The 57,478-nt window shown below is 74.7% G+C and carries 55 protein-coding genes (2 of these 55 running past the window's edge); 30 read left to right on the top strand and 25 right to left on the bottom strand.

The window, feature by feature from the left end:
- The 3 genes in view from ND486_RS14975 to map are tightly spaced (at most 57 nt apart) and all read left to right on the top strand, a layout consistent with a single transcriptional unit that may run on beyond the window.
- Positions 1–1,404, top strand: the 3' portion of a protein-coding gene (locus tag ND486_RS14975) for a penicillin-binding transpeptidase domain-containing protein (RefSeq protein WP_251784818.1). The gene continues 429 nt to the left of window position 1, outside the view; only the last 1,404 of its 1,833 coding nucleotides appear in the window; its start codon lies beyond the left edge, outside the window; it ends in the stop codon at positions 1,402–1,404.
- 57 nt (positions 1,405–1,461) lie between these two features.
- Complete coding sequence (locus ND486_RS14970) at positions 1,462–1,845, top strand: DUF3054 domain-containing protein (protein WP_251784817.1); 384 nt, start codon at positions 1,462–1,464, stop codon at positions 1,843–1,845.
- 25 nt (positions 1,846–1,870) lie between these two features.
- Complete coding sequence (gene map / locus ND486_RS14965) at positions 1,871–2,728, top strand: type I methionyl aminopeptidase (protein ID WP_208822462.1); 858 nt, start codon at positions 1,871–1,873, stop codon at positions 2,726–2,728.
- 24 nt (positions 2,729–2,752) lie between these two features.
- Here map and ND486_RS14960 read toward each other — a convergent pair whose 3' ends face one another.
- From ND486_RS14960 to ND486_RS14930, 7 genes are read right to left on the bottom strand one after another with little or no spacing between them, the layout of a single operon-like run.
- Positions 2,753–3,217, bottom strand: a complete 465-nt coding sequence (locus tag ND486_RS14960) for a peroxiredoxin (protein ID WP_178376828.1) — start codon at positions 3,215–3,217, stop codon at positions 2,753–2,755.
- Between the two features lie 32 nt (positions 3,218–3,249).
- On the bottom strand, positions 3,250–4,059 hold the full coding sequence (locus ND486_RS14955) for a DUF1295 domain-containing protein (RefSeq protein ID WP_251784816.1): 810 nt from the start codon (positions 4,057–4,059) through the stop codon (positions 3,250–3,252).
- Entirely contained in the window at positions 4,056–5,420 is a 1,365-nt protein-coding gene (locus tag ND486_RS14950; protein ID WP_251784815.1) for a cyclopropane-fatty-acyl-phospholipid synthase family protein, read from the bottom strand. Before ND486_RS14950 ends, ND486_RS14955 begins: the two co-directional genes overlap by 4 nt.
- A gap of 11 nt (positions 5,421–5,431) precedes the next feature.
- Positions 5,432–6,739, bottom strand: coding sequence for a cyclopropane-fatty-acyl-phospholipid synthase family protein (locus tag ND486_RS14945; protein ID WP_251784814.1), 1,308 nt, complete (start codon positions 6,737–6,739; stop codon positions 5,432–5,434).
- Entirely contained in the window at positions 6,736–7,512 is a 777-nt protein-coding gene (locus ND486_RS14940) for a DUF1365 domain-containing protein (protein ID WP_251784813.1), read from the bottom strand. The genes ND486_RS14945 and ND486_RS14940 overlap by 4 nt, the downstream gene beginning before the upstream one ends.
- Positions 7,509–8,816 (bottom strand): FAD-dependent oxidoreductase, encoded by a 1,308-nt coding sequence (locus ND486_RS14935; protein ID WP_251784812.1) that lies wholly within the window; start codon positions 8,814–8,816, stop codon positions 7,509–7,511. Before ND486_RS14935 ends, ND486_RS14940 begins: the two co-directional genes overlap by 4 nt.
- Positions 8,813–9,541: an alpha/beta fold hydrolase gene (locus tag ND486_RS14930; protein WP_251784811.1), complete on the bottom strand. Its 729-nt coding sequence runs from the start codon at positions 9,539–9,541 to the stop codon at positions 8,813–8,815. The genes ND486_RS14935 and ND486_RS14930 overlap by 4 nt, the downstream gene beginning before the upstream one ends.
- A 352-nt stretch (positions 9,542–9,893) precedes the next feature.
- Between ND486_RS14930 and ND486_RS14925 the strand changes: the two genes are divergently transcribed.
- Positions 9,894–10,703 carry a 1-acyl-sn-glycerol-3-phosphate acyltransferase gene (locus ND486_RS14925; RefSeq protein WP_226355786.1) on the top strand — a complete coding sequence of 270 codons (810 nt, stop codon included), beginning with the start codon at positions 9,894–9,896 and terminating at the stop codon, positions 10,701–10,703.
- 3 nt (positions 10,704–10,706) lie between these two features.
- Here ND486_RS14925 and ND486_RS14920 read toward each other — a convergent pair whose 3' ends face one another.
- Positions 10,707–12,098, bottom strand: coding sequence for a mycothione reductase (locus ND486_RS14920; RefSeq protein ID WP_251784810.1), 1,392 nt, complete (start codon positions 12,096–12,098; stop codon positions 10,707–10,709).
- A 54-nt stretch (positions 12,099–12,152) separates the two neighbouring features.
- Between ND486_RS14920 and ND486_RS14915 the strand changes: the two genes are divergently transcribed.
- Positions 12,153–12,617 carry a GNAT family N-acetyltransferase gene (locus tag ND486_RS14915; protein ID WP_178376820.1) on the top strand — a complete coding sequence of 155 codons (465 nt, stop codon included), beginning with the start codon at positions 12,153–12,155 and terminating at the stop codon, positions 12,615–12,617.
- A 7-nt stretch (positions 12,618–12,624) separates the two neighbouring features.
- Here ND486_RS14915 and ND486_RS14910 read toward each other — a convergent pair whose 3' ends face one another.
- Complete coding sequence (locus tag ND486_RS14910; RefSeq protein WP_251784809.1) at positions 12,625–13,557, bottom strand: hypothetical protein; 933 nt, start codon at positions 13,555–13,557, stop codon at positions 12,625–12,627.
- A 188-nt stretch (positions 13,558–13,745) separates the two neighbouring features.
- On the opposite strand from ND486_RS14910, the gene ND486_RS14905 reads away from it, so the two are divergent.
- Positions 13,746–14,174 carry a lipopolysaccharide assembly LapA domain-containing protein gene (locus ND486_RS14905; protein WP_178376818.1) on the top strand — a complete coding sequence of 143 codons (429 nt, stop codon included), beginning with the start codon at positions 13,746–13,748 and terminating at the stop codon, positions 14,172–14,174.
- A gap of 44 nt (positions 14,175–14,218) precedes the next feature.
- On the opposite strand, the gene ND486_RS14900 is transcribed toward ND486_RS14905, so the two are convergent.
- From ND486_RS14900 to yaaA, 5 genes are all read right to left on the bottom strand, one after another.
- Positions 14,219–16,012 carry a DEAD/DEAH box helicase gene (locus ND486_RS14900; RefSeq protein ID WP_374231414.1) on the bottom strand — a complete coding sequence of 598 codons (1,794 nt, stop codon included), beginning with the start codon at positions 16,010–16,012 and terminating at the stop codon, positions 14,219–14,221.
- A gap of 247 nt (positions 16,013–16,259) precedes the next feature.
- Entirely contained in the window at positions 16,260–17,186 is a 927-nt protein-coding gene (locus ND486_RS14895; RefSeq protein WP_251784808.1) for an RIO1 family regulatory kinase/ATPase, read from the bottom strand.
- 248 nt (positions 17,187–17,434) lie between these two features.
- Positions 17,435–17,626: a hypothetical protein gene (locus ND486_RS14890; RefSeq protein ID WP_251784807.1), complete on the bottom strand. Its 192-nt coding sequence runs from the start codon at positions 17,624–17,626 to the stop codon at positions 17,435–17,437.
- A gap of 8 nt (positions 17,627–17,634) precedes the next feature.
- Entirely contained in the window at positions 17,635–17,904 is a 270-nt protein-coding gene (locus ND486_RS14885) for a hypothetical protein (RefSeq protein ID WP_251784806.1), read from the bottom strand.
- A 38-nt stretch (positions 17,905–17,942) separates the two neighbouring features.
- A complete protein-coding gene (gene yaaA, locus ND486_RS14880) occupies positions 17,943–18,692 on the bottom strand; it encodes a peroxide stress protein YaaA (protein WP_251784805.1) in 750 nt (249 codons plus the stop codon).
- Between the two features lie 276 nt (positions 18,693–18,968).
- On the opposite strand from yaaA, the gene ND486_RS14875 reads away from it, so the two are divergent.
- Together ND486_RS14875 and ND486_RS14870 are read left to right on the top strand one after the other, a co-directional pair.
- Positions 18,969–20,279: a bifunctional o-acetylhomoserine/o-acetylserine sulfhydrylase gene (locus tag ND486_RS14875; RefSeq protein ID WP_251784804.1), complete on the top strand. Its 1,311-nt coding sequence runs from the start codon at positions 18,969–18,971 to the stop codon at positions 20,277–20,279.
- Positions 20,280–20,304: 25 nt separating this feature from the next.
- Complete coding sequence (locus tag ND486_RS14870; RefSeq protein ID WP_251784910.1) at positions 20,305–21,441, top strand: homoserine O-acetyltransferase; 1,137 nt, start codon at positions 20,305–20,307, stop codon at positions 21,439–21,441.
- A gap of 7 nt (positions 21,442–21,448) precedes the next feature.
- Here the strand turns inward: ND486_RS14870 and ND486_RS14865 are convergent, their stop codons facing one another.
- Positions 21,449–22,258, bottom strand: coding sequence for an SDR family NAD(P)-dependent oxidoreductase (locus ND486_RS14865; RefSeq protein ID WP_224403183.1), 810 nt, complete (start codon positions 22,256–22,258; stop codon positions 21,449–21,451).
- Positions 22,259–22,289: 31 nt separating this feature from the next.
- A complete protein-coding gene (locus ND486_RS14860; RefSeq protein WP_251784803.1) occupies positions 22,290–23,312 on the bottom strand; it encodes a zinc-binding dehydrogenase in 1,023 nt (340 codons plus the stop codon).
- A gap of 136 nt (positions 23,313–23,448) precedes the next feature.
- Here ND486_RS14860 and ND486_RS14855 point away from each other — a divergent pair, with 136 nt between their 5' ends.
- From ND486_RS14855 to ND486_RS14845, 3 genes are all read left to right on the top strand, one after another.
- Complete coding sequence (locus ND486_RS14855) at positions 23,449–24,393, top strand: helix-turn-helix domain-containing protein (RefSeq protein ID WP_062401101.1); 945 nt, start codon at positions 23,449–23,451, stop codon at positions 24,391–24,393.
- Positions 24,394–24,467: 74 nt separating this feature from the next.
- The gene (locus ND486_RS14850; RefSeq protein WP_226365951.1) at positions 24,468–25,007 is read left to right on the top strand and encodes a 2,4'-dihydroxyacetophenone dioxygenase family protein; all 540 of its coding nucleotides are present in this window, start codon (positions 24,468–24,470) and stop codon (positions 25,005–25,007) included.
- Positions 25,008–25,018: 11 nt separating this feature from the next.
- Positions 25,019–26,458, top strand: coding sequence for an MFS transporter (locus ND486_RS14845; protein ID WP_251784802.1), 1,440 nt, complete (start codon positions 25,019–25,021; stop codon positions 26,456–26,458).
- 53 nt (positions 26,459–26,511) lie between these two features.
- On the opposite strand, the gene ND486_RS14840 is transcribed toward ND486_RS14845, so the two are convergent.
- A complete protein-coding gene (locus ND486_RS14840) occupies positions 26,512–26,934 on the bottom strand; it encodes a PPOX class F420-dependent oxidoreductase (RefSeq protein ID WP_224403181.1) in 423 nt (140 codons plus the stop codon).
- A gap of 66 nt (positions 26,935–27,000) precedes the next feature.
- Here ND486_RS14840 and ND486_RS14835 point away from each other — a divergent pair, with 66 nt between their 5' ends.
- On the top strand, positions 27,001–28,779 hold the full coding sequence (locus ND486_RS14835) for a proline--tRNA ligase (RefSeq protein WP_226365949.1): 1,779 nt from the start codon (positions 27,001–27,003) through the stop codon (positions 28,777–28,779).
- A 103-nt stretch (positions 28,780–28,882) separates the two neighbouring features.
- Here ND486_RS14835 and ND486_RS14830 read toward each other — a convergent pair whose 3' ends face one another.
- On the bottom strand, positions 28,883–29,662 hold the full coding sequence (locus ND486_RS14830) for a hypothetical protein (protein ID WP_251784801.1): 780 nt from the start codon (positions 29,660–29,662) through the stop codon (positions 28,883–28,885).
- Between the two features lie 95 nt (positions 29,663–29,757).
- Entirely contained in the window at positions 29,758–30,168 is a 411-nt protein-coding gene (locus tag ND486_RS14825) for a secondary thiamine-phosphate synthase enzyme YjbQ (RefSeq protein ID WP_208826695.1), read from the bottom strand.
- Positions 30,169–30,205: 37 nt separating this feature from the next.
- Between ND486_RS14825 and ND486_RS14820 the strand changes: the two genes are divergently transcribed.
- A complete protein-coding gene (locus tag ND486_RS14820) occupies positions 30,206–31,273 on the top strand; it encodes an aminotransferase class V-fold PLP-dependent enzyme (protein WP_251784800.1) in 1,068 nt (355 codons plus the stop codon).
- 13 nt (positions 31,274–31,286) lie between these two features.
- Here the strand turns inward: ND486_RS14820 and ND486_RS14815 are convergent, their stop codons facing one another.
- Both ND486_RS14815 and ND486_RS14810 read right to left on the bottom strand, forming a co-directional pair.
- Positions 31,287–31,769 (bottom strand): ferritin-like domain-containing protein, encoded by a 483-nt coding sequence (locus ND486_RS14815; RefSeq protein WP_062401114.1) that lies wholly within the window; start codon positions 31,767–31,769, stop codon positions 31,287–31,289.
- Positions 31,766–32,311: a hypothetical protein gene (locus tag ND486_RS14810; RefSeq protein WP_224403177.1), complete on the bottom strand. Its 546-nt coding sequence runs from the start codon at positions 32,309–32,311 to the stop codon at positions 31,766–31,768. Before ND486_RS14810 ends, ND486_RS14815 begins: the two co-directional genes overlap by 4 nt.
- A 322-nt stretch (positions 32,312–32,633) precedes the next feature.
- Here ND486_RS14810 and rimP point away from each other — a divergent pair, with 322 nt between their 5' ends.
- From rimP to ND486_RS14765, 9 genes are all read left to right on the top strand, one after another.
- Entirely contained in the window at positions 32,634–33,254 is a 621-nt protein-coding gene (gene rimP / locus ND486_RS14805) for a ribosome maturation factor RimP (RefSeq protein WP_062401120.1), read from the top strand.
- Positions 33,251–34,294, top strand: a complete 1,044-nt coding sequence (nusA, locus tag ND486_RS14800; RefSeq protein ID WP_226365945.1) for a transcription termination factor NusA — start codon at positions 33,251–33,253, stop codon at positions 34,292–34,294. Before rimP ends, nusA begins: the two co-directional genes overlap by 4 nt.
- 35 nt (positions 34,295–34,329) lie before the next feature.
- Positions 34,330–34,716, top strand: coding sequence for a YlxR family protein (locus ND486_RS14795; RefSeq protein WP_083474617.1), 387 nt, complete (start codon positions 34,330–34,332; stop codon positions 34,714–34,716).
- A gap of 97 nt (positions 34,717–34,813) precedes the next feature.
- Positions 34,814–37,831 (top strand): translation initiation factor IF-2, encoded by a 3,018-nt coding sequence (infB, locus tag ND486_RS14790; RefSeq protein WP_251784799.1) that lies wholly within the window; start codon positions 34,814–34,816, stop codon positions 37,829–37,831.
- Between the two features lie 69 nt (positions 37,832–37,900).
- A complete protein-coding gene (locus tag ND486_RS14785) occupies positions 37,901–38,194 on the top strand; it encodes a DUF503 domain-containing protein (RefSeq protein ID WP_062401124.1) in 294 nt (97 codons plus the stop codon).
- A 213-nt stretch (positions 38,195–38,407) separates the two neighbouring features.
- A complete protein-coding gene (gene rbfA, locus ND486_RS14780) occupies positions 38,408–38,854 on the top strand; it encodes a 30S ribosome-binding factor RbfA (RefSeq protein ID WP_062401126.1) in 447 nt (148 codons plus the stop codon).
- The gene (locus ND486_RS14775; protein WP_251784798.1) at positions 38,851–39,849 is read left to right on the top strand and encodes a bifunctional oligoribonuclease/PAP phosphatase NrnA; all 999 of its coding nucleotides are present in this window, start codon (positions 38,851–38,853) and stop codon (positions 39,847–39,849) included. Before rbfA ends, ND486_RS14775 begins: the two co-directional genes overlap by 4 nt.
- Positions 39,850–39,978: 129 nt before the next feature.
- On the top strand, positions 39,979–40,620 hold the full coding sequence (locus ND486_RS14770) for a class I SAM-dependent methyltransferase (protein WP_374231413.1): 642 nt from the start codon (positions 39,979–39,981) through the stop codon (positions 40,618–40,620).
- Positions 40,617–42,056 carry an MATE family efflux transporter gene (locus tag ND486_RS14765; protein WP_251784797.1) on the top strand — a complete coding sequence of 480 codons (1,440 nt, stop codon included), beginning with the start codon at positions 40,617–40,619 and terminating at the stop codon, positions 42,054–42,056. The genes ND486_RS14770 and ND486_RS14765 overlap by 4 nt, the downstream gene beginning before the upstream one ends.
- A 159-nt stretch (positions 42,057–42,215) precedes the next feature.
- On the opposite strand, the gene ND486_RS14760 is transcribed toward ND486_RS14765, so the two are convergent.
- The gene (locus ND486_RS14760; protein WP_251784796.1) at positions 42,216–43,994 is read right to left on the bottom strand and encodes an ATP-binding protein; all 1,779 of its coding nucleotides are present in this window, start codon (positions 43,992–43,994) and stop codon (positions 42,216–42,218) included.
- 125 nt (positions 43,995–44,119) lie between these two features.
- Complete coding sequence (locus tag ND486_RS14755) at positions 44,120–45,592, bottom strand: cation:dicarboxylate symporter family transporter (RefSeq protein ID WP_251784795.1); 1,473 nt, start codon at positions 45,590–45,592, stop codon at positions 44,120–44,122.
- Between the two features lie 116 nt (positions 45,593–45,708).
- On the opposite strand from ND486_RS14755, the gene ND486_RS14750 reads away from it, so the two are divergent.
- From ND486_RS14750 to ND486_RS14715, 8 genes are all read left to right on the top strand, one after another.
- On the top strand, positions 45,709–46,368 hold the full coding sequence (locus ND486_RS14750; RefSeq protein ID WP_062404379.1) for a response regulator transcription factor: 660 nt from the start codon (positions 45,709–45,711) through the stop codon (positions 46,366–46,368).
- Between the two features lie 10 nt (positions 46,369–46,378).
- Entirely contained in the window at positions 46,379–47,275 is an 897-nt protein-coding gene (truB, locus tag ND486_RS14745) for a tRNA pseudouridine(55) synthase TruB (RefSeq protein ID WP_062401136.1), read from the top strand.
- A 63-nt stretch (positions 47,276–47,338) separates the two neighbouring features.
- A complete protein-coding gene (locus tag ND486_RS14740) occupies positions 47,339–48,301 on the top strand; it encodes a bifunctional riboflavin kinase/FAD synthetase (RefSeq protein WP_208826613.1) in 963 nt (320 codons plus the stop codon).
- 65 nt (positions 48,302–48,366) lie between these two features.
- Positions 48,367–48,906 carry a helix-turn-helix domain-containing protein gene (locus tag ND486_RS14735; protein WP_073578123.1) on the top strand — a complete coding sequence of 180 codons (540 nt, stop codon included), beginning with the start codon at positions 48,367–48,369 and terminating at the stop codon, positions 48,904–48,906.
- 12 nt (positions 48,907–48,918) lie between these two features.
- Positions 48,919–49,449, top strand: a complete 531-nt coding sequence (locus tag ND486_RS14730) for a 2'-5' RNA ligase family protein (RefSeq protein WP_251784794.1) — start codon at positions 48,919–48,921, stop codon at positions 49,447–49,449.
- Between the two features lie 166 nt (positions 49,450–49,615).
- A complete protein-coding gene (gene rpsO / locus ND486_RS14725; RefSeq protein WP_020621572.1) occupies positions 49,616–49,885 on the top strand; it encodes a 30S ribosomal protein S15 in 270 nt (89 codons plus the stop codon).
- Positions 49,886–50,127: 242 nt separating this feature from the next.
- Entirely contained in the window at positions 50,128–52,413 is a 2,286-nt protein-coding gene (locus ND486_RS14720; RefSeq protein WP_226365936.1) for a polyribonucleotide nucleotidyltransferase, read from the top strand.
- A 79-nt stretch (positions 52,414–52,492) separates the two neighbouring features.
- Positions 52,493–53,803 (top strand): pitrilysin family protein, encoded by a 1,311-nt coding sequence (locus tag ND486_RS14715; protein WP_224403359.1) that lies wholly within the window; start codon positions 52,493–52,495, stop codon positions 53,801–53,803.
- A 152-nt stretch (positions 53,804–53,955) separates the two neighbouring features.
- Here ND486_RS14715 and ND486_RS14710 read toward each other — a convergent pair whose 3' ends face one another.
- Both ND486_RS14710 and ND486_RS14705 read right to left on the bottom strand, forming a co-directional pair.
- Positions 53,956–55,644: an ABC transporter family substrate-binding protein gene (locus ND486_RS14710; RefSeq protein WP_251784793.1), complete on the bottom strand. Its 1,689-nt coding sequence runs from the start codon at positions 55,642–55,644 to the stop codon at positions 53,956–53,958.
- A gap of 44 nt (positions 55,645–55,688) precedes the next feature.
- Positions 55,689–57,478, bottom strand: the 3' portion of a protein-coding gene (locus ND486_RS14705) for an ABC transporter ATP-binding protein (RefSeq protein ID WP_251784792.1). It continues 283 nt past the right edge of the window; 1,790 of the gene's 2,073 nt are visible here — the last part of the coding sequence; its start codon lies beyond the right edge, outside the window — the gene reads right to left on this strand; its stop codon occupies positions 55,689–55,691.

Here is a 57,478-nt window from a genome sequence, read left to right as displayed (position 1 = left end):
CTCACCGACGGCCAGCGCCCGGTGACCCGCACCGTGACCGCCGCCCCGGCGCCCGTCCTCGACGCCGGCGGGGCCACGCTGCTCGCGCCCACGCCGGTCGTCACCGTCACCCTGGACAAGGCGCAGGTCGGGCAGGCCGCGGGTGGGCTCGGCTCGGCACTGGGCACGATCGACCCCGCGATCACGGCGTCGAGCATCACCGCGGGTGCGAACGCCGTGCCGGACGGACAGGCCTACACCGTCGTCGTGCTGCGGGAGCCCGACTACCAGCGGGTCCGCGACCGGATCTACGACCTGCCCGGCGTCCGGTTCGTGTCCTCGACGCGGCTGCTGCCGCCCGACCAGGGCTTCGCGGGGCAGCTGATGCAGGGCGCCCGCGCCGACATCGAGAAGGCCGCCGGCGGGACGCCCGGCTGGTCGGTCGACGTCGTCGGCGCCCGCGGCGAGACCGTCCGCTCGGTGGCCGGGCAGCCCGCCGGGCCGGGGAAGCCGGTCACCCTGGAGCTGGACCGCACCGTGCAGGACGCGGCGCAGGCCGCCGTCGACGCCGACTCCAAGCAGGCCATGATCGTCGCGATCCGGCCGTCCACCGGGGCGGTGCTCGCGGTGGCGCAGAACGCGGCCGCCGACCGCGACGGCGCGCTGGCCCTGACCGGCCGCTACCCGCCCGGCTCCACCTTCAAGATCGTCACCGCGTACGGGGCGATGCCGGCGGAGAACCTCACCCCGCAGTCCCCGGTCGAGTGCCCCGGCACCACCGTCATCGACGGGCGCACCATCCCCAACGAGGACTCCTTCGTGCTCGGCACCGTGCCGCTGACCGAGGCGTTCGCGCAGTCCTGCAACACCACGTTCTCCCGGCTCGCCCTCGGCCTGCCCGCCGGCGGCCTCCCGGACGCCGGGAAGGCGCTCGGCTTCGGCGCGGACTGGAAGATCCCCGGGATGACGACGATCACCGGCACCGTCTCGCCCGCGACCGACGACCTGCAGCGGGCCAGCGACGGCTTCGGACAGGGCGACGTCCTCGCCTCCCCGTTCGGTATGGCGCTGGTGTCGGCGACGGTCCAGCACGGCGCGCCCGTCACGCCGTCGCTGATCCGCGGGGCGACGACCGAGGCCGCCGTCGCGCCGGGCACCCCGGACCGCGCGGTGCTCGACCAGCTGCGCCCGATGATGCGCGCCGTCGTCACCTCCGGGACGGCGCGGGCGGCCGCCGGGCAGGGCGAGGTGTACGGCAAGACCGGCACCGCCGAGTACGCGGGCCCCGACGGCGGCAACCGCTCGCACGGCTGGTTCACCGGCTACCGCGGTGACCTGGCCTTCGCCACCCTCATCGTCGACGGCGGGTCGTCCGGGCCCGCGGTGCAGATGACGGCGCGCTTCCTGGCGGGCGTCCCGCGCTGAGCGACCGGCCGGGCGGCGGCGGGACGGGGTCGTGCCGGGCGCCCTACCCTGGTCGTCGTGCACCCCAGCCGGATCCCCGCCCTGGCGTTCGTGGCCGACCTCGTCGCCGTCGTGGTGTTCGCCGCCATCGGGAGGATGAGCCACGCCGAGGCCGACAGCGTGCTCGGCCTGCTCGGCACCGCGCTGCCGTTCGCGCTGGGGGTCGCGGCGGCCTGGGCGACGCCGTGGGTGCGGTCGGCGCCGGCGTCGCTGCGCGCCGGGGCGGTCGTGCTCGCCGGGGCCGTGGTCGTCGGGCTCGTGCTGCGGCTGGGGTTCCTGGGGCGGCTGCCGCTGTCGTTCGCGGTCGTCGCGACGATCTCGCTGGCGGTGCTGCTGCTGGGCTGGCGAGGGATCTCCGCCGCCGTCGCGCGGATGCGGGCCCCGCGCACCCCGACCCGCTGACGGCCCCGGACGTACGATGGGGGTCATGTCGACCCGCACGCTGCTCGTCCCCGGCACCCCGACCCCGATCCGCGAGGTGCCGTCGCACATCCCGCGTCCGGAGTACGTCGGCAAGCCGGCCCCGGCACGCAGCCGCCGCGGTGACATCCAGACGCCCGAGACGATCGAGCTGATGCGCCACGCCGGGAAGGTCGCGGCCCAGGCGCTGCAGCTCGCGGGGGAGACCGTCCGCCCCGGCATCACCACCGACGAGATCGACCGCGTGGTCCACGAGTTCCTCGTCGACCACGATGCGTACCCCTCGACGCTGGGCTACCGCGGCTTCCCCAAGTCGTGCTGCACCAGCCTCAACGAGGTCATCTGCCACGGCATCCCGGACACGACCGTCATCGACGACGGCGACGTGCTCAACGTCGACGTCACCGCGTTCGTCGGCGGGGTGCACGGCGACACCAACGCGACCTTCCTCGCCGGTGACGTGTCGGAGGAGGCGCGGCTGCTCGTCGAGCGCACCCGCGAGGCCACGATGCGCGCCATCAAGGCCGTCCGCCCCGGGCGTGAGCTGAACGTCGTCGGCCGGGTCATCGAGTCCTACGCCAAGCGCTTCGGCTACGGCGTGGTCCGCGACTTCACCGGCCACGGCATCGCCCACGAGTTCCACTCCGGGCTGGTCGTACTGCACTACGACCAGCCCGACGTGCACACCGTCCTCGAGCCGGGGATGACCTTCACCATCGAGCCGATGATCACCCTCGGCGGCATCGACTACGACACCTGGGACGACGACTGGACCGTCGTCACCAAGGACAAGTCGTGGGTCGCGCAGTTCGAGCACACCATCGTGGTGACCGACGACGGCGCGGAGATCCTGACCCTGCCCTGAGGCGGGGCCGCCCGGCGTGTGCGGTCAGGCGGCGGCGCGCTCGCGCAGCAGGGCCAGCGCCTCGTCGGCGTGCTTGTTCATGTCGGTCTCGGACCCGATCTCGGCGAGGACCGCGCGGTCCGGGCCGATCACGAACGTCTTGCGGCGGGTGTGGAAGTTCCCCGGGAGCCAGGCGCGGTAGGCGCCGAAGGACTTCGCGACCGCGTGGTCGGCGTCGGACAGCAGCGGGAACCCGAAGCCGTTCGCGGCGGCGAACATGTTCTGCTTGTCCGGCCGGTCCGAGGAGATCCCGACCGGCTGCGCGCCGACCTCGGCGAACTCGGCCGCGAGGTCCCGGAAGTGGCAGGCCTCGGCCGTGCAGCCACCGGTCATCGCGGCCGGGTAGAAGAACAGGACGACGGGCCCGGCCGCCAGCAGGTCGGACAGCCGGCGCGGTGCGCCGGCCTCGTCGGGCAGCTCGAAGTCGGTGGCGGTGTCGCCGACTGCCATGGTGTCTCCTCGGGTCGCGGGTGCGGGGTGGGTCAGGAACGTGGGGGCAGCGGGAGGAACCCGCTGGTGCGGCGGACGTAGTCGGCGTAGCCGGGGCGCCGGTCGGCGATGTCGCGTTCCAGCAGCGCCGCGCCGGTGCCCTTCGTCAGGTTCGCCGTGATCACGGCGACCCCGACGAGGCCGATCAGCCCGGCCGGGTGGTGCAGGGCGAGGATGCCCAGGCCCCACCAGACACAGGCGTCGCCGAAGTAGTTGGGGTGGCGGGTGAACCGCCACAGCCCGCGGTCCATCACCTCGCCGCGGTTCGCGGGGTCGGCGGTGAACCGGGCGAGCTGGGCGTCGCCGACGGACTCGAAGGTGAACCCGACCGCCCAGACGAGCACGCCGAGCACGGTGACGGCGACCAGCCATCCGGCGGCCGCGGTGCCGTACTGGGCGACCTGCACGGGGAGCGAGACGACCCACATCACCGCGCCCTGGGTGAGGTAGACGCGCCGGCCGATCGAGCCGCGCTCGCGCAGGTCGACGTAGCGCCGGTCCTCGGGCTTCCCGTGGTTGCGCCGCGCGATGTGGCGGGCCAGCCGCCCGCCCCACACCGCGACGAGCACGACCACCAGGGCGCGCCGCCAGCCGTCGCCGGTCGGGTCGAGGGCCGTCGCGGTCACCGCGGTGACGAACGCGACCCACACGAACCCGAGCCCCCAGACGACGTCGACGCCGTCGTGCCGGCCGCGCCGCACGCCGATCGCGTACGCGAGGGCCATGAGCACGGCGACGGCGACGGCGGTGACGCCGAGGTTGACGGCCCACGCCGCCCAGGGGAACGGGTTCACCCCGGTCATGCTGTCGCGGCCGGCGACGGCGCGCCCGCCGGGGCGGACCCGACGGCCGGGTCGAGCCCCAGGATCCCGGTGCGGCTGCGCGGGAGCCCGGAGGTGCCGTCGGCACCGGGGCGGACGGTGAGGATCTGGTGCACGCCCATCCGGTTCTCCTCGAACGCCAGCGCGGCGCCGGCCAGGTACAGCAGCCAGATCCGCCACTGCTCCTCGCCGATCATCCGGACCGCGGTGTCGCGGTGCGCCTGCAGCGTCTCCAGCCAGGGCCGGACCGTCCACACGTAGTGCTCGCGCAGCGAGTGCACGTCGACGATCTCGTGCCCGGCCTGCTCCAGGAACCCGAGGGTCTCACCGAGCGGGCGCATGTACATGTCCGGCGCGACGTAGGCCTCCATGAACGCGCCGCCGCCCGGTGCGGTGTTCGCCCCGACCGACCCGCGCGACATCTGCTGCAGCAGCAGGCGTCCGTGCGGGCGCAGCATGCGGTGCAGCTGTGCGGCGTAGACGCCGTAGTTCTCCTGCCCGACGTGCTCGCCCATCTCGATGGAGGACACGGCGTCGAAGGGCTGCTCGGAGATCTCGCGGTAGTCCTGCAGCCGGATCTCCACCCGCTCGGACAGCCCCGCCCGGCGGACGCGCTCGACGCCGTAGTCGCGCTGCTGGGCGGACAGGGTCACGCCGGTGGCGTGCACGCCGTAGTGCTCGGCCGCGTGCACGAGCAGCGAGGCCCACCCGCAGCCGACGTCGAGCAGCCGCATCCCGGGCGCCAGGCCGAGCTTGCGGCAGATCAGGTCCAGCTTGTCGCGCTGGGCGTCGACCAGGGTGTAGCCGGGCCCCTCGTCGCGGGTCCAGTAGCCGCACGAGTACGCCATCTGCGGATCGAGCAGGAAGGCGTAGAACTCGTTCGACAGGTCGTAGTGGTGGCTGATCGCGTCGCGGTCGCGGCAACGGCTGTGCCGCCGCCCGCCCAGCCGGGCCTCCGACGCCGGCGGCCGCGGCGGGGGGCCGACGGCGCCGAGCCGGGCCGCGGTGCCCAGCGCACCCAGCTTCTGGCGCAGGTCGAGCGTCGCCGAACCGGTCCCCGGCTTCGCGAGCGCCCAGAACCGGGACAGCCCGTCGGCGATGTCCCCGTCGACGGACAGGTCGCCGGAGACGAACGCGCGGGCCAGGCCGAGCTCGCCCGGCGCCCACAGCAGTCGGCGCAGGGCCCGGCGGCGGTTCACGATCACCGTCGGCGGGTTCGGGTCGTCGGGGGTGCCGGTGCGGCCCGCCTCGCTGCCGTCCCAGGCGCGCAGCCGCACCGGGAGCGGGGCGCCGAGGACGTCCTCCAGGAGCGAGGTGAGGCGCTCCGCGGGGGTGGTGGTCATGGGGGCACCTCTCAGAAGGACGGGCGGCGCTGCAGCGAGAACTGGACGACGTCGAGGTAGCCGACGCGGAACCCGGCCTCGCAGTAGCCGAGGTAGAACTCCCACATCCGCCGGAACGTCTCGTCGAAGCCGAGCGCCTCGACCTCGTCCCACCGCGCGAGGAAGCGGGTGCGCCAGTGGCCCAGGGTGCGGGCGTAGTCGTAGCCCAGGCTCCGGCGCTCGGCGACGCGCAGCCCGCCGGTGTGCCGGGCGAGGTTGTCCTCGATGGCCTCGACCGACGGGATGATCCCGCCGGGGAAGACGTACTTGTGGATCCAGGTGTAGTCGTTGCGGGCGACCATCATCCGGTCGTGCGGCATGGTGATCGACTGCAGGCCGACCCGCCCGCCCGGCTTGAGCAGCCGGTCCAGCGCGGCGAAGTACGTCGGCCAGTACTCGACGCCGACGGCCTCGATCATCTCGACCGACACGACGGCGTCGTAGGAGCCCTGGGCCTCGCGGTAGTCGCGCAGCAGCACCTGCACCCGGTCGGCCACGCCCGCCTCGGCGAGCCGCGCCTCGGCGAGGGTCTTCTGCTCCTGCGAGATCGTCAGCGTGGTGACCCGGGCGCCGCGCTGCGCGGCCCGCGTCGCGAGCCCGCCCCAGCCGGTGCCGATCTCCAGCACGTGCATCCCGGCCTCGACGCCCGCCATGTCCAGGATGCCGTCGATCTTGCGTTCCTGGGCGAGGACGAGGTCGTCGGAACCGTCGGCGAACCAGCCGGCGGAGTAGGACATGGTGTCGTCGAGGAACAGCGCGAACAGCTCGTTGGACAGGTCGTAGTGGCGGTGGATGTTCTCCCGCGACCCCTCGACCGAGTTGACCTCGGCGGTGGGCTGGCGGGCCTCGGCGAACCGGCGGCCCAGCCGCTGCAGGGCGGGCGGCACCAGCGTCGACAGCCGGGCGGCGAACGGGGTGAGCAGCCCGGGCAGGTCGGTGGTCGTCCAGTCGCCGACCATGTACGACTCGCCGAACCCGATCTTGGAGTTCGCGCCGAGCCGGTGGAAGAACGCCGACGGGCGCTCGATGCGCATGACCGGCGAGGTCGGGCCGCCCGCACCGAGCCGCTCCCCGCCGGGGAACACCACCCGCACCGGCAGCGACCGGACCGCGTTGCGGAACAGCGACTCCGCGATCCGGGCCTTGGCCGGAGCCACGGGCGGTGTCGCCAGACCGGGCCACACACCCTCGTTGGGGCGGGGCACGGCGTGCGTACGGGGCCGGGTGCCGCGCACGCCACCGGGGGTGGGCACGGCGATCCCGTCGTGCTGCATGGTCATCGCGTGACCCCTTCCTGGTGCTGATCCTGTGTGGAGTGTTCGTCGGGGAGGCCCGCGCGGTTCTGTGGTGGCCGGGCCGGTTTCGGCACGACCGGCAGCTTCGTCCACAGCGCGATGCCGTGGCGCCGGATCAGCGCCGCGGTCCGCTGGGTGACCAGCGGGCGGCGCAGCACCGTGCGCGCCACCTGCCGGGCGGTCGCGGGCCTGCGGATCCCGGCCAGGGTGGCGACGAACGCGGGCGCACCGTCCTGGTGCAGCGTGATCGCGATGCCGAGCCGGTCGTCGGGCTCGGGCAGGCGCATCGTGTAGTGACCGTCGACCGTGAGGAACGGCGAGACGTAGAACTCCTTGTCCACGCCCGCCCGCCCCGACGGGTCCGGGTGCAGCAGGTAGCAGTGCCGCTCGCCGTAGGTGTTGTGCACCTCCGCGACCACGCAGGCGAGCGTGCCGTCGGCGCGGTGGCACCAGAACACCGAGATCGGGTTGAACACGTAGCCGAGCACCCGGGCGTGGGCGAGCATCAGGACCCGGCCCCCGGCCAGGTCGATGCCGTGTGCGGCCAGGTAGGTGTCGACGTTCTCCCGGATCCCGCGCTCCGGGTCCCCGAGGTGGTCGCGGGCGTCGAAGCGGGCGAACGGGCGCAGCCAGAACGGCAGCCGCGGCAGCGCGTCCAGGTCGACGAGCCAGTAGTAGATCGAATGCGAGAACGCCGTCTCCAGGTCGCGCCGGCGGGCGTGACGGACCTCGGCGTCGTAGAGCGCCGGGGTGTTCACCAGCTCACCCCGAGCGCGCGGGCGGCGCGCACGCCCGAGGCGCAGCCGTCCTCGTGGAAGCCCCAGCCGTGGTAGGCACCGGCGTAGGCGGTGACCGGGGTGTTCAGCTCCGGCAGGCGGCGCTGGGCGGCCACCGAGTCCGGCGTGTACACCGGGTGCTCGTAGGTCATCCGCGCGACGACGGCGTCCGGGTCGATCCGCCCGGCGCCGTTCAGCGTGACCACCCAGTCGTCGGGGTCGGTGAGGCGCATCAGCCGGTTCATGTCGTAGCTGACCAGGACCGGGGCCGCGGTGCCGTCGGATCCGCCCGGCCCGCCCGTGGCGTCCGCACAGGCGGGCTTGAGGTAGTTCCAGGACGCCCGGGCGCCGGACCGGCGCGGCAGCAGCGAGGTGTCGTGGTGCAGCCAGGTCTCGTTGCGGGAGTAGGTGAACGCCCCCAGCACGGCCCGCTCGTCGGCGGTGGCGCCGTCGCCGAGGACCGCCAGCGCCTGGTCGGGGTGGGTCGCGAGCACGACGTGGTCGAACGCGGCGACGGTGTCGGCGTCGTCGCGGACCTCGACGCCCGCGGTCGAGCGCAGGACCGAGCGGACCGGCGTCGCGGTGCGCACCGCCGGGAGCTGCTTGACGACACGGTCCACGTAGGAGCGGGACCCGCCGGTGACGGTCCGCCACTGCGGGGAGCCGCCGATCCCGAGCATGCCGTGGTGGTCGAGGAAGGTGAACAGGTAGCGCGCCGGGTAGTCCAGCGAGAGCGCCGCGCCCGCCGACCACACGCAGGACACCACCGGGATCATGAAGTGCTGCACGAAGTAGCGGGAGTAGCCGCCGATCGCGAGGAACGCCCCGAGCGTCACATCGCCGGCGGACTCCTCGGCCAGGACCCGGCGTGCGTGCCGGTGGAACCGCACGACCTCGCCGAGCATCCGCAGGTAGGCCGGCCGGGCCACGTTGGAGGCCTGCGGGAACAGACCGCCCAGCTTGCGGGCACCGGCGTACTCCAGCCCGCAGCCGTCGCAGCGCACCGACATCGACATGTCGGAGTCCTGGGTGGCCACCCCCAGCTCGCCGAACAGGCGCAGCAGGTTCGGGTAGGTGCGGTCGTTGTGGACGATGAACCCGGAGTCGACGTGGGTGGTCCCGCCGTCCGAGGACGCCAGCTCGTGGGTGTGGGCGTGCCCGCCCGGGCGGGCGTCGGCCTCGTACAGCGTCACGTCGTGGCTGCGGGACAGCAGGTAGGCGGCCGTCAGACCGGACACCCCGCTGCCGACCACGGCGACGGTCGGACGCGCCTGCGGTGCACTCACCTGTCAACTCCTTCGAGGGCGACCCGCAGCCCGGCCGGGGCGGGTTCCGCCATGGCGTTCGCGATGACCGGGTCACGGGGTTCGGCCCCGAGCTCGCCGAGTGCGAAACGTCGCACCAGGGAGGTCCAGTCACCGGCGCGGCGGAGCATGGCGTGGCCGTCGCCGAGCACGTCGAAGCGGGCGACCCGGTCGGTCACCGACCGGGCGCGCAGGGCGTAGGCGTAGGACGCCGCGGGGTCGGTCATCCGCTCCCGGTCGCCGTGCGCGATCAGCACCGACCGCCCGGCGAGCTGGTCGACCGGGTCGGAGCCCTCCAGCCAGGGGGCGAGCCCGCACACCGCGACGACGCCGGGTGCGCCCGCCGCCCGCAGCACCGCGCGGGCACCCATCGAGTGCCCGACGAGCACGACCGGACGGCCCGGGTAGCGGCGCGTGAGCTCGTGGACGGCCCACTCGGCGTCGCGGTAGGCATCCATGGCCGGGCCGTTCCAGCCCCGCACCCGGTAGCGCAGCAGGTGCACCGCGACGCCCGAGCCCGTCCCGGTCCGGTGGGCGCGCCCGCCGCGCTCCAGGGAGTGCGCGAACGGCAGCATGCGCAGCAGGGCCAGCCCGCGCCGGGCGGGCGCCGTGGAGTGCGACTTCCCGCCGTGGGCGACGAGCACGACACCGGCCGGTTCGGGGTGTCGGTCGCCGGCGTTCTCCAGCCACGGACTCGGATCGGGCACGGGGCGCCTCGCAGGGGACGGGGTGCACGGGGCACCGGGACGGTCTCGGCGCGTGTTCGTCCGGCGGCCCGGTGGTGGCCGGTCGGTGGGACCGTCCTCACATCGGGTCGGCCCGGACACGGTCCGCGACCGGTGCGTACCCGTCGACCCTAGATCGGGTCCGCAGTACCTCGCTCGTCGAGACATCTCGGCGCGCGGGGACCGCTCGAACGGGTGAGGTGTGCATCACCTCCGGTGGTCGCGGCCGGGGTGGGTAGGACCACGGACGCATCCGGTCGTGGTGAGGGGCGAAGATGGTCGCGTGCCCGGGACCGGGCGCCGCGGACGGACGGGCGGGGAGAGGACGACGACGATGGGCGTGCCACCGGAGCTGACGGTGTGGCAGAAGGTCGTGGCGACGGTGCGACGCCGGCGTCGCGGGTCGGGCTTCTGGTTCGGGCTCGCGATCGCGGTGATCTGGCCGTTCGTCGTCTTCGGGACCCGGCTGGGCTGGCGCGGCGCGGAGCACCTGCCGCGCACCGGCGGCGCCCTGCTGGTCGGCAACCACGTCTCGTTCTCCGACCCGATCTTCGATATCGCCTTCGGCACCGCGCACGGCCGGATCCCGCGGTTCCTGGCCAAGGGCGAGCTGTGGTCGGTGCCGGTGGTCAAGTGGGTGCTCGGGCACGGCGGGCACATCCCGGTGTACCGGTCGTCGAAGCGGGCGGCGGAGTCGTTCACCGGCTCGATCGACGCCCTGGAGCGCGGGGAGATCGTCGCGATCTACCCGGAGGGCACCTACACCCGCGACCCCGGGCACTGGCCGATGAAGCCGAAGAACGGCGTCGCCCGGATCGCGCTGCGCTCCGGCGCCCCGGTGATCCCCATGGCGAACTGGGGCACCCAGGACTTCCTGCCCGCCGACGGGAAGCCGACGCCGTTCCCGCGCAAGCGGGTCACGGTCGCGCTCGGCCCCCCGGTGGACCTCTCGGAGTTCGCCGGGAAGCCGCTCACGAAGACCACCCTCGACGCGGCCACCGCGAAGATCATGGACGCGGTGACCGGGCTGCTCGAGGAGCTGCGCGGGGAGACCCGCCCGGCGACGACGTACGACCCGGAGGCGCGACCGCGTCCGGAGGCGCCCGGCGAGCCGCTCGACCCGGCCGAGCGCGCCGCCGGCTGATCCTCAGATCTCCAGGCCGAGCAGGGCGTTCTCGATGACCTCGGGCAGCGCCGGGTGGATCCAGTACTGCCCGGTCGCGATCTCGGAGACGGTCTGGCCGAACACCATCGCCTGGATCAGCTGCTGGACCAGCGTCGACGCCTGCGGCCCGAGCAGGTGCGCGCCCAGCAGCCGTCCGGTGCCCTTCTCCGCGACCAGCTTGCAGATGCCGGTGCGGTCCTCCATCGCCCAGCCGTAGGCGACGTCGCCGACGTTCTGCACCTTGACCGCGATGTCGAACCCGGCGTCGCGGGCCTCGGTCTCGGTCATCCCGACCGAGGCGATCTGCGGCTCGGTGAACACCGCCGCCGGGACGAAGTCGTGGTTGGTGGCGCGCAGGTCGTCCGGGTGCGCCAGGTTGTGCCCGACGATCTTGGCCTCGTGGTTGGCCACGTGCTTGAGCTGGTGCGGGGAGCTCACGTCGCCCAGCGCCCACACGCCCGCCGCGGACACGCTGCGCTGGTACTCGTCGACGGCGACCCGGCCGTCGGCGTGCACGGTCACGCCGCCCCGGTCCAGGTCCATCCGGTCGCCGTTGGGCATCCGGCCGGTGGCGACGAGCAGCGTGTCGGCGACGACGGTGGAGCCGTCGTCGAGGGTGATCTCCACCTCGCCGGGGCCGCCGCTGCCGTCGCCGGACAGCGCGGTGACCTGACGGCCCAGCCGGCAGTCCCAGCGGGCGGTGGCGACCTCGGTGAACCGGTCGGACAGCGTGTCGTCGAGGTGGCGCAGCAGCTTCGGTCCGCGGGCGATGACGGTCACCTCGGCGCCGAGCGCGGAGAACACGTGCGCGAACTCGGACGCGATGTAGCCGCCGCCGAGGATCGCGAGCCGGCGCGGGACGTCGTCGATCCGCATCACCGTGTCGGAGGTCTCGAACGGCACGCCGGCGTCGCGGACCAGCGGCGGGATGCTCGGCCGCGACCCGGCGGCGATGACGATCCGGTCGCCGGTGACGGTGTCGGTGCCGGAGCCGTCGGTGCGCTCGACGCCCAGCTCGCGCTCGCCGGTGAAGCGGGCGTGCCCGAAGTACACGGTGACGTTGGGGCTGCGGTCGACCCGATAGGAGCGCCCACCGTCGGAGATCGGGTCGATCCGGCCGAACACCCGGTCCCGGATGTCGGTCCAGCGGACCTTGTCGACGGTGCCGTCGACGCCGTAGGTGTGCGCGTGCCGGATGGTCTCGGCGACGTCCGCGGCGTAGACGTACATCTTGGTCGGGATGCAGCCGACGTTCAGGCAGGTCCCGCCGAACACCCCGTGCTCGACGATCGCGACGTCGAGATCGGCGAAGCGTTCGTCGAGGAAGGTGTTTCCGGAACCGGTGCCGATGACGACCAGATCATGGTGGGCCACGTCGCGAGGCTAACCGCTTCCGCGGGCCCGCGACGCTCTGGTACCCCTCTGCGGATGACCGTTCCCACACCGGCCGCGGCGACCCCGACCCTGCACCGCGCCTGGGCCGCCGACCTCGACCCGGCCACCCTGTACGCGCTGCTCGCGCTGCGCACCGCGATCTTCGTCGTCGAGCAGGAGTGCCCCTACCAGGAGCTCGACGGGCGCGACCTCGAACCGCGCACCCGGCACCACTGGCTGGCCGACGGCGGCACGGTCGTCGCGACCCTGCGGCTGCTGGCCGACCCCGGCGGGGTGCTGCGGATCGGCCGGGTCTGCACCCGCGCCGACGCGCGCGGGCGCGGGCTGGGGCACCGGCTGATGGACTCGGTGCTCGCCGAGGTGGGCGACCGCCCCTGCGTGCTCGACGCCCAGGAGGTCCAGGAGCCGTTCTACGCCCGGCACGGATTCGTGCCGGCGGGGGAGCGGTTCGTCGAGGACGGCATCCCGCACGTCCCGATGGAGCGCCGCCGCTCCTGAGCGGGGCTCAGCCCGCGGCACGCTTGCGCAGGTCCGGCGGGAACTGCCCGGCGTCGATGCAGGCCTGCGACCAGCGGTCCAGGTCGGCGGTGACGCCGTCGAGGTCGTCGCCCAGCGCGGCGACCAGGTCGTCCTGGGAGGCGTCGGTGGCGGCCTCGACCCGGTCGCGGAAGCGGCGGCCGTCGTCGGTGAGGGCGGCGTCGGGCCCGGCGGAGGTGGTCAGGCCCTCCTCGGCGAGCCTGCGGGCGCCCGCGTCGGCCATGTCCTGCGGCCAGGCGCGGGTGCCGGAGTACTCGCCGAGCGGGTAGCCGACCCACAGCTCGGCGAGGACGCCCATCCGCACCGGGTCCAGCCCGGCCGCGACGGAGGCGGCCACGTGGCCGTCGCCGCGGTGCTCGCGCACCAGGTCGGCGGCCCGCCACAGCCGCCCGGCCGGATCCTGCGGACGGGGCCGGGCACGCAGGGCGGAGAACAGCGGCCTACCCGCGCCGGACACCGCGTCGACGGCGCGCTCCAGGATCCCGGCGACCTCGGCGACGCGGCCCGCGTCGGTCTCCTCGCCGAGGACCGCGCGCAGACTCGCGGCGGTCTCGGCGTCGCGCAGCTGCTGCAGCTCCTCGACGTCGACGAGGCGCAGCGCGTCCTCCCAGGTGGAGCCGACGAACCCGGGCTCGAACACGGCGAACGCGGCGGCGACCAGCGCCCCCGGCGCCCGGCCGCCGAACGGTCCGCCGCGCCCGCCGACGTAGGCGGTGAAGAAGTCCAGGCCGCGGGCGCCGACGGCGTCGCCGACCCGGGAGGACCAGACGTCGTGCATCGCGACCGGTTCGAGCGCGTCGCGCAGCCGGCGGGCCGGTGCGCCGCCGGTCACCGCGCCGGGCACCTCGATCCCCTCCGGTGCGGCGGCGAAGAAGACCCGGACGGCCTCGGCGTGGTCCACGTGCGCTCCTCGCGGGGTTCGGCGGCGCTGCCGGCCCGACGGTAGTTCCTCGGCCGGTGGCGCACGACCGGACGGCGGGCGTGCCCCGCGCGTCGCCGTCGCCGGGACGCCGAGTGCGGGATACTCCCGCGCGTGCCCGGAACCGGAGGGTGCACGAGCGGACACGCTGGGAGAGGAAGGCGGAACGGATGAGCGACGACCGACGGGGCGGCGACTCCCCGGCCTGGGGGCGGGTCGGACCGGAGGACCCGACGGCGGACCCGGCGACCCATCCGGCGCTGCGCACACCCGACCCCACGGCCGACCAGCCGACCGTGGCGGTGCCGGTGGAGGGCGGCGGCCCGGGCTCCGAGGCCACCACCGAGAAGCGCGCGATCCCGCACACCCGCACCGGCGGGCTGTGGGCCGCGCTGATCCTCTCGGCGGTCGTGCTGATCTTCCTGCTGGTGTTCATCCTGCAGAACACCGAGCCGGTCGCGATCAACTTCCTGTGGCTGACCGGGACGCTGCCCACCGGGGTGGCGCTGCTGTTCGCCGCGATCGCCGGGATCCTGCTGGTCGCCGTGCCCGGGACGGGCCGGATCCTGCAGCTGCGCCGGCAGGCGCGGCGAGGCTGACCCGCACGGGTCGCGGCCGGGGCGCCGGCCGCGACCCGGGGAGGTCAGCGCCGTCGGCGCGGCCGGTCGGTGCGCGCGGTCCCGCCCGCGGCCGGGCGGCGGCGGGGAGTCGGCTTCGGCGGCTTGGCGACGACGATCGGCTCGCCGGACGGCTCCCGTGAGCCGGTCACGCGGACCAGGTCCGGGTGCCCCGGGCGGACCGTCGAGACCTCGGCGGACACCCCGGCCTGGCGGGTGAGCAGGTCCACCTCGGCGCGCTGCTCGGGCATCGCCAGCGTCACCACGACGCCGTCCTCACCGGCCCGGGCGGTACGCCCGGCACGGTGCAGGTAGGCCTTGGGGTCGGCGGGCGGGTCGACGTGCACGACGAGCCCGACGTCGTCGATGTGGATGCCGCGGGCCGCGACGTCGGTCGCGACGAGCACCGGCACCGCGCCGGAGCGGAAGTCGTCGAGCGCGCGGTTGCGCTGGCTCTGCGAGCGGCCACCGTGCAGCGGCCCGGCGGCGACGCCCTCGCGGCGCAGCACCCGCACCATCCGGTCGGCGCCGTGCTTGGTGCGCACGAACAGGATCGTGCGGCCCTCCCGGGCGGCGATCTCGGCGACGACGCGGGACCGGTCGTCGCGGTCGACGACGAGCACGTGGTGCTCCATCGTCGCGACGCTGCCGGTCGGCGGGGCGACCGAGCGGGTCACCGGGTCGGTGAGGTGGCGCCGGACCAGCGTGTCGACGTCGCCGTCGAGGGTCGCGGAGAACAGCAGGCGCTGCCCGTCGGCGGGGGTGCGGTCGAGGATCGCGCGGACCTGGGGCAGGAAGCCCATGTCGGCCATGCGGTCGGCCTCGTCCAGCGCGGTGATCGTGACCTCGGACAGGTCGCAGGTGCGCTGCTGCAGGTGGTCGGACAGCCGGCCCGGGGTGGCGACCAGCAGGTCGACCCCGCGCCGGAGCTCGGCGACCTGCTTGTTCATCGACATCCCGCCGACGATGTCGGTCACCCGCAGGTCGACCGCCTTCGCCAGCGGTGCCAGGACCGCGACGACCTGGGTGGCGAGCTCGCGGGTCGGGACCAGCACCAGACCGCGCGGGGCGGTCGGGCGGGAGCGCTCCCCGGCCAGGCGGGCCAGCAGCGCGAGCCCGAAGGCGAGGGTCTTGCCGGACCCGGTCTGGCCGCGTCCGAGCAGGTCGCGCCCGGCGAGGGTGTCGGGCAGCGTGGCCGCCTGCACCGGGAACGGGGCGGTGAAGCCCTGCTCGGCCAGTGCCTTGGTCAGGCGCTCGGGCAGGCCCAGCTCGGCGAACGACGGCATGCCGTCCTCGGGCTCGACCCACTGCGGCTCCGGCTCCGCCTTCGGGGCGGCGGCGGCGCGGGCCGGGGCCGGCCGCGCCGCCGCGGCGCCGCCGCCACCACCACCGCGGCGGCCGCGGCGGGCGGCCGGACGGTCACCGCCGCGCTGCGCGGACCGGGCGGGGCCGCGGTCGACCCGGCTCCCGTCCTGGAGGTGCTCACGACGCTCGGCGCGGTTGCCGCCGCCGTCGCCGGAGCGCTCGCCCCGGGCGGAGCGGTCCCCACGGGGGGCGCCGGAGCGCTCGCCGCGGGCGGGGCCGCCGGTGCGGGCGCCCCGGGCCGGACGCGGGGCGTCGCGGCGGTCGTCGTCGCGGGCGGGACGGTCGCGGCGGTCGTCGCCGCGGGTCTCGGCGCGGCGGTCGTCGCGCCGGGCCGACCCGCGGTGGGCGCCACCGTCGGCGGACGGCCCGGACGGGCGGGTGGCCCGCCGGCGGGCGGGACGGTCGGACGTGGTGCCGGCGTCGGACGACGGCGGGCGGAACTGCGGCCTGGTCAAGACAGGTCTCCTCGAGAACGTGGCACGTCCTGCGGAGACCTCGGGGGAGGTGTGCTCGGCCGACGGGCCCGGGCGCGGCGGCGCGTCGTCGCGGTGCGCGCTCCGTGATGGAAGGGCTCGGCCCGGCGGCTCTGGCGGCCGGGCGCTCGTCGATCCACACTACGCGCCGTACCCGTGCTCCCCGGTGCCGGGCCGCCGGGGCGCGACGCGTGACGCCGCGTCGCGCCCCGGGGAACGGCGGGGCGGGTCAGCCCAGCAGGGTGCGTTCCCGCAGCTCGGTGAGGAGCCGACCGGGTGCGGCGGGGTCGAGCCCGCGGGCGACGAACCAGTCGCCGATGCGTCGGACGTCACGGTCCAGGAACTCCGGTCCCTGCGGGTTCCCGACGACGTCGACGACCTGTGGCAGGTCGATCAGCACCGCCCGGCCGTGGTGGACGAGCACGTTGTAGGCCGACAGGTCGCCGTGTGCCCAGCCGAGGTCGGCGAGCACGCCGAGGGCGTCGACGAGGTCGTGCCACAGCGCGGTCAGCTCGCCCGCGTCCGGGCGCAGCCCGGCGAGCCGGGGTGCGGCGCGCCCGTCGGGCGTGCCGAGGAACTCCAGCAGGACCTCGGTCCCGTCGACCGACACCGGGTAGGGCACCGGGGCGCCCGCGGAGTGCAGCCGGGCGAGCGCGGCGAACTCGGCCGCCGCCCACTGCCCGGCGATGAGGTCGCGGCCCAGCGCGGTGCGCTGCGCCATCGCCCGTGTCTCCCGGGAGCGCCGGACGCGGCGCCCCTCCAGGTAGCCGGCGTCGCGGTGGAACATGCGGTGCGCGGGGTCGCGGTAGCGCTTGGCGGCGAGCAGCACCCCGTCGTGGCCGGGGAGTCCGCGTTCGACGAGGTGCACGTCGGCCTCCTTGCCGGTCTTGAGCACCCCGCGCTCGTGGTCGACGGCGCCGGTGTCGGTCACCAGCCAGCCGGGGCGGGGGTGCGGGCCACGGGCGCCGGCGGGCAGCCCGGGCCAGGTGGACCAGCGGTCACCACCGCCGGGGACCTCGGCGGTGTCGGGGTCGTGCCCGGCCCGGCCGTCCAGGGCGAGCGCGGCGCTGTCGGCGCGGCCGGGACGGGGGCGGGGCTCGTCGTCGAAACGGCGGCGGCGACGACGGACGGGGTCGGGACGGTCGGAGGAGTACACGTGCGGCTCCGGAGGCGGCAGGGGGTGCCGCGCGGAGCCGGTCCTCAGGGACCGGTCGTGCCGCGCGACGGGGACGGTGCGGGCGGGCACGCGCTGCGCACCCGGACACGACGGACGGCCATCGGTACGCACCTCCCCGCTCGCACCGCGCGGCCCTGCCGCGCCACCGGTCCCTCCGGCCGGTGGCGACCCTGCCGGACGCCGTCCCGGCCCGCCACCGGTTTTCCGTCCCCGCGCGGGCCCTGCGCTCAGCCGAGGGCGCTGAGTGCGCCGAGCCCGATCGCGGCGAACAACGCCGCCCACACCACGACGGCCACGACCTGCCAGACCACGACCTGGCGCCGGTCCAGTCCCGCGGCGACCATCCCGAACGCGGTCACCGAGATCGCCATCAGGGTCGGGGCCAGCAGCGACGCGACCGGGACGCCGTAGCGGTCCACCCGGGCGATCACCTTCTGCCGCCGTTCCGACGGCGGCCGCGACGCGCGGCGGCCGAGTCCCGCCGGGCCCGGTCGCCCAGCCGCACCGCGACGACCAGGGCCAGCACGTTGCCCGCGATCGCCCCGGCGGCGGCGAGGAGCACCGGCATGCCGGTGACCGTCCCGACCAGCGTGCCCGTGTAGGACTCCAGGAACGGCACCACGCCGATCACGAACACCGCCAGGAACTGCCACACCGGGCCCACGGCGTCGACCCACAGGTTCAGCTGCTCCACCATGCCCGGATCATGCCGTATGTCCGACTCGGTGCGCGGGTTCAGGCCGGGATGACGAGATCCAGGTGGTCGCCGTCGCGCTCGACGACATGTCCCGCCCGCCGCGCGATCCGGGCCACCGCGCCGGCGTCGGCGGGCTCGGCCCGGGAGGTCGCCAGCAGCCGGGCCAGGCCGCCCTTGTGCGACTTGTTGTGGTGGCTGACGACCGACCGGCTCCCGTCCGGTCGCCGGGCCAGCACGTTCACCGTCACCGCGCCGGGGACCGTGCCGAGCGCGGCGTAGCCGCCGGAGCGGAGGTCGACGACGAGCTCGCCGTCGGCGATGCGGGCCAGCAGCGGGTCGAGCGCCGGGCGCCAGCGCGCCGCCAGGGTGCCCGAGCCGGGCAGCTTCGAGCCCGCCGAGAGCCGGTAGGGCGGGATCGGGTCGTCGGCCCCGAGCAGCCCGAACAGCGCCGAGCACACCGCGAGCCGGGATCGGGCCCGGTCCCGGGTGGCGCGGGTGAAGGAGCCGGCGTCGAGGGCGTCGTAGAGGACCCCGGTGTAGCGGTCCAGCGCGGGCAGCGTCGGGTTCGTGCGCAGCGCGGCGTTGCGGTCGATCTCGGCGTCCTGGCGCTGTGACACCCCGAGCGCGGCGCGCGCGGCCGGCCGGTCGCCGGCCAGGGCGACGAGCTCGTCGCAGAGGTCCGTGCGGACGGGGCCGAGGTCGGCGTCGTGGGAGAGCGCGGCGAGGTCGAGCGGCGGGCCGTCGCCGCCGTCACGCTTGGTCTCCGAGGGCGGCAGCAGGACGAGCACGGCGCACCAGAGTAGTGATCGCCGCGCACGGCCGTTGTGCCCGCCGGGGGACCGCACTAGGTTCGGGCCCGTGACCTGCCTGGTGGCGCGCATCCACGTCGACTGCATGCGGATCACGAGCGCGGCCTGTCGCCCCTGCCGCTGACCCGCGCTCGTCCGAGGGCCCACGTACGCGTCCGCCCCGCCACAGCCCTGAAGCCGCCGCGATCGACCGACCCGGGCCCGGCCCGCCTCGGCACGCTCACACCGGCGGTCGACCCGAAGAGGAGTCCCACCGTGACCGACCCCGACACCACCGCCAACTGGTCGTTCGAGACCAAGCAGGTGCACGCCGGCGCCGCACCCGACCCGACCACGAACGCCCGGGCCACGCCGATCTACCAGACGACGTCCTACGTCTTCCGCGACACCGACCACGCCGCGAACCTGTTCGGGCTCGCCGAGTTCGGCAACATCTACACGCGGATCATGAACCCCACCCAGGACGTGCTGGAGCAGCGCGTCGCCGCGCTGGAGGGCGGGGCCGCGGCCCTGGCCGTCGCGTCCGGGCAGGCCGCTCAGGCGCTCGCGATCCAGAACATCGCCGAGGCCGGGGACCACATCGTCTCCAGCGCCTCGCTCTACGGCGGCACCTACAACCAGTTCCACTACACCTTCCCGAAGATGGGTATCGAGGTCACCTTCGTGGAGGACCCCGACGACCTGGAGGAGTGGAAGGCCGCGATCCGGCCGAACACCAAGGCCCTCTACGGCGAGACGCTGGGCAACCCGCGCGGCAACATCCTCGACATCGCCGCCGTCGCCGGTGTCGCGCACTCCGCCGGGGTCCCGCTGATCGTCGACAACACCGTCCCGACCCCGTACCTGGTGCGGCCGATCGAGCACGGCGCCGACATCGTCGTCGAGTCCCTGACCAAGTTCCTCGGCGGCCACGGCACCTCGGTCGGCGGCATCATCGTCGACTCCGGGAAGTTCGACTGGGTCGCCAATAAGGACAAGTTCCCCGGCCTGACCAGCCCGGACCCGAGCTACCACGGCGCGGTGTTCACCGACGCCGTCGGCCCGATCGCCTACATCATCAAGGCCCGTGTGCAGCTGCTGCGCGACCTCGGCCCGGCGATCTCCCCGCAGAACGCGTTCCTGATCATCCAGGGCATCGAGACGCTGTCGCTGCGGATGGACCGGCACAACCAGAACGCCCAGGCGCTGGCCGAGTGGCTCGAGGCCCGCGACGAGGTGGAGAAGGTCCACTACGCCGGTCTCCCGTCCAGCCCGTGGCACGCCCTGCAGCAGAAGTACCTGCCCAAGGGCGGTGGCGCGATCGTGGCGTTCGAGCTGCAGGGCGGCATCGAGGCGGGCAAGAAGTTCGTCAACGCCCTCGAGCTGCACAGCCACCTCGCCAACATCGGCGACGTCCGCAGCCTGGTCATCCACCCGGCCTCGACCACGCACAGCCAGCTCTCCGCGGAGGAGCAGCTCGCCTCCGGCGTGACCCCGGGCCTGGTCCGGCTGTCGGTGGGCCTCGAGGGCATCGAGGACCTCAAGGCCGACCTGGATGCCGGTTTCCGCGCCGCGAAGGGCGCCTGAGAGCGGATCTGATTACCTGGTGTCCGTGAACGACATCGAGCTCCCTCCCGCCAGCGGCGCCTGGCGGGAGGGGGACGACCCCGGCCGCCGCCACTTCCTCGACCTGCCCGCGCCGCTGAAGCTGGCGGCCGGCGGGGAGCTGCCGGGCGTGCGCCTGGCCTACGAGACCTGGGGCGAGCTCGCACCGGACGGCTCCAACGCCGTCCTCGTCCTGCACGCCCTCACCGGCGACGCGCACCTGGAGGGCCCCGCCGGCCCCGGGCACCCGACGTCCGGCTGGTGGCCCGGGCTGATCGAGCCGGGCGGACCGCTGGACCCGGCCCGCTGGTTCGTCGTCGCGCCGAACGCGGTCGGCGGCTGCCAGGGCAGCACCGGTCCGGCGTCCCGTGCGCCGGACGGGCGGACCTGGGGCAGCCGGTTCCCGACGGTCACCGTGCGGGACACCGTCGTCGCCGAGCAGTACCTGGCCGACGCGCTCGGCATCGACGCGTTCGCCTGCGTGATCGGCGGCTCGATGGGGTCCATGCGGTCCCTGGAGTGGGCGGCCACCGAGCCCGACCGGGTACGGCGGCTGTTCCTGCTCGCCGGGCCCGCGGCGTCGTCGGCGGACCAGATCGGCTGGGCGAGCCCGCAGATCCAGGCCATCACCTCCGACCCGCACTGGCACGGCGGTGACTACCACGACACGCCCGAGGGGCCCTGGCGCGGACTGGGTGTCGCGCGGCGGATCGCGCACCTGTCGTACCGGTCGGGCTTCGAGCTGGCGACCCGGTTCGGCCGTGACCCGCAGTCCGGTGAGGACCCCTTCGCCGGCGGCCGCTACGCCGTGGAGTCCTACCTGGACCACCACGCGCACAAGCTGGTGCACCGCTTCGACGCCGCGTCCTACGTGCGGCTGACCCAGGCGATGAACCACCACGACGTGGGCCGGGACCGGGGCGGGGTGGCGTCGGCGCTGTCGCGGGTCCGGGCCAGGACCTACGTCGCCGGGGTCACCTCCGACCGGCTCTACCCGCTCGCCGAGCAGCAGGAGCTGGCCGACGGCATCCCCGGCGCCGACCCGCTCAAGGTGATCGACTCGCCGTACGGGCACGACGGGTTCCTGGTGGAGACGCCGACGGTGGCCCGGCTGCTGGCCGAACTGCTCGACGAGGCGGTCTGACGCCCGCTCAGGCGGGGGTGTGCGAGAGCGCCAGCGCACCCCCGTCGATCGGGTACACCCCGCCGGTCATGTAGCTCGACGCGTCCGAGGCCAGGAGCAGCGCGAGGCCCTTCAGCTCGTCGGTGTGCCCGATCCGGCCGAGGGGCACGGTCTCGCGCCACACCGCCTCGCCCGGGTCGAACCCCTCGCCGATGTTCGTCCGGAACGGGCCGGGCGCGATCACGTTGACCGTCACGCCGGAGCCGGCCAGGTCCAGTGCGGCCTGCCGGCCGAGGCTGACCACCGCGGCCTTCGTGCTCGTGTAGGAGTAGGCGACCATCGGGTCGGTGCGCAGCCCCGCGGTGGACGCGGTGAGCACGATCCGGCCGCGGCCGCGCGGGCGCAGGATCGCGGCGGCGGCGCGCACGGTGTGCAGCACGCCGTCGAGGTTGACCGCGCGCACGGTGTCCCAGGAGTCCATCGGGAACTCCTCGATCCGCCAGCCCGGCTCGGTCCAGCTCGCGCCGATCGAGATCCCGGCGTTGGCGAACACCCCGTCGAGGCGGCCCGCGTCGGCGTCGGCGTCGGACAGTGCGCCGGCGACGGCCGCGCCGTCGGTGACGTCCACGACGTGCCCGGAGACCTTCCCGCCGCGGTCCCGCAGGCGGGCGGTCTCGGCCCCGACCCGGTCGGGGCTGCGGTCCAGCAGGGCGACGTGCGCGCCGGAGTCGGCGAGCACCTCCGCGATCGCGAGGCCGATGCCGGACGCACCGCCGGTGACGGCGTAGCTGCGGCCGGCGACGTCGAACAGCGACACGGCGGGGACGGGCTGGGACACGGTGGTTCCTCTCGTGGTGGGGGTGGTGGGATCAGCCGGTGACGTCGACGAGGGTCTTGACCACGTCGTCGGCGTCCCGGCCGGACAGGGCGGACACGGTGTCGGCCAGGCCGATGCGGCGGACCGGCAGCGCGCCGACGGCGTCGGCCCAGCGGCCCACCAGCGCGGCGGCGGTGGCGAACTCGGCGCCGGTGCAGCAGCTCGACCCGAGCACCGCGACCTCCTTCGCCGCCAGCAGCCCGGTGTGCACCGGGCCCGCGGCGGAGGTCAGCCCGACCGCGACGACGGTGCCGCCGGCCCGGACCAGGTGCAGCGCGGTGTCCAGCACGGCGGGGACGCCGGTGGCGTCGACCACAAGGTCGGGCCCCTGCCCGCCGGACCAGGCCTCGACCTCGGCGGCGAGCCCGTCGCGCGTCGTCGTGGTGGTCCCGGCGGCGCCCCACAGCGCGCCCGCCCGGACCCGCGCGGGGGCGGGGTCGACGAGCAGGGTCGGGACGCCGGCGTCGGCGAGGACCAGGCAGACGCCCTGACCGACGGCCCCGCCGCCGAACACGACCGCCCGGTCGCCGGGCCGGACCCGGCCGCGGGCGACGGCGTGCACCGCGACCGACACCGGCTCGACCAGCGCGGCGGTCGCCGGGGCCACGTCGCCGACCGGGACGACGTTCGCCGCGGGCACGGCCAGCGCCCCGGCCAGGCCGCCGTCGAGGTGCACCCCGATGACGCGCAGCGACGGGCAGGCGTTGACCGCCCCCGCGGTGCACAGTCGGCAGGTCCCGCAGGACAGCAGCGGCCACACCGCGACGCGGGCCCCGGCGGCGAACCGGCCCGACGGGTCGTCGAGCACCTCGGCGGCGATCTCGTGGCCCTGGATGCGGGGCAGCCCGCGCTCGGCGCCGGACAGCGCGCCGGCGTCGCCGTCGAACAGGTGCAGGTCCGACCCGCAGACCCCCACGACGAGCGGCCGCAGCAGCACCTCGTCCGGGCCGGGGACCGGGTCGGGGACCTCGGTCACGACGAGGCGTCGCGCGTCGGTGGTGACGGCGGCGATCATGGTTCTCCTCTGGGCCGACGGCGGTGTCGGGCCGTAACGTAGGTCGACCGATCGCCGAGCGACATGGCGCGCAGCGCAGCGCACCCGGCAATCCGCGCAGGGCGAGCGGCCGTGGTACGAGGAGGTACGACGGACGATGAGGATCGACACCAGCGCGCTCGCGCCGCACCGGCAGGCCCGGCACTGGCAGTCGGTGATCAGCGACGTCTACGTCCCGCTGGAGTTCCGGCCGCACACCACCGGCTCGTTCGCCGCCGAGCTGGAGGTCCACCGGGTCGACGACCTGGAGGTCAGCACGCTGCGGGCGGACCCGCACGCCGTCGTCCGGGCGCCGGACCGCGACGCCGCCACGATCTTCGTGATGCTGCCCCGGTCCGGGGTGCTGCACGTCGAGCAGGACGGGCGCACCGCGCTGCTGCGCCCGGGCGACCTGGCCTCCTACGACGCGTCGCGGGCCTGTCTCATCGAGTCCCACGAACCGTTCGACCTCACGGTGCTCAAGGTGCCCGCGGAGCGGTTCCGGACCGCGGGCTTCGCCGCGCCCCCGAGCTGGTCGACCGCGGTCCGCATCGGCGCCGAGAGCCCGGTCGGGTCGCTCACCGCGCCCTTCGTGCTGCGACTGGCCGAGCTGGGCCGGATGCACGACCACGTCGGGGTGCGGGCGTCGACGATCGCGCTGCTCGCCGCCGCGCTCGGCTCGGCCGGGGAGGACCCGGGCGACGCCCGGGCGGTGCTGCGGGCCCGCGCCACCGCGGTGCTGCGCGACCGGCTCGGCGACCCGTCGCTCGACCCGGCGCGGATCGCGGCCGCGCTGCACGTGTCGCTGCGGACGCTGCAGGTCGCGTTCGCCGAGGTCGGGGCGTCGCCGGCGCGCGAGCTGCTGGCCGCCCGCCTGGACCGGGCCGCGGACCTGCTCGCCGACCCGGCGGGCCGGACCGTCACCGAGGTCGCGCACGCCGTCGGGTTCGGCGACCCGTCGCAGTTCTCCCGCTCGTTCAAGGCACGGCACGGCGCGTCGCCGCGGGACTGGCGCGACGCGCTGCGCGAATCGGCAACCGCTCCTGCGCGCACGCACATGTGAGCCGGGCCACCGGCCGCCTACGTTCTGCCGGTCCCGCTCGGCGGGACTCCGATGCAGAGACGCAGGGAGTCACCATGACGCAGCTGTTCGACCCGCCCACCACACCCGACGCCGACCCGGCAGGCCCCTACCCGGCGTCGCGGCTGGCGATCACCCGCGAGTTCGAGGTCCCCGACATCCACGTGCCGCCGTCGGAGGAGGCCTCGCCGTGGGTCCCGTGGGGCGACAACGCGGCGATCCGCCACCTCGCCTTCGACGTCCGCAACAACAAGTTCTCCAACATCCTGTGGGTCAAGGGCGGCGGCCGGCTCGGCGTGCACCGGCACTCCGGCGCGGTGCGCGGCTTCTGCCTGGAGGGCTCGTGGCGCTACGAGGAGTACGACTGGGTCGCCACCCCCGGCGCCTACGTGCACGAGAACCCGGGCGTGCAGCACACCCTGGTCTGCGACGACCCGAACGGCATGAAGACCCTGTTCTGGATGGAGGGCACCCTGGAGTTCTACGACGACCACGGCGCCCTCGACGAGATGATGGACGTCTTCTGGTTCATCGAGCACTACGTGACGTACTGCCGTGCCCACGGCATCGCTGTCAACGACGCGCTGTTCGTGTGAGGCCGGACCCGATGACGACGACCTCTCCCGCCACGCCGCTGCCCGTCCGCTCCGAGGCCGACGTCGTGGAGGCCATCGAGGCCTCCCGCGGCACCACCGGCCGGATGCGCTGGGTCTGGGTGCTCGCCCTGGGCGGCATCTTCTTCGAGGCCTACTCCAGCGCCGCGCTCGGCTCCGCCCTGGACGCGCTGAACCGCCAGCTCGCGCTCACCCCGCTGGAGCTGTCGGTCGTCACCAGCACGTCGATGCTCGTCGCGCTGCTGCTCTGCCCGGTCGCCGGACGCCTGTCCGACCGCTGGGGCCGGCTGCCGATGATCCTGCTGGCCAAGGTGCTCGCCGTCGTCTCGACGGTGCTGGCGATCGCCTGGCCGTCGTTCGAGCTGCTGGTCGTGTCCCGGGTCCTGGCCGGTGCCTCCTGGGCGCTGGACTTCGCCGTCGTCATGGCCTACATCGCGGAGTGGCTGCCGCGCCGCCACCAGGGACGGCTCAACCGCTGGCAGGGCATGTGGTACGTCGCGACGACGTCGAACCTGCTGCTCACCGTGGCCGTGTACTCCCTCGGCGTCGGCGACGACATCTGGCGCTGGTCGCTCGCCAGCGCCGGCGTGATCGCGGCCCTGCTGGGTGTCGCGCAGTGGTTCCTGCTGCCCGAGTCGCCGCGCTGGCTCGCCGCCCGCGGCCGGGTCCGCGAGGCCGCCCGCGCGCTGCGCACCGTCTACGTCGTCGACGTCGAGCAGCCCGACGCGGACGTGCCGCCCGCCCGCGACGTCGTGCAGGTCACCGGCATGCAGGGGATGGCCGAGATGTTCGGCGGGCGCTACCGGCGCCGCACCCTGCTCGCGTCGATCACCTTCATGATGCAGGGCCTGGAGTACTACGCGATCGGCTGGTACCTGCCGATCATCGCCCTGCAGCTGTTCGGTGAGGGCTTCGTCGCGGCCACGCTCGGCGCGGTCCTGTTCAACGTCTTCGGCATCATCGGGGGGTTCGGGTCGACCCGGGTCGCCGCCGCCCTGCGGATCCGGCGGTCGATGCAGATCGGCTTCGCCGGCGTGACCGTGCTGATCGTGCTGCTGGGCCTGTTCTTCCACACGCTGCCGACCTGGGCGGCCATCGCGATCCCGGCGGCGTTCCTGCTGCTGCACTCGGCGGGCCCGGCGCCGGGCGGCGCGAGCCTGGCCGCGCTGGCCTACCCCAGCCACCTGCGGGCGCTGGGGTCCGGTGTCACCAACACCGCGGGCAGCACCGGTGCCGCGATCGGGCTGTTCGTGTTCCCGCTGCTGCTGGCCACGGTCGGGCCGCAGGGCGCGATCCTGGCGACGGCGATCGCCCCGGCCATCGGGTTCGTCGCCTCGACGGTGCTGCGCTGGGACCCGGAGCGGGAGCCCGCCGCGACCGTCGCGGGGGAGGGCGCGCCGGTCACGGCCGGGGAGCCCCCGCTCGTGCACTGAGCCACCGCGGGACGGGGCGGGCGGGGCCGACGGCTCCGCCCGCCCCGCTGCGGTCAGCCCAGGTTCTCGCCGTAGACGCGCTGCACCCGCATCGTCATCAGCACCCGCCGGTCCCGGACCATGACCTCGCGGTACTCGTCCCAGTCCGGGTGCTCCCCGGCGGCGGCGCGGTACCAGTCGACCAGCGCCTGCACGGCGGGGCCGTCGGGGGAGTCGTCGGGGCCGAGCAGCTCCACCGGGCCCTCGGCCGTCGCCCAGGAGCGGCCGTCGGTGCTCTCCACCGACAGCGCCGCCCGCGGGTCCCGCCGCAGGTTCGCGGTCTTCGCCCGCCCCTCGGTCATCGACACCTGCACCGTCCCGGCCGCCCGGTCGTAGTACGGCGTCACCGGCGACAGCTGGGGCATGCCACTGCGCTTGATCGTCGCGAGGACGCCCTGGCGTGCCCCCGCGAGCAGCTCGTGCTGTTCGTCTCCCATGCCCCGAGTCTGCCCGCTCCGGAACCGGGATGAGCGGCTCCGGGGTCCCTCGCTACCCTTCTGCAGGTGTTGACCCGGATGTCGTCGCTGTTCCTGCGCACCCTGCGTGAGGACCCGGCCGACGCGGAGGTACCCAGCCACAAGCTGCTGGTCCGCGCCGGTTACGTCCGTCGCGTGGCCCCGGGCGTGTACTCCTGGCTCCCGCTCGGTCTCAAGGTGCTCCGCCGCATCGAGAACGTGGTGCGCGAGGAGATGGACGCCATGGGCGGCCAGGAGATCCAGTTCCCGGCGCTGCTGCCGCGCGAGCCCTACGAGGCGACGAACCGGTGGACCGAGTACGGCCCGAACCTGTTCCGCCTGAAGGACCGCAAGGGCGGTGACTACCTGCTCGGCCCGACCCACGAGGAGCTGTTCACCCTCGCGGTCAAGGGCGAGTACTCGTCGTACAAGGACTACCCGGTCATCCTGTACCAGATCCAGAACAAGTACCGCGACGAGGAGCGGCCCCGCGCGGGCATCCTGCGCGGCCGCGAGTTCCTCATGAAGGACTCCTACTCCTTCGACCTCACCGACGAGGGCCTGTCGGAGTCCTACCGCAAGCACCGCGACGCCTACGTGAAGATCTTCGACCGGCTCGGGCTGCGCTACGTGATCGTGTCCGCGACCTCGGGTGCGATGGGCGGGTCGGCGTCGGAGGAGTTCCTCGCCGAGTCCGAGACCGGTGAGGACACCTTCGTCCGCGGTCCCGGCGGCTACGCGGCCAACGTCGAGGCCGTCACGACGCCCGCGCCCCCGGCGATCCCGCTCGACGGGCTGCCCGCGGCGCAGGTGCACCACACCCCGGACACCCCGACCATCGAGTCGCTGGTCGACTTCCTCAACGCGCACCGCGAGAGCAGCGTCAGCGGAACGAGCCTCGGCGCCGAGCGGACCTTCACCGCGGCCGACACGCTGAAGAACGTGCTGGTCAAGACGCGGCAGCCGGGCGCGGCCGAGTGGGAGCTGCTGGGGATCGGCGTCCCGGGCGACCGCGAGGTCGACATGAAGCGCCTCGAGGCCGCGCTGGAGCCGGCCCAGGTCGAGCTCCTCGACGAGGCCGACTTCGCGCGCAACGCGTTCCTCGTGAAGGGCTACATCGGCCCGGGCGCGCTCGCCGCGAACGGCGTCCGCTACCTCGTCGACCCGCGGATCGTCACCGGCACCGCCTGGGTCACCGGTGCGGACAAGTCCGACCACCACGTCGTCGACCTCGTCGCGGGCCGCGACTTCACCCCGGACGGCACGATCGAGGCCGCCGAGGTGCGCGCGGGGGACCCGTCCCCGGACGGCACCGGCGTGCTGGAGGCCGCCCGCGGCATCGAGATCGGGCACATCTTCCAGCTCGGCCGCAAGTACGCCGACGCCTTCTCCCTCGACGCGCTGGGCCCGGACTCCAAGCCGGTCCGGATCACGATGGGCTCCTACGGCATCGGCGTGTCCCGGCTGGTCGCCGCGGTCGCCGAGCAGTCCCACGACGGCTCGGGCCTCGTGTGGCCGCGCTCGGTCTCGCCGTTCGACGTGCACGTCGTCGTCGCGGGCAAGTCCGCGGAGCTGCTGGAGGGCGGCGAAGCCGTCGCCGCCGAGCTGGAGGCCCACGGCCTGTCGGTCGTCCTCGACGACCGCAAGGCCAGCCCCGGCGTGAAGTTCGCCGACGCCGAGCTGATCGGGGTCCCGACGATCGTCGTCGTCGGGCGGGGGCTCGCCGACGGGAAGCTGGAGCTCAAGGACCGCGCCACCGGCGAGCGGAGCGAGATCGACCGCGCCGGTGCCGCCGAGCTGGTCGCGGGGATCGTCCGCGGGGCCTGAGCGGCACCGCCACCCCGCGCCGGCGCCACCCCGCGTCCGCACGAACGGGCCCTTCGTACGAACCTGTCGTACGAAGGGCCCGTTCGTGCGAACCAGGCGGGGGTCAGCCGGGGCGGACCGCCGAGGCGGCGAGGTCGGTGAGGGCCGAGCGGGGGACCGCGTCGCCCGGGCCGCCGCCCGCGTCCGCGGCGACGACCAGCATCGCGACGCCGACCGACCCGTCCCGGGCCTGGGTGCGGGGGACCGCCAGCACCCCGACCGCGCCGTCGGTGGCGCGGCACCCGCCGGCCCCCGACGCGGTGCCGTCGGTGCGGACCGTGGCCTCGACCCACGTCCCCGGCTCACCGCTGCCCGGGCGCGGTCCGGGCGGCCCGACCGCCACCTGCGGTGCGGAGCCGGCGTAGGCCGACTCCCCGGCGCCGCGGGCGAACGCCTGCGCGGCCTGCTCGACCGTCGTCCCGGCCGGGACGGCGACGAGTGCGGCCGCGGCGACACCGCGCGGCGCGGCGCCGACGGGGCAGTCGCCCGCGGCGAACGGCGGCGCCTCGGCGAGCCGGGCGAACGGCACCCCGAACACGTCCAGGGCGGGCGCGCCGGCGGTCGGGGCCGTCCATCCGGGCGGGGGCGTGACGGCGAACGCGGCGGGCTCCGCGGCCGGGGCGGGTGCGGGGGCGGCCGGTCCGGCCGATCCGGCCGGGGTGGCGGTGGTGGAGTCCGGGCGGATGCCGCCGAGCCCGGCCACCGCGCCGGCCACGACCAGCACGGCGACGGCGGCGGCCAGCGCGGGACGCAGCCGTCGCCCGGAACCGGGGGAGGGGGCGCCCGGACGCGACGGTGTCGCGGGAGCCGGGCGGTCGGTCGTCGTCGTCCGGCCGGAGGTCACCGGCGCAGCGTACGGCGGTGTCGTGCGACCCCGGTGCGGTGTTCCGTCGGGCGGGCGGCCGTGGTCGCCCGGCGGTCCGGGGCGTGCGGCGGGGCTCAGCCCGGCAGCAGCGTCAGCCGTACCGACCGCGTCGGGTTGTCGATGTTGGTGTCGACCAGGCAGATCGACTGCCAGGTCCCCAGCGCCGGACGGCCGTCGATCACCGGCACCGTCGTCGACGGCGGCACGAACGCGGGCAGTACGTGGTCGCGCCCGTGCCCGGAGCTGCCGTGCCGGTGCCGCCACCGGTCGTCGGCGGGGAGCAGCTCGCGCAGATGCTCGAGCAGGTCGGAGTCGCTGCCCGCGCCGGTCTCGATGACGGCGATGCCTGCCGTCGCGTGCGGCACGAAGACGTTGAGCAGGCCGTCACCGGCACCGCAGTCGGACAGGAAGCGTTCGATCCGGTGCGTCAGGTCCACGACGGTCTCCTCGGAACCGGTCCGGATCTCGATCAGCTCGCTGTGCACGCCGGAGACACTAGGACGCTCACTACGCTCGGGCAGCGTGGACGACACCGTCACCTTCGCCGGGTGGGAACTGCCACACCGGCCCGGCTACCTGAACACCGCGAGCATCGGCATCCCGCCGCTGCGGGCGTCGGCGGTGGTCGCCGACGTCGTGGCGCGCTGGGCGGTCGGCGCGGCCTCGCCGAAGGACTTCGACGACGACGTCGAGGCGGCCCGCGCGGGGTTCGCCGCGATCACCGGGGTGCCGGTCGCCGACGTCGCGCAGGGCGCCACGACCTCCGGCCTGATCGGTCCGCTCGCCGCGTCGGTGCCCGACGGCACCCGCGTGCTCGTCGCCCGCGGCGAGTTCTCCTCGGTGACCCGGCCGTTCGCGGTGCAGGCCCATCGCGGGGTCCGGGTGACCGAGGTGCCGCTCCCGAAGCTGGCGGCCCACGCCGCCGACCACGACCTCGTCGCGGTGTCGGTGGTGCAGTCCGCCGACGGCGCGATCGCCGACGTCGACGCGCTGCTCGCCGCCCGCGCCCGCAGCGGGGTGCGGCTGCTGTTCGACGTCACCCAGGCCGCCGGGTGGCTCCCGCTGCGTCTGCACGACGCCGACGCCGTCGTCGGGGCCGGGTACAAGTGGCTGCTCGCGCCGCGCGGCACCGCCTGGCTGGCCCGGCGTCCGTCGTGGGTGGACGGGCCGCCCGCCGGGGCGTGCTGGCCGGAGCCCGTCCCGCACTCCGCGGGCTGGTACGGCACCCGGGACCGCTGGGGCGGCGGGCTCTACACCCCGGACCCGCCCGCGCGGCCCGGACCGGCAGGCGGCGAGGAGGCCCCCGTCTGGTTCGCCCACGCCGGCGCCGCGGTGACACTGCCCTGGCTGGCCTCGCTCGACGCCGACGGCCTGCGCGCGCACTGCGTCGGTCTCGCCGACACCCTGCGCGAACGGCTCGGGATGCCGCCCGCCGGGTCGGCCATCGTGTCGGTGCGCGCCGAGGGGGCCGCCGACCGGCTGGCCGCGGCCGGGATCACCGCGGCCGTGCGCGACGGGGCCGCCCGGCTGGCGTTCCACCTGTCGACCACCCCCGACGACGTCGAGGCGGCCGCCGCGGCGCTCCGCTGAGCGCCGCGACCCCTCAGCTGCGGCCGGGGAACACCGGCACGACGGGGGACCGCTCGGTGACCCCGCGCCAGTACGCGAGCCGGCCGGTGCACTCGACCATCGCCTTCAGCCCGGCCTCGCGCAGCGGGACCGACGACGACCGCTCGGTCACCGACCGCCAGGCGGCGATCGCGTCGGTCTCGGCCGACACCAGCAGCGCCCCGGCCGACACCCCGTCGACGACGGGCTGCGGGGCCGCGTACGCCGGCTGCGCCGAGACCGGCCGCTGCCCGATGTCGGACAGGGTCTGGGTGATCTGGCCGCGCAGGGTGGTGTGGGCCTCGATGTCGCCGCGGGCCCGGGTCGCCCACTCCGGCGGGATGAACGCGAGCGCCATCTTGTACGCCCACAGCGCCGCGTGCTCGCAGGCGAGTGCCCGCTGCAGCGCCTCGACGGTGACCTGGGGGACCTGCGGCTCGTCGTCGGAGGACTGCCGCGGCCGAGGACCCGCGCTCACGCCGGCGCTCCGGTCAGGACCGCCGCGTAGGTGGCGCAGCAGGCGGCGACCTCCGCGACCAGACCCACCTGCAGCGCCGAGGCGCGGGGGACGACCTCGCCCGCGCTGCGGGCCGACCCGGCGACCGCGTCGCGCACCGCGGCGAGGTCCCCCGACGGCGGTGTCGCGGGGGCGGCGATCTGGCCGGGAGTGCGCCCGCCCGCCTGGTCCAGCGCGGCGGCGTGCTCCATCCGGGCCGCGCGCAGCGGCTCCAGCCGGCCCGCGAGCGACGGGTCGCCGGTCACCGCGGCGACGATCAGCGCGGCGTCGGACCGGGCCGCGTCGGCGAGCGCGAGCAGGGCGTCGGAGGCGTCCTCGGTGCGCGTCGTCGCGCTCGAGCAGCCCGCCAGCGGCACCGTCGCGGCCACCGCGGCCGCGGTGGCCAGCACCTGACGCCGCGTCGGGCGGACACCGCCGCGGCGGGTCACCGGCGACGGGGCCACCGACGGCGGCGGCCCGGCCGGGGACACCCGGGGCGACACGGATGGCTCGCGGTCGTTCACGTCGGGTCATGCTGCCAGCACGTGCCGGGCCGCCCGGCACCGACCGTGCCCGCCCGGGCCGCGGACGACCGCCCACCGACGGGCCACCGACCGGCGGCCCGCCGGGCCGACGCGCTAGGCTCGTCGGCCGTCCCCACCGTCACCGGCACCGTCCGGTCCCGGCCGGACGCGTCGCGGTGTGCGGCGCCGACGTCGCATGCCGTCCGCACGCGTCCGACGTGCCCGCCCACCGGCGGTCACGGCACCACGATCGACGCCCACCCGAAGCCCCGCCGACCGGTCGCCACCACGGCGGGCACCCTGACACGAGGAGAGTCACCCGATGCGCAGTCCGGACCCCGCACAGCTGGCAGACCAGCTGCGCGGCGTGCTCGAGCCGGTGGTCCACGGGGCCGGGCTGGAGATCGACGCCGTGGAGGTCCGCACCGCCGGGCGACGGCACTCGGTCAAGCTCGTCGTCGACCTGCCCGAGTCCTCGCCCGCGACCGGCATCGACCTCGACGTCATCGCCCGGCTCAGCCGCTCCGCGGCCGCCGAGCTGGACCCGCACGAGCACCTCATCGAGGGCTCGTACACGCTCGAGGTGACCTCGCCCGGGATCGACCGGCCGCTCACCGAGCCCCGGCACTGGCGGCGGGCCTACCTGCGCCTGGCGCGGATCACCCTGACCGACGGCACCGTCGTCGAGGCCCGGGTCGGCCGGCTCGACGGCGACACGGTCGCCGTCGCGGTCCCCGGCCGGAAGGCGCCGGAACGGCGGGAGATCCCGCTCGCCGGGATCCGGCACGCCCAGGTGCAGGTCGAGTTCAAGCCCGCACCGCCCGCCGAGACCGCACTGCTCGACCCGGACGCGCTGTCCGGCAGCACCGACGGGGCCGACGGGGCCCCCACGAACCACGACGGCGGCGCCGTCGAGACCGTCCGCGACGAGGAGAACCGGTGAACGTCGACATCCCCGCGCTGCGCGCGATCGAGCGGGACAAGGAGATCCCGTTCGAGACGGTCCTCTCGGCCATCGAGACGGCGCTGCTCACCGCCTACCGGCACACCGACGGCCACCACCCGGACGCCCGCGTCGACATCGACCGCAAGACCGGTGTGGTGCGGGTCATGGTCCGCGACGCGGCCGACGCCTCCGAGGACGGCACCCCCGGCCCGGAGTTCGACGACACCCCGGAGGGCTTCGGCCGCATCGCGGCGACCACCGCCCGCCAGGTCATCCTGCAGCGGCTGCGCGACGCCGAGCACGAACGCACCTACGGCGAGTTCTCCACCAAGGAGGGCGAGGTCGTCGCGGGCATCGTGCAGCGCGACGCGCGCGCCAACGCCCGCGGCGTCGTCGTGGTCGAGCTCTCCGGCGGCACCGAGGCCGTGCTGCCCGCCGCCGAGCAGGTGCCGGGTGAGGTCTACCGGCACGGCGACCGGATCCGCTGCTTCGTCATCGGCGTGAACCGCGGCCCGCGGGGCACCTCGATCACGCTCTCGCGGACCCACCCGAACCTGGTGCGGAAGCTGTTCGCCCTCGAGGTGCCCGAGCTCGTCGACGGCTCCGTCGAGATCGTCTCGGTGGCCCGTGAGGCCGGGTTCCGTTCCAAGATCGCGGTGCGCTCGACCCGCTCCGGGCTCAACGCCAAGGGCGCCTGCATCGGCCCGATGGGCGCCCGGGTGCGCGGTGTGATGGGCGAGCTGGCCGGCGAGAAGATCGACATCATCGACTGGTCCGAGGACCCGGCCGAGTTCGTCGGCAACGCGCTCTCGCCGTCGAAGGTGGTCTCGGTGACCGTGCTCGACGAGCGCGCCCGCATCGCCCGCGTCGTCGTGCCGGACTTCCAGCTGTCGCTGGCGATCGGCAAGGAGGGGCAGAACGCCCGTCTCGCCGCCCGGCTCACCGGCTGGAAGATCGACATCCGCAGCGACGCCGACCCGCGCGACCCGGTCACCCCCGACGGTGGGCCGGCCGACCCCGCCGGGGAGCCGTCCTGACCGACGGAGATCAACAGCAGGGGTCGGGCGAGGGAATGCCCGACGATCGCCCTGCGCTACACTCGTCATCGGCCCGCGGTCGCGGACCGTCGCCCACGCACACCCGGTCGGTTCCGATCCGGACCTGTGTGGGGTGCCGGACCCGGGAACGGGCCGACGTACTGTTGCGGGTGGTCGTGGAGAACGGACGTTGCATTCCGGATCCGCGCCGCCGTCTCCCCGGACGGGGTGCCTGGTTGCACCTCTCGACGGGGTGCCTGGACAGGGCCGAGCGACGCTCGGCGTTCGCCCGGGCGTTACGCGTCCGCTCGGCACCGGACGTCACCGCCGTCAGGCGGTGGCTGCAGGAGCCGCGCGACCCGCTGGGGCCCGGGAACCTCTCGGACCCGTCATCGGAAGAAAGCAAGGTCGACCAGTCATGAGCCAGCAGTGAAGATCGCACCATGAACGTGCTTCGACACTAGGTTCGAGGTCGAGCGGGATGCTGCCGCCCGGCCTCCGGTCAGGATGAGGAGAGCAGTGGCAGGCAAGGCCCGCGTGCACGAGCTCGCGAAAGAGCTCGGAATCAGCAGTAAGCAGGTCCTCAGCAAGCTGCAGGACCTGGGGGAGTACGTGAAGTCCCCCTCCTCCACCGTGGAGGCCCCGGTCGCGCGCAAGCTGCGCGACGCGATGGCCTCCGGTGGGGGCGCCGCCGGCGGTCAGCGCCGCGGTTCCGGCGCGCCCGGTGGCGGTCGTCCGCGCGCCGGTGGCTCCGGCGCCCCGTCGCCGTCGCGCCCGACCCCGGGTCCGGCCCCCAAGCCCGGCCCGCGTCCGGGTCCGCCGGCCCCCGCGGCACCCACCCCGGGTGCCCCGTCGCCGGCGCAGCCGGCGGCGCGCACCGACGTCCCGAAGCCGGGACCGGCCGCGCCCAAGCCCGGCCCGCAGGCCCCGGCGGCTCCGGCCGTCGAGACCCCCGCCGCGGCCGCCGAGGCCCCGGCCGCGCCGCGGCCCGGGTCCGCCGCGCCGAAGCCCGGTCCGGCGGCCCCGAAGCCGGGTCCGGCCGCGCCGAAGCCCGCCCCCGCGCCCCGTCCGGGCCAGGGACAGGGTGGTCAGGGCGGTGGCGCCCCGCGTCCCGCCGGCCAGCCCGGTGAGCGTGGCGCCCGTCCGGGCCCGCGCCAGCCGCGCGTCGGCAACAACCCGTTCGGCGTCGGCCAGGGTTCGCCCAAGCCGGGCCCGCGTCCCGGCCCGCCGCAGCCCCAGCAGGGCGGTGGCGGCCAGCAGGGCGGCGGCCGTCCCGAGGCTCCGGCCGCGCGTTCCGGTGAGGCCCCGCCGCGTCCGCCCCGTCCGGGCGGCGCTCCGGGATCGGGCGGTCCCCGTCCGAACCCGGGCAACATGCCTCCGCGGCCGAACCCGGGCATGATGCCCGCGCGTCCGGCTGCGGGTCGTCCCGGTGCCGGTGGCCGTGGTGGCCCCGGCGGCGGTCGTGGTGGCCCCGGCGGTGGCCGTGGTGGCCCCGGTGGCGGTCGTCCCGGTGGCGGTGGCGGCGGTTTCCGTCCCGGTGGCGGCGGTCCCGGTGGTCCGCCCCCGGCCGGTGGTTTCCGTGGTCGTCCCGGTGGTGGCGGTGCGCGTGGTCGCGGCGGTGCCGCGGGTGCGTTCGGCCGTCCCGGCGGTCCGGCCCGCAAGGGTCGCAAGTCGAAGCGGCAGAAGCGCCAGGAGTACGACGCCATGGCCGCGCCCTCGGTGGGCGGCGTCCGCCTGCCCAAGGGCAACGGCGAGACGATCCGGCTGCCGCGTGGCGCGTCGCTGACCGACTTCGCCGAGAAGATCAACGCCAACCCGGCCTCGCTGGTGCAGGTGTTGTTCCACCTCGGTGAGATGGTCACGGCCACCGCGTCGGTCTCGGACGAGATCCTGGAGCTGCTCGGCCAGGAGATGAACTACCGCGTGCAGGTCGTCTCCCCCGAGGAGGAGGACCGTGCGCTGCTGGAGTCGTTCGACATCGAGTTCGGTGACCCGGGCGACGAGGACGCGCTCGAGGCGCGTCCGCCGGTCGTGACCGTCATGGGTCACGTCGACCACGGTAAGACGCGGCTGCTGGACACGGTCCGCAAGGCGAACGTCCGCGAGGGCGAGGCCGGCGGCATCACCCAGCACATCGGCGCCTACCAGGTCGCGGCCGAGCTCGAGGGCGAGGAGCGGCTCATCACGTTCATCGACACCCCGGGTCACGAGGCGTTCACCGCCATGCGTGCCCGTGGTGCGAAGTCCACCGACATCGCGGTCATCGTGGTGGCGGCGGACGACGGCGTGATGCCGCAGACCGTCGAGTCGATCAACCACGCGCAGGCGGCCGCTCTGCCGATCGTCGTCGCGGTCAACAAGATCGACGTCGAGGGTGCGAACCCGCAGAAGATCCGCCAGCAGCTCACCGAGTACAACCTGGTGGCCGAGGAGTACGGCGGCGACACCATGTTCGTCGACATCTCCGCGAAGCAGGGCACCAACATCGAGGCCCTGCTCGAGGCGATCCTGCTGACCGCCGACGCGGCGCTCGACCTGCGGGCCAACCCCGAGATGGAGGCGCAGGGCGTCACCATCGAGGGTCACCTGGACCGCGGTCGCGGCCCGGTGGCCACGGTGCTGGTCCAGCGCGGAACGCTCCGGGTCGGCGACTCGGTCGTGGCCGGCGACGCCTCCGGGCGCGTCCGGCGCATGGTCGACGAGCACGGCCAGGACGTCACCGAGGCGCTCCCGTCGCGTCCGGTGCAGGTCATCGGTCTGACGTCGGTGCCGGGTGCGGGCGACACGTTCCTCGTCGTGGACGAGGACCGGGTCGCGCGCCAGATCGCCGACCGGCGGCGTGCCCGCGAGCGGAACGCCGAGCTGGCGAGCCGTCGCAAGCGCGTCAGCCTGGAGGACCTGGACGCCGCGCTGAAGGAGACCAACACCCTCAACCTGATCATCAAGGGTGACAACTCGGGCACCGTCGAGGCGCTCGAGGAAGCCCTGATGAAGCTGGACGTGGGTGAGGAGGTCGAGCTGCGGGTCATCCACCGCGGCGTCGGCGGTATCACCGAGGGCGACATCAACCTCGCCATCGCGGACAACGTCATCGTCATGGGCTTCAACGTCCGTGCCGAGGGCAAGGCCACCGAGCTGGCCAACCGCGAGGGCGTCGAGATCCGCTACTACTCGGTGATCTACCAGGCGATCGACGAGATCGAGGCGGCCCTCAAGGGCATGCTCAAGCCGGAGTACGAGGAGGTCGAGCTGGGCCGCGCGGAGGTCCGCGAGGTCTTCAAGTCCTCGAAGTTCGGCACGATCGCCGGTTGCCTGGTGATGAGCGGGGAGATCCGCCGGAACGCCCGGGCGCGCCTGCTGCGCGACTCGAAGGTGATCCACGAGAACCTCCCGATCTCGTCGCTGCGCCGGTTCAAGGACGACGTGGTCGAGGTCCGCGAGGGCTTCGAGTGCGGTCTGACGCTCGGTACCTACGGCGACATCAAGGTCGACGACGTCATCGAGACGTTCGAGATGCGGGAGAAGCCGCGCGACTAGCGGCTGACGAACGCGCTCCGACGGGGCGGCCGGTCACCGGCCGCCCCGTCGGCGTCAGCGGAGGTGTGTGTGTACGTCGGCTCCCTGGAGTGTGACGTGCTGCTCGGCGACGTCCGGTCGCTGAAGCAGAAGCGTTCGGCGGTGCGTCCGCTGCTGGCCGAGCTGCGCCGGTTCGAGGTGGCGGCGGCCGAGGCGGGCCATCTGGACCTGCACCGCCGTGCGCTGATCGGGGTGAGCTGTGTCGCCGCCGACGCGGGGCACGTCCGTGCCCTGCTGGAGCGGTGCGAGCGGCTGGTGGCCGCCCGTCCCGAGCTGGAGCTGCTGTCGGCCCGGACCCGGCTGTTCGGCCCCGACGACGACTGAGTCCCGGCGGTCGGGGGACGACGCGGCGGCACCGAGTCCCGGGGGTCGGGGGACGACGCAGCGGCACCGCGTCCCGGCGGCCGGGGGACGACGCGGCGGCACCAAGTCCCGGCGGTCGGGGGACGAACCGGCAGGACCGAGAATCGAACGCGGCGTGACCCCGCGACCCGTGCCTAGACTCGGGCTCGCACGACCCGCTGGAAGGAGCAGGACATGGTCGACCAGGCCCGCGCGCGCAAGCTCGCGAAGCGGATCTCGCAGATCGTCGCGGAGGCCCTCGAGCACGAGGTGAAGGATCCGCGGCTGGCGATGGTGACGATCACTGACACCCGTGTCACCGGCGACCTGCGCGAGGCGACCGTGTTCTACACGGTCATGGGTGCCTCGCTGGAGGAGGAGCCGGACACCGCGGGGGCCGCCGCCGCGCTGCAGAGCGCGAGCGGGGTGCTCCGCAGCCGGGTGGGGCAGCAGACCGGGGTGCGGCACACGCCGAGCCTCGCGTTCGTGCTGGACGCGGTGCCGGACACGGCCCGCCGGATGGAGGAGCTGCTGGCCCGCACCCGCGCCTCCGACGAGGAGGTGGCCCGGCTGGCCGCCACGGCGTCGCCGGCGGGGGACGCGGACCCGTACAAGGCCCCGCGGGAGACCGACGCCGAGTGACCGGCGGCGCGCACGAGCCCGTCCCGGGTCCCGGTCCGGTCGACCCGGCCGGGGCCGCGGCGGTGCTGCGCCGGGCCCGTGACGTGCTCGTGGTCGGGCACGTCCGGCCCGACGCGGACGCCGCGGGCAGCGCCCTGGCCCTGGCCACGGCGCTGCACCGCGCGGGGACCCCGGTCACCGTGTCGTTCGGCGGGCCGGACCCGGTGCCCGCCGGGCTGGTCGACACCCTCGACCCCGACGGGCTGGTCGTCGCCTCGGTGGACGCGCCGCGCGCGCCGGACCTGCTGGTCTGCTGCGACATCTCGTCGTCCCGCCGGCTGGGGGACCTGGAACCGGTGCTGGACACGTCCGGGTCGTCGCTGGCGGTGGACCACCACGCGTCGTTCGTGGCGTTCACGGACCGGTACCTCGTCGACCCGGGCGCCCCGGCGACGGTGACGCTCGTCCGGGCGGTGCTCGCCGAGCTGGGGGCCCCGCTGGACGCGGTCCTCGCCCGGTCCCTGTTCGCGGGGCTCTACACCGACACCGGTGGTTTCCGGCGGGGTGGTGCGGAGGCGCTCCGGCTGGGCGCCGAACTCGTCGACGCCGGTGTCGAGCCCGCGCCGCTGCTGCGGGACATCGGCGGTCCGGTGCCGTTCGCGTGGCTCGCCGCGCAGGCCACGGTGCTGGCCGGGGCGCACCGGGAGGCGGGCGTCGCGGCGGGGGCCGACCTGGTGTGGGCCGCCGTCGACGTGGCGACGGCGACCCGGTTCCGGGACCGCACGGTCGCCCTGGTCGGGCCGCTGCAGGCCGCGGCCGGGGGCGGGGTGGCGGCGCTGCTGACCGAGACGGCACCGGGGGAGTGGTCGGTGTCGCTGCGCGGCAACGGGTCCCCGGACCTGTCCCGGGTGGCGACGACGCTCGGCGGCGGCGGGCACACCGGTGCCGCCGGGTTCGAGCGCTCCGGTACCCGCGACGGGCTCCTGGAGCTGCTCCGGGCGGAGCTGGCCCGCTGAGCACGTGCCCGGTTGATCGGGTTCATCCGGGGTACATCGCCGCGACACCACGATCGGATGGACCTCGGGGCGGTCCGGTGTCGCGGCACCGGGGCACGTAGCGTGTCCCGCGAGACCAGGAGGTGAGCGGTGCGATCCGAGCCCGCTGCGGCCCGCGGGGGCGACGACAGTCACGGCAACGAGCCCAGCGGGTGGCCGGAGTTCCTCCGGGCCTGGCTGCGCAACCCGGCCCAGGTGGGTGCGGTGTGGCCGAGCTCGCCGCGGCTGTCGGCGAAGCTGGCCCGTATCGCGCCGGGCCACGGCGCGCCGGTCGTCGTGGAGCTGGGGCCGGGCACCGGCGCCGTCACCACGCAGGTCGGCAGGCGGCTCCCGCCGGAGGGCCGGCATCTGGCCGTCGAGCTCGACCCGCGGATGGCCCGCTTCCTGCAGGACCGCCACCCGGGCGTCGAGGTCGTGAACGGTGACGCCCGCAAGCTGGGGTCGCTGCTCGCCGAGCGCGACATCACCTCGGTCGACGCGGTGATCTCCGGGCTGCCCTGGTCGCTGTTCGACCGGGCGATGCAGCAGGAGATCCTCGACCAGGTCGTCGGGGCGGTGGGGGAGACCGGTGCGTTCGCGACGTTCGCCTACTCCCACACCCTGCCGATGCCCTCGGCGCGGCGGTTCAAGGCGGCCCTGCACGACACGTTCGACGAGGTCGTGATGACCCGCACGGTGTGGCGCAACCTGCCGCCCGCGTTCTGCTTCCTCTGCCGTCGTCCCCGTCGGTGACCCGGTCCGCCCCCATCGCGGGCGGGCCCCGTGACATCCTCCGGCTCGCCCTGCCCGCGCTCCCGGTGCTGGCGGCCGAGCCGCTGTTCCTGCTGGTCGACACCGCCGTCGTCGGGCGGCTGGGTGGGCTGCCGCTGGCCTCGCTCGCCGTCGCGGCGGTGCTGTTCGCGCAGGTCACGACCCAGCTGACGTTCCTGTCCTACGGGACGACGGCGCGCGCGGCCCGGTTCTACGGTGCCGGGCGCCGGTCGGCCGCGGTGGCGGAAGGTGTGCAGGCGACCTGGCTGGCGCTGGGCGTCGGGCTGCTGGTTGTCGTGCTCGGACAGCTCGCCGCGGCACCGCTGGCGGGGCTGCTCGCCGGGGACCCGGTGATCGCCGAGGGCGCGGTGTCGTGGCTGCGGATCGCGCTGCTCGGCGCCCCGCTGGTCCTGGTGACGCTGGCCGGCAACGGCTGGATGCGCGGGGTGCAGGACACCCGTCGCCCGATGTGGATCGTGATCGGCGGCAACCTGCTGTCCGCGCTGCTCTGCCCGCTGCTGGTGCACGGTGCGGGGGACTGGGCGGGCTGGGGGCTGGAGGGCTCGGCGGTCGCCAACGTCGCGGGGCAGGCCGTCGCGGCGTCGCTGTTCCTGCGGGCGCTGGTCGTCGAACGACGGCGCGCGCCCGCCGGTGACCCGGTCCGCTTCGCCCCGGACGCCGCGGTGCTGCGTTCGCAGGCGACGATGGGCCGCGACCTGATCGTGCGGTCGCTGGGGTTCCAGGCCTGCTTCCTGTCCGCGACGGCGGTGGCCGCCCGGTTCGGGTCCGAGTCCGTCGCCGCGCACCAGATCGTGCTGCAGCTGTGGGTGTTCCAGTCCCTGGTGCTCGACGCGGTCGCGATCGCGGCGCAGTCGCTGGTCGGGGCCGCCCTGGGTGGCGCGGACGGCCGACACGGTGCGGACGGCGGACACGGTGCGGACGGTGGACACGGTGCGGACGGCGGGCGCGGTGCCGACGGCGACCGTGCGGACACCGGACCGGCGCGGTCGCTCGCCGCCCGGGTCACCCGCTACGGCCTCGTGCTCGGCTGCGGGTTCGGCGTGTTGTTCGCCGCGCTCTACCCCGTCCTGCCGCCGGTGTTCACCCGCGACGCGGCGGTCCTCGCGGCGATCCCCGCGGCGTGGTGGTTCTTCACCGCGCTGCAGCCGATCGCCGGGGTGGTGTTCGCCCTGGACGGCGTACTGCTCGGCGCCGGTGACGCGGCCTTCCTGCGCACCACGACGCTGCTCGCCGCGCTGGGCGGGTTCCTGCCGATGATCTGGCTGTCGCTGCTGTTCGGGTGGGGACTGGCCGGGATCTGGACCGGGCTCGCCGCGTTCATGGTGGTGCGCCTGGTCGCGGTGGGGCTGCGGGCGCGGTCGGGGCGATGGGCGGTCCCGGGGGAGGTCCGGGCCTGACGCGCGTGGCCCGTCGACGGAGCCCGGGCAGCCGAGTGGCACACCGGGCACCCGGTACGGAGGTCCGGAGGTGCACGACGTGCCACCGGGCGGTTCCGGGACGGGGCACCGGGCGACGTCCCGCGCGGCGCGCCCGGGGCCCGGTGGTGGCGGCGGGGTTCAGGCCCGGTCGGTGGCCGGGGTCTCCGCACGGTGGACGGCGGCGTCCGGCCGGTGGAGCGGGGCGCCGGGGTCCTCCGGCGGCACGGTGTCCCCGTCGTCCCCGGAGGGCTCGGCCGGGAGCGGCAGCCGCACGGTGAACACGGCGCCGCTGCCGTCGTCGCGGGCACCGACCGTCACCGACCCGCCGAGGCGGCGGGCGATCCGGTCGACCAGGGCCAGCCCGATGCCGCGGGGGCGGCCACCGGGCGTGGCCCGGGTGCTGAACCCGAAGGTGAACAGCTCGCGGGCGGTGTCCTCGGGCACCCCGGGACCGCTGTCGGCGACCTCCAGCCGCAGCTCGCGGCCGTCGGGGGCGGTGCTCAGCGCGACCGCGACCGACCGCTCCCCGGTGCGCCCGGCGACCACCTCGATCGCGTTGTCGACGAGGTTCCCGGCCAGCGAGACCAGGTCGTCCGCGGCGAACGGCAGCCGCAGGTCCGGCAGGACGTCGGGGTCGCAGGTGTCGGTGACGGTCAGGGTGACGTCCTGCTCGGCGGCCTGCCACGCCTTGTCCCCGAGCAGCGCGGCGAGGACCGGGTCGTAGACCGCGGCGACGACCTGCGCGGCGGGGCCGCGGGTGCGGTCGAGCGCGGCGGTCCCGGCCTTCGCGGCGTCGGCGGTGTCGCCGAGCTCGATCAGGGTCAGGACGGTCTGCATCCGGTTGCCGAACTCGTGGGCCTGGCCGGACAGCGCGGCGACGGTGTCGCGGGCCTCGTCGCGCTCGCGCAGCACCCCGGCCAGCTCGGTGCGGTCGCGCAGGGTGAACACCCGCGTCCCCGGGCCCGCGGCCGGCCCGGCGTGCCTGCTGTTGACCAGCAGCACCCGCTCCCCGGCCAGTGCGGCCCGGTCGCGCAGGTCCGAGCGCAGCCCGCTGGTGAGCACGGCGGCGACGGCGGGGTCCATGCCGAGGCCGGCGAGCGGCCGCCCCGGTACGGCGGGGTCGTCGGGGGAGTCGTGGCCGGGCAGGCCGAGCAGCCGCCGGGCCTCGGAGTTGACGACGACGAGCCGCCCGTCGCCGTCGACGACCAGCAGCCCCTCGCCGACGGCGTGCAGCACCGCCTCGTGGTGGGTGTAGGCGGCGGTGATGTCCTCGGGCTCCAGCCCCAGGGTCTGGCGGCGCAGCCGCCGGGCCAGCAGCACCGCCAGCCCCGAGCCGACGAGCACCGCCACCGCGGCGGCCGCGACGATCCCGGGCAGCGAGCGCAGCGCGAGGTCGCTGATCCGGGTCTGCAGCACGCCGACGGAGATGACCGCGGCGATCCGGCCGTCGACAAGGACCGGCGTGACGGTGCGGACCGAGGGCCCGAGGGTGCCGGTGTAGACCTCGGTCGAGGTCCGCCCGGCCAGCGCCGGGACGATGTTGCCCTGGTAGGGCAGCCCGATCTCGCCGGGGTTGTAGTGGCTGTAGCGGATGCCCTGCGGGGACATCACGACGATGAAGCTGGTGCTGGTGGCCCGCCGGACACGTTCCGCGACGGGCTGCAGCCGGGCGGAGAGGGTGGCGACGTCGCCGCCGTCGCGGACGGCCGCGACGACCTCGGGGTCCGAGGCGAGCGCCAGCGCGATCCCGGTGGTGAGCCGGCCCGCGGCGTCGTGCTCCAGCCGGATCGCGCCGTACCCGCCGAGCGCGGCGAGCCCGCCGACGGTGAGCAGCACCGTGACGACCTGCAGCAGGAACAGCCGCCGCACCAGCCGCGAGCGGCGCAGCGGCGGGGAGGAACGGAGCGGCCGGCGCACCGGTCCAGACTGCCACCCGTGGGGCGGGAGCGGGACCGGTGCGCCGGCCGGGGTGTCGACACCCCCGCGGGGCCGGTGGGCACTCCGCGGGGGTGCGACGGTCATCGGAGGAGGACGGTCGGAGGTCAGGAGCCTGCGCCGACCTTCTCCCGGGAGCTGTCGTCGGCCTCGGGCTTCTTCGCGCCCTCGGCGGCCTCGTCGATCTGGCCGTCGGCGGCGGCGCCGCCGTGCGCGGCCTCCATGTCGGCCTCGACCAGCTTCGGGTCGTCCAGCACCGCGGCGAGGCGCTCGCGATCGAGCTCGCCGTTCCAGCGGGCGATGACGAAGGTCGCGACGACGTTGCCGATGGCGTTGGTCAGCGCGCGGCCCTCGGACATCATGCGGTCGATGCCGACGATCAGCGCGAGGCCGACGACGATCGCCTCGGGGGTGAAGAACTCCCCGCCGAAGGCCTGCAGCGACGCGGCCAGGGTGACCAGGCCGGCGCCGGTGACGCCCGCGGCGCCCTTCGAGGTCAGGACCATCAGCACGGCCAGCGCGATCTGCGCGCCGATCGGCAGGTACTCGTTGCCCGCCTGGATGATGAACAGCGCACCCAGGGTCAGGTAGATGCAGGTGCCGTCGAGGTTGAACGAGTAGCCGGTCGGGATGACCATGCCGACGGTCTGCTTCGAGGCACCGGCGGACTGCAGCTTGGTGAGGAAGCGCGGCAGCACCGACTCCGACGACGAGGTGCCGACGATGATCAGCAGCTCGTCCTTGATGAGGCGGACGACCTTGAGGATGTTGATCCCGGCCATCCAGGACACCGCGCCGAGGACGACGACGATGAAGAACAGGCAGGTGCCGTAGAAGACCAGCATCAGCTTGAGCAGGTTGATCAGCGACCCGCCGCCCATCTGGCCGACGGTGTAGGCCATGCCGCCGAACGCGGCGACCGGCGCGGCCCACATGATGATCTTGATGATGCCGAAGATGACCTGGGCGATGCCCTCGATGCCGCCGACCAGGCGGCTGCGCAGGGCCGGGTTCAACGAGGAGATGGCGCAGGCGGCCAGGATGGCCAGCACCAGGACCTGCAGGACCGAGTTGTCGACGAACGGGCCGAAGAAGCTCTTCGGGAGCAGCGAGTCCTGGATGAACGGGATGACGCCCGACTCCTGCGACCCGGTCTCGAACTGGCCCTCGGCGCGGGTCAGCTCCGCCGCGCTCGGCTGGCCCTCGAAGCCGGCACCCGGCTGGAAGACGTTGCCCGCGATGAGGCCCAGGGCCAGCGCGATCACCGTCATGATCAGGAAGTAGCCCATGGCCCGCGCGGCGAGCCCGCCGGCCCGGGCGAGGTTGCCCAGCGAGGCGATGCCGACGACCACGGTGCAGAAGATGACCGGGCCGATGATGACCTTGATCATCTGGACGAACGTGTCGGCGAGCCACTTCAGCTCACCGGCGAAGTCGGGAGCGAGGAACCCGACCGCGATGCCGGACGCGATGCCGACCAGCACCCAGAACCAGAGCTGGGTGTAGACCTTCTTCTTGGTCCGGGTGGGGGTGGTGGACCCCGTCCCGGACGAGCCGTCTGCGTTGGCGACCTCGGCCATGTCCGTCCTCCTCGACGTGTGCGGTGGGGAAACGATGGGGCCGGGGCGTGTCGTGGGGCAACCGCGGGGACGCCGGGCTTGAGGAAGCTTTGAGGAAACGTGGCTAGGGTGTGCGCGTGCGGGTGCTGCTGGTCGAGGACGACGCGATCCTCGGCGACGCGTTGCGCCGCAGCCTCGTCCGCGAGGGCTACCCGACCGACCTCGTGACCAGCGGGTCCGCGGCCATCGCGGCCGTCGCCGAGCGGGAGCCCGACGTGGTGCTGCTCGACATGGGCCTGCCCGACCGCGACGGCATCGGCGTCTGCCGGGAGATCCGGGAGCGGTCCCGGGTGCCGATCCTGGCCATCACCGGCCGCGGCGACGTCGCGGCGCGGGTGCAGGGGCTGCGCTCGGGCGCGGACGACTACCTGGTCAAGCCGGTCTCGACCGAGGAGCTCGTGGCCCGGATCGAGGCGGTCCTGCGTCGTGCCACCGGCGCCGCGGTGGCCGCGACGGTGAGCGTCGGCGACGTCGTCGTCGACCTCGATCGGCGCGCGGTGACCGCGGGCGGCGCCGAGGTCGCGCTGACCCGCAAGGAGTTCGACCTGCTCGCCGCGCTCGCCCGCCGCGAGGGCGCGGTGCTGCCGCGCACCGAGCTGCTGGAGCAGGTGTGGGGGATCGCCGACGCCTCTGCGGCACGCACCCTGGAGGCGCACGTGGCGTCGCTGCGGTCGAAGCTGGGCGCCCGCGACGTCGTGGTGACGGTCCGTGGAGTCGGCTACCGGCTGGCGCGTTAGCGTCCCGGCCGTGCCCGCACGCAACCCGCCCCCGCCGCCCGGACTCGTGATCGTCGACAAGGACCGGGGCCCGACCAGTCACGACGTCGTCGGGAAGCTCCGCCGGATCATGGGCACCCGCAAGGTCGGCCACGCCGGGACGCTGGACCCGATGGCGACCGGGGTGCTGGTCGTCGGCATCGAGCGGGCCACCAAGCTGCTCGGGCACCTGTCGCTGGACACCAAGGCCTACACCGCGACCGTGCGCCTCGGGCAGGCCACCGACACCGACGACGCCGAGGGCACGCCCGTCGGCGAGCCCGTCCCGGTCGATGCCGACGACGCCGCTCTCCGGACCGCGATGGCCGCGCTGACGGGCGGGATCATGCAGGTCCCCAGCGCGGTCTCCGCGGTCAAGATCGACGGGAAGCGCGCCTACCAGCGGGTCCGCGACGGCGAGACCGTCGAGATCCCGGCCCGCCCGGTCACCGTGTCCGCCTTCGAGCTGCTCGCGGTGCGCCGCGAGGGGCCGTGGTGCGACCTGGACGTCGCCGTCGACTGCTCCTCGGGCACCTACGTCCGCGCGCTCGCCCGCGACCTCGGCGCCGCGCTGGGCTCCGCCGGTCACCTGACCGCGCTGCGACGCACCCGGGTCGGACCGTTCACCCTGGAGCACGCGCGCACCGTCGAGCAGCTCGCCGACGACCCGGGTCTGTCGCTGGACCTCGCCGCGGCCGTCGCGACGGCGTTCCCCCGCGTCGACCTCGACGCGTCCGCCGCCACCGACGTGCGGTTCGGCAAGTCGCTGCCCGCGGCCGGGATCGAGGGCACCTACGGCGTGTTCGCCCCGGACGGCGCCGCGCTGGCCCTGATGGCCGACCGCGGCGCCGCCGCCCGCCCGGTCGTCGTGCTCGCCCCGGCCGGCTGACCCCGGACCGGCCGCGGTCGCCCGCTGCGCGGGATCCCACCCGGTTCGCCTAGGCTCGCGGCCGTGCAGCGGTGGCGTGGTCTGGAGGCGGTTCCGCCCGGCTGGGGCCGGTGCGTCGTCACCGTCGGCGTGTTCGACGGGGTGCACCGGGGACACCGGCAGCTGATCGCCCGCGCGGTGGAACGGGCGCACGAACGCGGCCTGCCCGCCGTCGTCGTGACGTTCGACCCGCACCCGGCCGAGCTGATCCGGCCGGGCACGCACCCGGCGCGGCTGTCCACACTCGACCGGCGGGCGGAGCTCGTGGCCGAGGCGGGCGCGGACGTCTTCTGCGTCATCCCGTTCACCGAGTCGCTGTCCCGGATGGCGCCCGCCGGGTTCGCGCACGAGGTGCTGGTGGACCGGCTGCACGCGGCCGTCGTCGTCGTGGGCAGCAACTTCACCTTCGGCCACCGGGCCGAGGGCGACGTCGGGACCCTCGCCGAGCTGGGCCGTCGCTTCGGGTTCGCCTGCGAGGCCCTCGACCTGGTCTCCGACCGCGACGTGACCTTCTCCTCCACCTACATCCGGTCCTGCATCGACGCCGGGGCCGTCCGCGACGCCGCGCACGCGCTGGGCCGCTGGCACCGGGTGGACGGCGTGATCGTGCACGGCCACAAGCGTGGCCGTGACCTGGGCTATCCGACGGCGAACGTCGCCAGCCCCCCGCACACGGCGATCCCCGCCGACGGCGTCTACGCGGGCTGGTTCCGCATCGGCGACCGCCGCCTGATGGGCGCCGTCTCGGTGGGGACCAACCCCACGTTCTCCGGGCGGGTGCGCACCGTCGAGGTCTACGTGCTCGACGTCGACGAGAACTTCTACGGCCACGAGGTCGGCGTCGAGTTCGTCGAGCGGCTGCGCGGCCAGGAGCACTACGACGGCATCGAGGCGCTCGTCGCGCAGATGGGCCGCGACGTCGCGACCTGCCGCGAGATCCTCACCGCGGCCGGCGACGCGACCGGACCCGACGGGGCTCCGGGTTAGGTGAAAACCCCCTGCCGGGGCCGAACGTCCATGCCCGCACCGCGTGGGCGCCGAGGCTGTCCGGCATGGACGACCCCCGCACCGCGGACCCGGTGGCGCAGGAGATCGCGCGCAACCGCGACCGCCAGAGCGCGATCTACGGCGAGCCCCTCGACGAGCGCATCCGCCGGCTCACGACCGGTCTCGGCATCACCCAGGCCCGCCTCGCCGCCGCGGTCGGGCTGAGCCCGGCGATGCTGTCCCAGCTGGCTGGTGGGCGCCGGGTCAAGATCGGGGACCCGGCGGTGCTGGGCCGGATGACCGCGCTGGACCGGCGGCTCGCGCACGGCCCGGTGCCCGACGCCGAGCGCGACGTGCTGCTGGCCCGGGTCCGCCAGGAGCCGACGCCGTGGGGCCCCACCGGCGCCTGCCGCTGCGCCGAGCAGACCCCCGCCACCGGGCCGGCGGTGCCGCGGCCGCGACGGGCCCCGGCCGAGCCGACCGCGGAGGACGCGCTGCGCGGGGTGAGCGCACCGGCCCGGCTCGTCGCGGCGGCGGCCGAGCTGGCGCCGGCGTTCCCGGAGATCGCCGAGGTGCTGCGCCGGGCCGCCGCCGGACGGCGCTGACAGGCTGTGCGGATGCGGCTGTTCACCGCGCTGTGGCCGCCGCCCGGGGCGGTGGCGGCGCTGACCCGCGCACTCGGCGGGGCCCCGTCCCCGCTCCCGGACGGCGCGCGCCGGGCCGACCCGTCGACCTGGCACGTGACGCTGTGCTTCCACGGCGACGACGACCCGGACGCCCGCGCCGCGACCCTGGACGTCGCGCTGACCGGCGCCGTCGCGCCCCGGCTGCGGATCGCCGGCACCGGCACCTTCCCGGGCGTGCTGTGGGCCGGGGTCGAGGAGCGCGACGGCCCCGCCGCGGGCGCCCTCGCCGAGCTGGCCGCCCGGGCCGGTGCGACGGGGCCCCGGCCGTACCGCCCGCACGTCACCCTGGCCCGGTGGGACCGGCGCCGCGGGGACGCGACCGTGGGCGGCGACGGCATCGCCGCGGGCCCCTGGTGGACACCGGGGGAGGCGGTGCTCGTGCGCAGCGAGCCCGGCGCGCGCTACACCGTGGTCCACCGGGTCCCGCTGCGCCCCGGCACACCGGACCGCACACCGGGGTGACACGGGTCGGCGGCGGTCGGCGCACCCGTCGCTGGTACCGTTTCACACCGGGTCCGGCTGCAGTCCGTGGCGGCCGAGACCGACTTCCTGCCGTCCCCCCGGTTCATCCGGGTTTCGTCGGACGTCACGGCCCCACGGACCGTCTCAAGGATGAAGGAGTTGAGCAGTGGCACTGACCACCGCCGAGAAGAAGAGCACGCTCGAGCAGTACGGCACCCACGCCACCGACACCGGGTCCCCCGAGGCCCAGGTCGCGCTGCTGACGCAGCGCATCGTCGGCCTGACCGAGCACCTGAAGCAGCACAAGCACGACCACCACAGCCGGCGCGGCCTGCTGCTGCTGGTCGGTCGTCGTCGCCGGCTGCTCAAGTACCTGCGCGAGGTGGACGTCGCCCGCTACCGCGCGCTGATCGAGAAGCTGGGTCTGCGCCGCTGACCCGCCCGGCCGACCCGGCACCGGTTCCCGGTGCCGGGTCGTTCCGTAACACCGAGCGACACAACTGAACAGAGCCCGCCACTCGGGCGACCGGACATCCGCCGGTCCTCGGTAGTGGCCCCCGGAGCGCGACGCGCGGCCGGGGGCTTCGATCGAAGACCGGCCCAGCAGGGGATCGAGCCGGCGCCACGGTGGTGGGGGTAGACGAAGACCACTCCCAACGACGAGGAGAACACCCCCGTATGACTGACGTCATCTCCGAGGACGGCGTGCACGAGAGCACCGCCGTCATCGACAACGGCACCTACGGCACCCGCACCGTCCGGTTCGAGACCGGCCGGCTCGCCCGCCAGGCCGCCGGGTCCGTCGTCGCGTACCTCGACGACGAGACCATGCTGCTGTCCGCCACGACCGCCTCGAAGCGGCCGAAGGACCAGTTCGACTTCTTCCCGCTCACGGTGGACGTCGAGGAGCGGATGTACGCCGCGGGCCGGATCCCCGGCTCGTTCTTCCGCCGCGAGGGCCGCCCGGGCACCGACGCGATCCTGACCTGCCGCCTCATCGACCGCCCGCTGCGCCCGTCCTTCGTCGACGGTCTCCGCAACGAGATCCAGGTCGTCGTGACGGTCATGTCGCTCGACCCGAAGGACCCCTACGACGTCGTGGCGATCAACGCCGCGTCGGCGTCCACCCAGCTCGCCGGCCTGCCGTTCTCCGGCCCGGTCGGCGGCGTCCGCGTCGCGCTCATCGCGAACGAGGCGGGCACCGACACCCAGTGGGTCGCCTTCCCGACCCACGACCAGCTCGACCGCGCCGCGTTCGACATGGTCGTCGCGGGCCGCATCGTCGGTGACGACGTCGCGATCATGATGGTCGAGGCCGAGGCCACCGAGAACACCATCGACCTCGTCGCCGGTGGGGCCACCGCCCCGACCGAGGGCGTCGTCGCGGACGGGCTGGAGGCGGCGAAGCCGTTCATCCGCAGCCTGTGCGTCGCCCAGCAGCAGCTGGCCGACGTCGCGGCCAAGCCGACCGCCGACTACCCGGTGTTCCCGGCCTACCAGCCGGACGCCTTCGAGGCGGTCTCCGAGGCCGTCGAGCAGGAGCTGGCGCAGGCGCTGACCATCGCCGGCAAGCAGGAGCGCGAGACCCGGACCGACGAGATCAAGGCGTCGGTGCTGGACAAGCTCGGCGAGCGCTTCGTCGGCCGCGAGTCCGAGCTCGGCAACGCGTTCCGCTCGCTGAACAAGAAGCTGGTCCGCCGCCGCATCCTGACCGACCAGGTCCGGATCGACGGCCGCGGCCTGACCGACATCCGGCCGCTGTCGGCCGAGGTCGAGGTCGTCCCGCGGGCGCACGGCTCGGCGCTGTTCGAGCGTGGCGAGACCCAGATCATGGGCGTCACCACGCTGAACATGCTCCGCATGGAGCAGCAGATCGACCAGCTGGGGCCGGAGACGCGCAAGCGCTACCTGCACCACTACAACTTCCCGCCGTACTCGACCGGTGAGACCGGCCGTGTCGGCTCGCCGAAGCGCCGCGAGATCGGCCACGGCGCGCTCGCCGAGCGGGCTCTGATCCCGGTCCTGCCGAACCGCGAGGAGTTCCCCTACGCGATCCGCCAGGTCTCCGAGGCCCTCGGCTCGAACGGCTCGACCTCGATGGGCTCGGTCTGCGCGTCCACGATGTCGCTGCTCAACGCCGGTGTGCCGCTGAAGGCGCCGGTCGCGGGCATCGCGATGGGCCTGGTGTCCGACGAGGTCGACGGCCAGACGCGCTACGTCGCGCTGACCGACATCCTCGGTGCCGAGGACGCGTTCGGCGACATGGACTTCAAGGTCGCCGGCACCAAGGAGTTCGTCACGGCGCTGCAGCTGGACACCAAGCTGGACGGCATCCCGTCCGAGGTGCTCGCCGCCGCGCTGAACCAGGCCAAGGACGCCCGCCTGACCATCCTCGAGGTGATCGGCGAGGCCATCGACGGCCCGGACGAGATGAGCAAGTACGCGCCGCGGGTCACCGCGGTGAAGGTCCCGGTCGACAAGATCGGCGAGGTCATCGGCCCGAAGGGCAAGATGATCAACTCGATCACCGAGAAGACCGGCGCCGACATCTCGATCGAGGACGACGGCACGATCTACGTCGGTGCGAACGACGGCCCCTCCGCGGAGGAGGCGATCGGCATGATCAACGCGATCGCCAACCCGCAGCTGCCGAAGGTCGGCGAGCGGTTCCTCGGCACGGTGGTCAAGGCCGCCGCGTTCGGTGCCTTCGTCTCGCTCGTCCCCGGCAAGGACGGCCTGGTCCACATCTCGAAGCTCGGCAACGGGAAGCGGATCAGCAAGGTCGAGGACGTCGTCAAGGTCGGCGACAAGCTGCGCGTCGAGGTCACCGACATCGACAACCGCGGCAAGATCTCGCTGATCCCGGTGGTCGAGGAGTCCGCCTCCGCGGACGTCACCGAGACCCCGGCCGCCGAGGGCGCCGTCGACGCCGAGGCCCCGGCCGAGGCCGCCAACCCGAGCTGAACTGTTGGCACCTGAGAACGACCACGCGGCGGCGGCCCGGGACTCCTCCCGGGCCGCCGCCCGCGTGTCCCCGCCGCCCGTGGCCACCGCCGACGACACCACCGACACGGTCCGCCGCAGCGACCTGCCCGGCGGGGTCCGGCTCGTCACCGAGACGGTGCCGGGCGTCCGCTCGGTCGCGCTGGGCATCTGGATCGGGATCGGCTCGGTCGACGAGACCCCCGAGCAGGCCGGCGCCGCGCACTTCCTGGAACACCTGCTCTTCAAGGGCACCCGGCGGCGCACCGCGGCAGGCATCGCCGAGGAGATGGACGCCGTCGGCGGTGAGCTGAACGCGTTCACCGCCAAGGAACACACCTGCTACTACGCCCACGTCCTCGACACCGACGTGGCGCTGGCGGTGGACGTGCTGGCCGACGTCGTCACCGACGCCGAGCTGGCCCACACCGACGTCGAGCTGGAACGGGGCGTCGTGCTCGAGGAGATCTCGATGCGCGACGACGACCCGGAGGACCTGCTCGGCGACCTGTTCGACGAGACCCTGTTCGGCGACCACCCGCTCGGGCGCCCGGTGATCGGCTCCGAGGACTCGATCCGGGCGATGAGCCGCGACACCCTCCACAGCTTCTGGCGCGGGGAGTACACGGCGCCGCGGATGGTCGTCGCCGCGGCCGGGAACCTGGACCACGACCACGTCGCGGAGCTCGTCGCCGCCGCACTGGACCGTGCGGCGCGGGGCCACACCGGCGCGCGCCCGGTGCCGCCGCGGACGGCGACCGGGGCCCGCCCCGTGCGCACCGGAGCCCTCGGCCTGCTCGACGACGACTCCGAGCAGGCCCACATGATGCTCGGCGTGCCCACCGCGGGCCGCGCCGGGCGCGGCCTGCCGGTGCTGGCGGTGCTGAACTCCGCCCTCGGCGGGGGACTGTCGTCGCGGCTGTTCCAGCAGGTCCGCGAGCAGCGCGGACTGGCCTACCAGGTCTACTCCTCGACCGTCCGCTACGCCGACGCCGGCGCGCTGTCGGTGTACGCCGGGTGCGCCCCGGAGCGGCTGGGCGAGGTCGTCGCGGTCGTGCGGGACGTGCTCGCCGAGGTCGCCGCCGACGGCCTGACCGAGGCCGAGGTCGTCCGCGCCCGGGGCGCCCTGCGCGGGGGACTGGTGCTGGGCTGCGAGGACACCGCGTCGCGGATGAACCGGCTCGGCCGCGCCGAGCTGGACCACGGGCGGCAGCGGTCGCTGGCCGACAGCCTGGCCCGCATCGACGCCGTCACCCCGGCCGAGGTCGCCGCGCTGGCGGGGGAGCTGCTGGCCCAGCCGCTCACCGCGGCCGTGGTGGGCCCCTACGGCGACGTGGACGACCTCCCCGCCGCGCTGCGCGACCTGGCCTGACCGGACCTCCCCCCGAACCTGCCCCGAGGGTCACTCTCGTGGCTTCTACGGCCCCGAGAGTGACTCTCGGGGCACCCGGGATGGTGGGTGTGAGACGGGCAGAGCCCCGGACCTGGCGGTCCGGGGCTCTGTGCCCGTCACGGGGTCGTCGATCAGGAGCCGTTCTGCCAGCCGAGGGTCTCGGGCAGCGGCGGGAAGGCGAACAGCGCCGAACCCCAGTTCGCGAGCCCGGGCTTGGTCGCCCAGATGGACGGGCCGGAGTAGACCGGGAGCACGCCGTAGGTGGCGAGCGCCTTCTTCTCGGCCGCGGCGGCAGCGGCGTACTGCTCGTCGGCGGTGGGCAGGGTGTTGACCTTGCGCAGCTCGGCGTCGAGCTCCGGGGAGCCGGTGCCGGAGCTGTTCAGCGTCGAGTCCGAGCAGTACTGCTGGCAGATGTAGGCCACGCCGTACGGGTCGGTGGACTTGAACCCGAGGAAGACCATGTCGAACTCCTTGTTCGCCAGGACCTTCGAGAAGTCGGTCGACGGGGCGACCCGTACCTGCAGGTCGACGCCGATGTTCTTCAGCATCGCGACCATGGCACCCGAGGAGGCCCGCTTGGTCGGGGTGTCACCGGTCTGCACGTAGGTGAACGTCAACTTCTGCCCGCCCTTGGTGCGTACGCCGTCCGGGCCGGCGACCCAGCCCGCGGCGTCGAGACCCTGCTTCGCGGCCTCGGGGTCGAACGTGACGGCGCTCGCGAGGTTGTCCTGGTAGCCCTTCTGGTAGGGCTGCAGGGTCAGGGAGCCGCCGAGGTCCTCGGTGTAGTCCAGTCCCTGGAAGGCGATCTTGGCGAGCTGGGCACGGTCGATGGTATCGAACACGGCCTTGCGGACGGCCGGGTCCTTCAGGATCGGCGTGGTGCTGTTGAGCATCAGCAGGTAGTTCGCCGGGGTCCCGGAGATGCGGATGTCGGCGTTCGGCACCGAGCGGGCCTGGGCGAGGAAGTCGGCCGACTCGGCCTCGGTCGCGTCGAGCTGGCCGTTGCGGAACGCGTTGATCTTGGCCTGCTGCTCCATCTGCACCAGGGTGATGCGGTCGAGCTTGCCCTTCTTGCCCCACCACTTGGGGTTGCGCTCGAAGGTGAGGGTGGCGTTCTGCTTGTCGTAGTTCGCCACCGTGTACGGCCCGGCCCCCCACTCGGCGTGCGGGTTGTTCAGGTACCCCTTGTTGAAGACGTCCGGGGTGGCCGCCTTGGGGTGCACGAGGTAGTTGAACAGGCTGGGCCACCAGGGGTTCGGGCCGGTGAACGCGACGACGGCCTGCCTGTCGTCGGCGCCACGGGTGACCGAGGCGATCCGGTCGTAGCCGTCGGTGGCGCTCGGGATGAACGCGGTGTCCTTCCCGTTGTTCGCCTTCCAGGTCGACTCGAACGCCCGCCAGTCGATCGGCGTGCCGTCGTTGAACACGGCCTTCGGGTTGATCGTGTAGGTGACGGTGGTCTTCCCGCCGCTGTCGACCGGCTCGGCCTTCGTCACGTAGTCCGGGTTGACCACCGGATCACCGGTCGGGGTGAAGGAGATGACCACCGGGTTGTAGAAGGCCCAGGACAACCGGGTGTCGGTCGTGGAGTCGCCCTGGAAGTAGTTGAACTGCGGGTTCAGGTCCGAACGGAACGGCAGCGTGACCTGGCCGCCGTCCTTGACGTTCTCGTACGGCTGGGCGTTGTACGACGGCGTCGTGGACAGCGACTCGCCCGTCTGCGCGGGCCCGCCGGACCCACCCCCGCCACAGCCCGCCAGCACCAGGGCCAGCGCCGCGACGGCGGCGGTCATCGCCCCGCGTCGGATCGGTCTGCGCATGTCTCTCCTTCGTTCGGTTCCCCGGTGTCGGGGTGGGAGGTGGTTCAGCGGAAGTGGCAGGCGTTGCGGTGGTCGGAGTCGGCGTCGCTGGCGCCGTCCTTCACCGTCAGCGCGGGGGTCGCACCGGCGCAGCGGGACCGCTCGTGCTCGGACAGCGTCCGGGCCAGCGGGCAGCGGCCCAGGAACGCGCAGCCCGGCGCGTCGTCGGTCGGGCTGGGCAGGTCCCCGGAGAGCACCACCCGCTGCCGGGTTCGTTCCACCTGCGGGTCCGGCACCGGGATCGCCGACAGCAGCGCCTGTGTGTAGGGGTGCTGCGGGTTGCCGAACACGTCGGCGACCGCGCCGGACTCCACGATCCGGCCCAGGTACATGACCGCGACCCGGTCCGCGACGTGCCGCACCACCGACAGGTCGTGCGCGACGAACAGGTAGCTCAGCCCCAGCTCGCGCTGCACGGCGGTGAGCAGGTTCAGCACCCCCGCCTGCACCGAGACGTCGAGGGCGGACACCGGCTCGTCGAGCACCAGCAGCGACGGCTTCGTCGCCAGCGCGCGGGCGATCCCGATGCGCTGGCGCTGCCCGCCGGAGAACGCCGCCGGGAACCGGTCCACGTGCTCCGGGTCCAGGCCGACCAGCGCCATGAGCTCGTCGACGCGGGTGGCGACCCGGCCCCGGTCGGTCCAGCCGGCCGCCCGCAGCGGCTCGGTGAGGATGTCGCCGACCGTCATCCGCGGGTCGAGCGCCCCCATCGGGTCCTGGAAGACGATCTGGATCTCCCGGCGCAGCGCCGCGATGTCGGCGCGGCCGCGCAGCGTCGCGACGTCGGTGCCGGCGACCTCGATCGTCCCGCCCTCCGGCGGGAGCAGGTTCATGATCTCCAGCAGCGTCGTCGTCTTGCCGCAGCCGGACTCGCCGACCAGGCCGAGGGTCTCGCCGCGGCGGATGTCGAGGTCGACGTCGGCGACGGCGTGCACCGTCCCGACCCGCCGCCGCACCAGGGACCCCTTCATCAGCGGGAACGTCCGGCGCAGGTGGCTCACCGACAGCACCGCGGGACGGTCCTCGCGGTCGCCGCCGCGGTCGTCGCCGAGAGGGAGGTCGGGGGCGGCGAACACCGGCTCGCCACCGATCGCGCCGTCGACGATCTCGCCGGTCCGCACGCAGGCGGCGGCGTGGCCGTCGCGGCCCGGGACCGGCACCAGCGGGGGCTCCGCGGTGCGGCAGGCGTCGACGGCGACCGGGCAGCGCGGCGCGAACGGGCAGCCCGGCGGCAGGTCGGTCGGTGCGGGCGGGCTGCCGGGCACCGGGACCAGCGGGCGTCGCTCGACGCTGTCGACGCGGGGGACCGCGCCCAGCAGGCCGATCGTGTACGGCATCCGCGGCGCGGCGAACAGCTCGTCCACCGGGGCGGTCTCGACCGGGCGCCCGGCGTACATGACGAGCACGTCGTCGGCGACCCCGGCGACCACGCCCAGGTCGTGGGTGATCATGACGACGGCCGCGCCGGTCTCGTCGCGCGCGACCTTCAGCACGTCGAGGATCTGCGCCTGCACGGTGACGTCCAGGGCGGTCGTCGGCTCGTCGGCGATGATCACGGTCGGGTCGTTCGCGATCGCCATCGCGATCATGACGCGCTGGCGCATGCCGCCGGAGAACTCGTGGGGGAAGGCGCGCACGCGTCGCCGGGGGTCGGGGATGCCGACCAGGTCGAGCAGCTCGACCGCACGCTCGCGGGCCTGCGCCCGGCCGATGTCGCGGTGGATCTGCATCGCCTCGACGAGCTGGTCGCCCACGGTGAAGATCGGGGTGAGCGAGGACAGCGGGTCCTGGAAGA

The sequence above is a fragment of the Pseudonocardia sp. DR1-2 genome, assembly GCF_023717215.1.
In the GTDB taxonomy this organism is placed as follows: Bacteria; Actinomycetota; Actinomycetes; order Mycobacteriales; family Pseudonocardiaceae; genus Pseudonocardia; species Pseudonocardia alni.
This window is presented reverse-complemented; position numbering and strand designations above follow the sequence as displayed.

Bases quoted from the DNA above. Each gene is read 5' to 3' on its own strand.
- map (WP_208822462.1), top strand. From the start codon at position 1,871: ATGTCGACCCGCACGCTGCTCGTCCCCGGCACCCCGACCCCGATCCGC.
- ND486_RS14960 (WP_178376828.1), bottom strand. From the start codon at position 3,217: ATGGCAGTCGGCGACACCGCCACCGACTTCGAGCTGCCCGACGAGGCC.
- ND486_RS14955 (WP_251784816.1), bottom strand. From the start codon at position 4,059: ATGACCGGGGTGAACCCGTTCCCCTGGGCGGCGTGGGCCGTCAACCTC.
- ND486_RS14950 (WP_251784815.1), bottom strand. From the start codon at position 5,420: ATGACCACCACCCCCGCGGAGCGCCTCACCTCGCTCCTGGAGGACGTC.
- ND486_RS14945 (WP_251784814.1), bottom strand. From the start codon at position 6,739: ATGACCATGCAGCACGACGGGATCGCCGTGCCCACCCCCGGTGGCGTG.
- ND486_RS14925 (WP_226355786.1), top strand. From the start codon at position 9,894: ATGGGCGTGCCACCGGAGCTGACGGTGTGGCAGAAGGTCGTGGCGACG.
- ND486_RS14915 (WP_178376820.1), top strand. From the start codon at position 12,153: ATGACCGTTCCCACACCGGCCGCGGCGACCCCGACCCTGCACCGCGCC.
- ND486_RS14905 (WP_178376818.1), top strand. From the start codon at position 13,746: ATGAGCGACGACCGACGGGGCGGCGACTCCCCGGCCTGGGGGCGGGTC.
- ND486_RS14885 (WP_251784806.1), bottom strand. From the start codon at position 17,904: ATGGTGGAGCAGCTGAACCTGTGGGTCGACGCCGTGGGCCCGGTGTGG.
- ND486_RS14860 (WP_251784803.1), bottom strand. From the start codon at position 23,312: ATGATCGCCGCCGTCACCACCGACGCGCGACGCCTCGTCGTGACCGAG.
- ND486_RS14855 (WP_062401101.1), top strand. From the start codon at position 23,449: ATGAGGATCGACACCAGCGCGCTCGCGCCGCACCGGCAGGCCCGGCAC.
- ND486_RS14850 (WP_226365951.1), top strand. From the start codon at position 24,468: ATGACGCAGCTGTTCGACCCGCCCACCACACCCGACGCCGACCCGGCA.
- ND486_RS14845 (WP_251784802.1), top strand. From the start codon at position 25,019: ATGACGACGACCTCTCCCGCCACGCCGCTGCCCGTCCGCTCCGAGGCC.
- ND486_RS14840 (WP_224403181.1), bottom strand. From the start codon at position 26,934: ATGGGAGACGAACAGCACGAGCTGCTCGCGGGGGCACGCCAGGGCGTC.
- rimP (WP_062401120.1), top strand. From the start codon at position 32,634: ATGCGCAGTCCGGACCCCGCACAGCTGGCAGACCAGCTGCGCGGCGTG.
- ND486_RS14795 (WP_083474617.1), top strand. From the start codon at position 34,330: ATGCCCGACGATCGCCCTGCGCTACACTCGTCATCGGCCCGCGGTCGC.
- rbfA (WP_062401126.1), top strand. From the start codon at position 38,408: ATGGTCGACCAGGCCCGCGCGCGCAAGCTCGCGAAGCGGATCTCGCAG.
- ND486_RS14755 (WP_251784795.1), bottom strand. From the start codon at position 45,592: ATGGCCGAGGTCGCCAACGCAGACGGCTCGTCCGGGACGGGGTCCACC.
- ND486_RS14735 (WP_073578123.1), top strand. From the start codon at position 48,367: ATGGACGACCCCCGCACCGCGGACCCGGTGGCGCAGGAGATCGCGCGC.
- ND486_RS14730 (WP_251784794.1), top strand. From the start codon at position 48,919: ATGCGGCTGTTCACCGCGCTGTGGCCGCCGCCCGGGGCGGTGGCGGCG.
- ND486_RS14720 (WP_226365936.1), top strand. From the start codon at position 50,128: ATGACTGACGTCATCTCCGAGGACGGCGTGCACGAGAGCACCGCCGTC.
- ND486_RS14710 (WP_251784793.1), bottom strand. From the start codon at position 55,644: ATGCGCAGACCGATCCGACGCGGGGCGATGACCGCCGCCGTCGCGGCG.